This is a genomic window from Bacteroidota bacterium (assembly GCA_016722565.1).
Taxonomy (GTDB): domain Bacteria; phylum Bacteroidota; class Bacteroidia; order 2-12-FULL-35-15; family 2-12-FULL-35-15; genus 2-12-FULL-35-15.
The window spans coordinates 461,372-519,042 of record JADKIU010000002.1; the positions used below are offsets into that span (position 1 = coordinate 461,372).

The window sequence follows — 57,671 nt, forward strand, 5'->3', positions numbered from 1 at the left end:
TATCGCAATTAAATCAAATCAAAAAGATGGGTAACATCAAAGATTTGGTTGGAATGATTCCAGGTGTTGGAAAAGCATTGAAGAATGTGGATATTGATGACAAAGCATTTGTGAGCATCGAAGCCATTATTTACTCAATGACACCCTATGAAAGAGAAAATCCTGATTCACTTACCGGCAAACGAAGAGATCGCATTGCTAAAGGAAGTGGAACAACGATACAAGATGTAAACCGGTTGGTAAAACAATTTGAAGATACGCGCAAGATGATGAAGATGATGGGCAATAAAGAGAACATGGCGAAGATGATGCAACAAATGAAGAATATGCCAGGAATGGGGCGATAGTTTCTCTGCTCTAAATGACAAAAACGAATTAGCATAAAAATGTATGGCAACAATAATTGACGGTAAATTAATCTCTTTGCAAATTCAAGACGAGATTGCAGCAGAAGTAAAAACAATTAAAGCAAACAATGGGAAAATCCCTCATTTGGCTGCGATTCTTGTTGGTAATGATGGTGCTTCTGAAACGTATGTTGGTGCAAAAGTAAAAGCCTGCGAAAAGATTGGTTTTAAATCTACCTTAGTTCGTTTGTCGGCTGAAACAACCGAACAAGAATTGTTATACATTGTTGAAGGTTTGAATAACGATGCGGATATTGACGGATACATTGTTCAGTTGCCACTTCCGAAACATATCAATGAACATAAAATTGTTGAAGCGATTTCCCCTCAGAAAGATGTAGATGGATTTCATCCACAAAACATCGGCAGGATGGCGCTGGATTGGCCCACTTACCTTCCGGCAACACCTTATGGGATTATGCAGTTGTTAGAGCGCTACAAAATCGATACAGCAGGAAAACACTGTGTGGTGATTGGCAGAAGCCATATTGTAGGTTCGCCAATGAGTATTTTAATGGCTCGAAACACGAATCCAGGAAACTGTACTGTAACAATGTGTCATAGTCGCACTGCCAACTTAAAGGAATTCACATTAAAGGCTGATATTTTAATTGTTGCTTTAGGAAAAGCAGAGTTTGTAACAGCAGATATGGTGAAAGATGGAGTAGTGGTAATCGATGTTGGAATAACGCGTGTGGCATCCTCCGAAACCAAAAGCGGTTTTAAATTATTAGGAGATGTAAAATACGATGAAGTTGCTGCAAAATCCTCTTTTATAACTCCAGTTCCAGATGGAGTAGGTCCGATGACTATTGCTTCCTTATTGATGAATACGTTAAAAGCCTGTAAAAAAGAAGTGTATAAATAATTATACTCTCACTCCAAACACCAAAACATCATCTACCTGTTCTCTATTTGCTTTCCATGAATGGAAATGGGTTTCAAGGTTAAGTTGTTGCTCTTTCATCGAAGAAGATTGTAAGGTTGATAGTAACTTCTTCATGTTTTTTGTCATCATTTTCTTTCCATCACTTCCTCCGAATTGATCAGCATAGCCATCAGAGCTTAAATAAATGGTATCTCCTTTTGTTAATGCAATTTCATGCAATGTAAATGTTCTGCTTTGATCGGAATATGCACCACCAATAGAATGCTTGTCGCCTTTGTATTCAATGATTTCAGTTGTATTACTTTTAACAAACCACAAAGGACGCAATGCACCTGAAAAATAAAGCTTTGAAAAATCATTCTTAGGGAACATGATCACAGAAATATCCATACCATCTTTTGTATTCCCAGTCAAGTTATCTTGCTTCAAAGATTTCTTTACACCTTCGTGGAGCAGGGTTAATATGGTATGAGGTTCGATAATACCCTTTTCAATAACAATTTGTGTTAGAATGTCATTTCCAATCATACTCATAAAAGCTCCGGGTACACCATGTCCGGTGCAATCTGCAATTGCAAGAATCAAGCACTCGTTTTTTTCCGCAAACCAGTAAAAATCACCACTAACAATATCTTTGGGCTGATACAGAATAAATGATTGAGGTAAATAGTTTTGAATATATTCCTTTGAAGGCAATATAGCGGTTTGAATACGCTTCGCATAATTGATACTATCCGTAATGTCTTTGTTTTTTTCGTCTACAATTGCTTTTTGAATTTCGATCTCAAGCTTTTGTGCTTCCAATTGTTTGTTCGCTTTTCTTTTATTGTAAAATCCGATTAACAATACAAAAGCGAGCACAACAATTAAAGCAGAGAATGCCATTAAATTATATCTGAAACTTTTTTGTTTATTAATTTCCAGCTCCGATAAGGCTTTATCTTTTTCGAGTGAAGTAATTTGCAATTCCTTTTTTTCTGTTTCGTATTTCGTATTCATTTCAGCCATCATTTTTGTTGACTCCTCTGTGAAAATGGAATCTTTGATTGCAATATAAAGTCCTTGATAATACAATGCCTGTTCGAAATTTCTTTGTTTTTGAAATAGGTTAGTGAGGTTAAGGTATGATTCTTTGAGTAAATCTTTTGCACCAACCTCTTTTGCTAATATTAACGATTCATTCAAATAGTTCTGGGCTTTACTTAAATCACCCTCAACTAGACTAATGTTTCCAAGGTTATTTAGTGTGGTGGCAACACCAAATTTGTCTTTGCTTTTTTCTTGAATTGGCAAGGCTTCTTGATAGCAAAGACGAGCTTCATTGTATTTATTCTGCAATAAAAAATTACCCGCTCTGCTGTTGAGTGATTGCGTGTAATTCGACATATCCCCAACTTCCTTTTGAATCGTCAATGCTTTCTGAAAATAGTCGTCCGCCTCCTGGTATTTTTTTTTATCTTTTAAAATACCTCCGATATTGTTGTAAGTCATTCCTAAGCCAATGGCATCGCCTACTTCCTCCTTTATTTTTGTGGATTTTAAATAGAACTCCATTGCTTTATCTAAATTTCCTTGCAAGTAATAGATACCTGCAATGCCGTTCAAACTTGTTCCAATCCCCTTTTTATCATCAATCTCTTCTTTTATTTTTAAGGATTTAAAATGAATATCTAACGCTTTTGCAAAATCGCTTTGGAGATAATAGATATTTGCGATGTTGTTTAGACTGGCAGCGATGCTCTTTTTGTCTTTGTCTTCAGTGCTAATTTGTAACGCTTTGTTGTGATATTCAAGCGACTTTGGGTAGTCCGCCATGTTTTTATAAATAACCCCATAATTTCGATAAGCAGTAGCCATTCCTTTTCTATTGCCTATTTTCTCCGCATTTTCTAAAGCTTGTTGTGAATGCTTTAGTGCATTTTCAAAATCTCCTAACTTTCCATATCTGAAAGCAATATCATTCAAGGCATTAACAAGGGTTGTATCTTTTGCAGTTGCAATGACTTTTACAAGTGAATCAATCTTTGCTTGTTGCGCAAATGTTAATGAAATGAATAGGAGGAACAAGAAAGTTAGTTTCGTGCGCATAGATTTAGCAGAGTTTAGATTTTAATACCAAAAACAAGTTTATCATCCACTGGTTTTCTGTTTTCTTTCAGTGTTTGGTAATATGTTTGGAGATTGTCACCGGTGCTCAGATAAAATGAGTAAGTGCAAGATGACTTTAATTCATGATTTGTAATAAGGTATGCATCATTCGAGTAGATACCACAGATAGTCAAAGCAAAGCAAAAATGAAGGATAATAAAATAGAATAAATATTTTTTCATTTTCGATGATACAAGGAGTATATCGTAAATGTATGAAAATTATTTATTTTTTCTTCTTCGTGGTCTTTTTCTTTTTGGAAGTCTTCTTTTTCTTATCTAATCCTAAGTTTTCACGAATTTCTTTCCAGTATTCAGCGCCATAAGCAACGAGGATTTCAGCACCTTTTGGGATGTTCTTTTCGGCTTTAATCCAGCCTGAATTTTTATAAACTACATAACAGCAGTTGTTTGTAATACCTTTTATTTTGGTTAAGCCTTTTGCATCATTGGCATAACGAGCAATTTCTTTTGGAGTATAATAAGCATCTACGCATTTCTTTTGCTGATATAAAAAGCGTAACCATAAATATCATTTTCAGCTCTGCGGTCTAGTTCCGCTTCAGTAACAATTTCACCCAGGTATTCAACAATTCGTTCACCCTTTTTAATATCTTTTTTAGTGAAAAGTCCTTTTCCGGCTCCTGGAATGGTTGATTTTTTAATGATAAAGTCTGGATGCATATCGTTTGTTATATTTTTGTGAGGGCGCAAAAATAACAAAAGCTTTGGATGACAGCGTATTTATACCGAACAAAATGAAATTATTGTTTGAATCGCTGATGGAGAAGTAATTAATAAGCTTGTGCTAAAATTTCTAAAAACACAAATACAATTTGAAGGGTAACTTCTACAGCAAATTGAATATTTTCAGAGCGATTGATTCTTTTTTGCCTTTCTTCCTCTTCTGTTTTGTCGAATACATAATCATCGGCACTTTTTTGGAACGGTTTTATTTTTTCTATGGTAGCATAAATCGCATCTAATTCCTGACGGTCGGTAGTTTTTTCAAACGATTGACCGGTAGTTGTTTTAATTAAAATAGAATATGAATCGGAGGGGTGTTTTACTAATTGAGCTGACTCAAACAATGAATCATTGTATTCTTTAAATAAATTATATTCCTTTTTTTCACCAATGGTAATAGCATTTCCTACGGATGGATGAAAAGCTACAATTTTGCCGGAATCGTTTGTTTGTGACCAACTTGGCAAAGAAAGCAAAAAGGAAAAGAAAAGAACCAAAATGTACCGATTCTTTGATTGTTTTTTGAATATCATACCCAAAGCTATGACTAAATTCAATAAAAACAAAATATTTTATAACTCACTATAAATCATAAAGTTGAATGCCATTAACTAAAGCGACACAATCGGCTTTTTAGCGGTAGCAAAAAAAAATAAAAATTATTCTTGGAGCAAGGATAGAATTTCTTATCTTTGTGTCCCTTTTTAAAAGTAGTAAAGAAAAAGTAGTACTAACCTCTTCAATTAAATTGATAATCAATTAATTGAATACAAAAAAAGCCTCCGGAGAATGTATAACCGGAAAAAGTAAAATGGCAGAAACAGTAGAAGCACCAGTATCATTAGAAGCATTTGATTGGAATGCAGTAGGAAACAAAGGGGAAACCTATTCGAAAGCAGATCGTGAAAAATACGATTCACTTTACGAAAAAACCCTAAAATCAGTTGCAGCAAACGAAATCATTGATGGAAAAGTTGTAGCTAAAAACAGCAAAGAAGTTGTTGTAAACATTGGTTACAAATCAGATGGTGTTGTTCAATTAACAGAATTTCGTTACAATCCTGATTTAAAAATCGGTGATATTGTTGAAGTGTATGTTGAATCACAAGAAGATAAAAGCGGACAGTTAATCCTATCTCATAAAACGGCTCGCGCCATGAAATCATGGGATCGTGTTAACCAAGCGCTTAATAACGATGAAATTATCAAAGGTTATGTTAAATGCCGTACAAAAGGTGGTCTAATCGTTGATGTATTTGGTATTGAAGCTTTCTTACCAGGTTCTCAAATTGATGTGAAACCAATCCGTGATTACGATGTTTATGTTGGAAAAACAATGGAATTTAAAGTTGTGAAAATCAACAACGAATTCAAAAACGTTGTAGTTTCTCACAAAGCATTAATTGAAGCGGAATTAGAACAACAGAAAAAAGAAATCATCTCTAAATTAGAAAAAGGACAAGTATTAGAAGGTACTGTGAAAAACATTACTTCTTATGGTGTGTTCATCGATTTAGGTGGTGTTGATGGTTTAATTCACATTACCGATTTATCTTGGGGTCGTATTAACCACCCAGAAGAAATCGTGAAATTAGACGAGAAAATTAACGTTGTAATTTTAGATTTTGATGATGATAAAAAACGTATTGCTTTAGGTTTAAAACAATTATCTGCTCATCCTTGGGAAGCTTAAAAGCTGATTTAAAATTGGTGATAAAGTAAAAGGAAAAGTAGTTGTAATCGCTGATTACGGTGCTTTTGTTGAAATCGCACAAGGTGTTGAAGGTTTAATCCACGTTTCTGAAATGAGCTGGAGTCAACATTTACGCACTGCTCACGATTTCTTAAAAGTGGGTGATGAAGTAGAAGCTGTTGTATTAACACTTGATCGCGAAGAACGCAAAATGAGATTAGGTATGAAACAATTAACTCCTGATCCTTGGAATATGATTATTACAAAATATACGAAAGGATCTCAACACACAGCAACAGTTCGCAACTTTACCAACTTCGGTATTTTTGTTGAATTAGAAGAAGGTGTTGATGGTTTAATCCACATCTCTGACTTATCATGGTCTAAAAAAATCAAACATCCTTCAGAATTCACTAAAATCGGTGATAAAATCGAAGTTGTTGTTTTAGAAATAGATGGTGAAAATCGTAGATTGAGCTTAGGACACAAACAATTGGAAGAAAATCCATGGGATGTGTTTGAAACCATCTTCACTGAGAATTCAGTTCACCAAGGAACTATTACAAGTGTAATGGAAAAAGGTGCAATCGTTTCTATGCCTTACGGTGTTGAAGCATTCTGCCCAACTCGTCACTTGTTGAAACCGGATGGTTCATCTGCGAAAGTAGAAGAAGTATTGGATTTCAAAGTTCTTGAATTCAACAAAGACGGTAAAAAAATCATCGTTTCTCATAGCAAAATCAATGAAGAAGTAACTGCTGCTGAAAAAGCTGCTGTTGCAACTGAAAAGAAAGCAGCTGGAGACGAAGAGAAAAAAGCTGTTAAAAAAGTAAAAGACAGTGTTGAAAAAACAACACTAGGCGATATGGATGTTCTTTCAAATCTGAAAGCAGATATGGAAGAGTCTGAAAAAAAATCGACTAAAAAGTCTGAATAATATTTTCCCCCGCTTACGCGCGGGGGAGAATCTAAAAACCCACGCCATGGTTTTTTAGAAAAAAGCGCTCCCGTACTGTGGAGCGCTTTTTTATTTTAATTCCCCTCAATTCATTTTTTTTATTAAATTTGTGCTCTAGATGAAGCCAAGAATTATTTTAGACAGTAAACTTCTAGAAATCACCGTTACCCGGCTTTGTTATCAATTAATTGAAATTCACAACGACTTCTCGAATACAGTAATCATCGGCCTGCAGCCGCGTGGAACTCTTTTAGCATCCCGAATTCATAAAAAACTTCAGGAAATTTTAAAGCGAAAAGACATCAAATACGGCACATTGGATATTACCTTTTACCGTGACGACTTTCGCCAAAAGGAATTGGTACCCAATGCGACCAACATCGATTTTATTATTGAAGGCAAAAATGTAATCATGGTAGATGATGTGTTGTTCACCGGAAGAACCATTCGTGCCGGGTTAGATGCAATGCTAGCTTTTGGCAGACCAAACGATGTTGAATTACTCGTTTTGATTGACAGACGCCTCAGCAGACATTTACCAATACAAGCTAAGTACATCGGAAAAACAATTGATTCTATCGCTTCAGAGAAAGTAAAAGTAGAGTGGAAAGAAACAGATGGAATAGATAGAGTAACACTTTTATCTAATGATTAAAGAAAACAACTAATGACCAAATTAAGTACAAAACATTTACTTGGAATCAAAGATTTAACGGCAGAAGACATTCATTTGATTTTGCAAACTGCCGAAAATTTTAAAGAAGTCATTAATCGTCCCATTAAAAAAGTTCCTTCCCTCAGAGATATTACCATTGCCAATTTATTTTTTGAAAATTCTACTCGCACCAAACTATCCTTCGAACTTGCTGAAAAACGGCTAAGTGCAGATGTTGTGAATTTTGCTTCCGCATCTTCATCCGTAAAAAAAGGCGAAACGTTGATTGATACAGTAAACAACATCCTCGCAATGAAAGTCGATATGGTGGTGATGCGCCATCCGAATCCGGGGGCGGCAGTATTCTTATCCAAACACATCGATGCAAAAATCATTAATGCAGGTGACGGAGCGCATGAACATCCTACACAAGCTTTGCTAGATGCATTTTCAATAAAAGAAAAATTAGGTTCTGTAAAGGGTAAGAAAATTGCCATCATTGGCGATATTCTACACTCCAGAGTTGCCTTGTCGAATATCTTTTGTTTACAGAAACTCGGGGCAGAAGTAATGGTCTGCGGACCAACCACCTTAATGCCGAAGTATATTCATAGCTTAGGTGTGAAAGTAGAACATAACCTCAAAAAAGCACTTGAATGGTGTGATGTGGCAAACATGTTACGCATTCAATTGGAACGACAAGACATCAAATATTTCCCTTCTTTGCGCGAATACACCATGTTGTTTGGATTAAACAAAGAAATACTCGATTCCCTTTCTAAAAAAATTGTGGTGATGCATCCAGGTCCCATCAACAGAGGTGTTGAAATTACCAGCGATGTAGCCGATAGCTCTCAAAGTATTATCCTTGAGCAGGTAGAAAACGGTGTAGCTGTTAGGATGGCGGTATTGTTCCTTTTAGCAGGCAGAGCTTAGAAACGGTAATTTAAACCGATATTGATTAAGCTAAAACTTCTGTTTTTATAATCTTCTTGGATGTTTTTATTTTGATGGATTGCTTGCATTTCTAAGCGTGCTCCGTAATAAAAAGACATCCTTTCCAAAACTATTTCATGTCCAATGCAGATGGATGGACAAATTTTATGCAATCGTAATTGATTCGAATGAGCCTCTGATATCGTCTGAGGAGAGGTAGGGGTACCTCCTGGAGGTCCAGGAAATCTTGGGTCTGAAAATCCACTTGAAGATGTATAGATGTTTTCTGATGTTACGACATCTAAATTTCCATTTGCTTGAAGAAAAAAACCTCCAACTGCATCTTCCGAAGAGATATGCCCCGGATAAAATCGTATTCCCAAAGGAATCTTCAGATACGTTAATGTATAATCAATGTATAAATGTGTTTCACCTACATTCTCATTATAAAGAAAATGTTCTTTGTTTAAATATCCGCTTACGTTTAGTTTAAACAGATAATTAATTTGATATTGATAATTTATTCCGATGGGATAGAACGGTTGAATGTATAAGCGTTGAGGGCCGTTTGACCTTAATTCGCTATAAGGCATTTTGTTCCAGTACACAAATTCGATTGGTGAAATAAAAAGTCCAATCGAATGTCTTTTTTCGCCATAGCCATTTTTAAAATAATCTTGTGAAAAAGACGAAATTGAACAAAAAAGAATAAATAGGGTTAGAAACCGCTTCATAATTGACCTTTTATAGAGTAAATATAATTAAAAAAATGTTGCAAATCAATATTGCTTTGTACCGCAAAAATTTCATACATTTGTTACAAATAATTTTAATCGTATGAGTTTTCAAATAGATAAGGCAGAAAAATACACCATCATTAAATTGTTGGCTGAGAAGTTGGATAGCAATTTGGCTCCGTCTTTAAAATCAGAATTGGTTGTGATTAGCACGGATGGTGCTAAAAACATCATTATTGACTTGTCGGATACACGCTACTGTGATTCATCCGGATTGAGCGCTATTTTAGTCGCAAATCGCCTTTGCAAAAACAGTCAAGGTGTGTTTATTTTAACCGGCTTGCAGGATTCTGTAAAAAAGTTGATTTCAATCTCTCAACTGGATACCATTTTAAACATTACATCATCAGTAAACGAAGCAAAAGAAATGCTTGCTGTTACTGCTTAAATAGATTAATTAACTAAATTTCTACTCGCATGATTAAAAAATTACTATTCTCTTTTGCATTTGCAGTAGCTTTTGGATTATCATCCAATGCTCAAATTTGCACACCGGATATTTCTTGTATCCCCGTTTCTGAGCCTTATGGTCTTTGTCCGGACAGCACAACAGGGATTGCAATCGGAACAGTTGGAGTTGCTTATTCTCAATTGATGAGCATTAAAGTACCAGCAGATCCTTCAAGCTTTGGAGCGCCTCCGGGAACCGGATTAGTATCTATCGAAATTGGTAGCGTAGATAGTTTAGCACCAGGTTTATCTTATGCGTGTGTACCTTCTTCTTGTGACTTTCCTGCCAGCACAAATGGTTGTATCTTAATTACCGGAACACCTACTGTTGCTTGGAATAAGCAAGTAATTGTGCATGGTATCGGACATTTAACATTCCCGATTATCGGAACACCATTTACGCAAGGCATTGACAACAAACAATACAGAAGCATTGTTGTGGATCCATTAAGTGTTGAAACATTGGATTTAAACAAATTTGATGTCTCTCAAAACAGTCCGAACCCATTTAGCGAAAACTCTGAAATTCGTTTTTCTACTACCGATAATTCGAATGTAGATTTCAAAGTATTCAATATGTTAGGCGCTGTTATTTATAGCAAAAATTTCAAAACGGCTAAAGGCGTAAATGTGATTAAAATCGAAGCAAACTCTTTTGCTCCGGGTGTTTACATTTATTCAATTACAAATGGAGAGAAAACAATCACAAAACGTATGATTGTTGCCGGAAAATAATGCAAAATTTTGAATTAACTATTCTTGGTTGCAGCAGTGCAACACCAACATCAAAACGTAATCCAACCGCTCAGCTACTCAATATAGCTGAGCGTTTTTTTTTAATTGACTGTGGTGAAGCAACCCAAATTCAGTTGCGTAGATTTAAGCTGAAGTTTCAGCGTATCAATCATATTTTTATCAGCCATTTGCATGGTGATCATTATCTCGGACTAATGGGATTAATTTCCAGTATGCATTTGTTGGGAAGAACCATTGAATTGCATTTGTATTGTCCTGCAGAATTGCAAGAAATTATTGAAGTACAGTTTAAGCATTCCCAATCCTATATCAAATTTCAGATTGTTTATCATCCCCATCAATATGTTGATAATGCCATCATATTTGAAGATGATCGGGTAGAAGTAAGGACGCTTGTACTTAACCATCGCATCCCTTGCTGTGGTTTTATTTTTAAAGAAAAACCACTTCCACCAACCATTTCAAAAGAAACAATCTATCAGCATCATTTAACGGTGGAGGAGATTGTTGCCATAAAAGAAGGTTCGGATTTAACAAAAAACAATGGAGAGGTGATTAAAAATAGTGACTTGCTTAATCCACCCTTGGTTCCAAGAAGTTATGCCTATTGCTCTGATACCTGCTATGATGAAAGAATTATCGATTACATAAAAGGAGTGAACCTATTGTATCATGAAGCAACCTTTTTGCAAGAAATGGAAGCCCGGGCGAAAGAAACCTTTCATACCACAGCTTTACAGGCAGGAATGATTGCCAAACAAGCGAATGTGAAGCAATTGATGATTGGACATTATTCTGCACGCTACAAAGACCTCGAACCATTATTAGTTGAAGCGAAATCAGTTTTTGACAATACAATTTTGGCTATTGAAGGTGAAAACACAGTTATTCAACATTGACCTTCCATGTTTTCCTCGCTTATTGGATTGAATTTTTAATAGGGATAAGTTTATAAGTTTCATCAAAAAAATCACTCAAAAGTTTGCAGGAACCATTTCAATTTGTACTTTTGACCATTATTTAAAATCAATCTAAATAAAGAAACGTGTCAAAAATCAAGATTATTATAGCCGATAGCCATTTTTTAAGCCGTAAAGGTTTGGCCATCTTACTTGAAGAAAACACTGATTTCGCTTTAGTTTCTGAAGCATTAAGTGCTTCTGATTTGATTAATCAGGCAAAATTTTATCAGCCGGATCTTATTATCATCGATTATACGTCTGCGAATTATAGCATCGACAATATTCAGCAAATTGTAAAAAAATATCCGAATACACATTTATTAGCGATTACTGACTTACAAAGTAATATATCCGTTGCTAAAGCCTTAAATTTAGGCATTATGAGTCATTTGCTGAAAGATTGCGACCAAGATGAGATTGTGGAGGCGATTTACAAAACAGCAAAAGGGGAGAAGTTTATGTGTGGTAAAATAGCAAGCGCTGTTTTAATTGATAAAACTGCTGTAAATGAATATACCTGCGAGGGATTAAACATCAGCGACCGTGAAATGGAAATCATCAAATTGATTGCAGAAGGGTTGTCGAATAAAGAGGTGGCTGATAAATTATTCCTAAGTACACACACCGTTACAACTCATCGTAAAAACATTATGAACAAGCTTGGGGTAAACAATACTGCAGGATTAGTTCTATTTGCTGTTCGTGAGAATATCATTTCTCCAAACCACTTCTTGTTTTCTGCTACAGCTTAATTTTTTTCTTTTTTCTTTTCCCTTTCCACATCAAGAAGCCTGTTACTGGTAAACTTGCGCTTATTAGTGCAGCAAAAAATACAATAAACTGCCCGGTTAACCCAAACACTTTTCCTGTATGAATCGCGTAGTTGGTGCCTTTTAGTTTATCACCTTGCGAAGACGTTTCAAACAAATGGGCTTTCAATAATTCCCCGGAATATTGATCAAAAAATAATTGATCACTTTTTTTATAAAATCCACCATCATCGTATCGGAATGTAATTCGATAAACTCCAATTGAATCTTCTGGTACATTTATAAAACATTCGTTGCTCTGCTTATAAAGTGAAGTGGAATTTTCTAGCACCTGATCTATGGAAATCCGGTTTGAATCCGCGATATATTCCGAATGATATTTTCGCTCCTCTTTTTTAGAATGATTGATCCAATACATGGTGTTTTCAGCCCATTTAAACGACCAAACAATTCCTGTTAATGCGGTAAAAATAATAATCCAGGATGCATAAAATCCGAATACACTGTGCAAATCATACGTTCTCTTTTTGGATGGAGCATTTCGTTTGATGGTTAATTTTTGTTTTAACAATGCTTTGTTTTGTGGCCACCAGAGAATGATTCCACTCATCAACATGAAAATGAAAATGGTTGCAGAGGTACCTGTGATGATTTTTCCGGTATCGCCTAAACAAAGTGAGCGATGCAATTGAAGCACAATTCCGAAAAAATCATTCTCTTTATTAAAGCTTCCTAGTACTTTCCCTGTGTAGGGGTTCACTAAAACAGATTGTTTGTTCTTTAATATGATTTCAACACTGCTTTCGGGATTGGATTGTATTCGTATGTTTTTAACACCAGGTTTAGGGAACTCCGCTTTTGCACTTTTGATTAGTTCGGCAATCGGTTTTCGATTACCTTCTTGTTTTACAAATAAAACATCCTGATATAGTATTGCCCGAAATTCTTCTTCAAAAGCATAAATTGCACCGGTTGTAGAAACAACAAAAACAACAGCACCACTGGTCAAACCCAATAATAAATGCAGTTGAAAAAATATTCGTTTAAAAAACATAAGAAGTGAATAAAAACGAGCTGAGGCAATCATGCGCTCAACTCGTTGCTGAAATTAAAATTTAAAGCCAATGGTGGTGGAAAACTGACGGGGTGCAATTGGATTAACACTGTTGTCGTCATGCACATTATAACTCAATACATCCGTTATATTGGATACTTTAAAGCGAATAGAGAATTTTTCTTTTACATAACCTAAACTTGCATCCAGCTGAAAGTATTCCGGTAAACGAATAAGTTTGTAGGTGTCATTTGGAACAGCTATTCGAGTGGATCGTCCCGCATATCGTTCACCAAAATACAATGAACTCAAGCCAATACTTAATCCATTTAAAACCGTTTGTTGGCTAAAGTTGTAGTGAATGCTAAGATTAGCTGTATGTTTTGGATTATAGCGCAATAAACTTCCTTCAATAAATGTATTACTCTTGGTGTATTTTGTTTCATTAAAACTATAACCAGCCAAAAGAGATAAACCTTTTAACGGTTTTGAGCTTAAGTCTACTTCTAAACCTTGACTGGTAACTTCACCTGCTAAAATTTTTATGGATGAATTTGTATTTCCTGCAGATAAATCTGTTTGTGCCAAATTGCTGTTTACAATTTGATACGCTGTAATATTTCCTGAAAACAGCCCTCTGAATAAATCGGTTTTTATTCCGGCCTCATATTGATCGATCAAGGATGGTGGCAATGCATTGTTATTTATATCAACCCCAGTATTGGGTGTAAAGGAGTTTGAATAGCTTCCAAAAAGTGATAGAAATGGTTTTGGTTGGATAACCAATCCCAAACGAGGTGAAAAGGCATTGTCAAATTGCACTGATTTTACAGTAACTCCCGTGCTATGTGTCAATACATTACTATACGTTTCGAGATACGAAAAGCGAACACCTGCCAACAATTTTACATAGCGTGTAATTTCTATCAAATCTTGGACATAAATACCCAAACGATTAATCGGAGAACCGGTTGTTGTTTTTACGGTTAAATAAGGGACATCAGCTCGTGGTTTATATAAATCTAAATTAAATACATTTACAGAATCGTATTTCGTAACTCCATTAAAGGAATGATTGTCTGTATCGTATTGATCTGCATCTGCACCTAATAAAAAGGTATGTTTTAATATCCAAGTCTTGAATTTTCCTGTTAAATCAAACTGTGTAATACCATAGGTTTCATCAATTTTGGTCCGTTGCAAACCTCTAATCCATTTACCATCGGTTTTTACAAACTGACTGGAAGAGTTAGGTCGCACATTCGAAAAAAGATCACTGTTAAATTGTTGATAGGCTGTTACACTTTTAATATCCCAATTTTTGTTGATATGGTGAGTGATGGAGGCTGTTGCTCCTTTTTGCTCTGTTTTAATATATGACCAATTAACGCCTATAAATCGTTCCCGAGGAACATCTATTAATTGGTAATCAATGGCACCAACCCCAAAGTCGGCAGTGCGATTATCTTTTAAATAATCCCCTTCAATTAATAATTCTGTTTTTTTACCTAGTTTAAATAAGAAGGATGGATTGATGTAGGTACGTTCTGCGTTCACAACATCTCTAAAACTTCTCGCTTTTTCGTACGAAGTATTTACACGATAAGCAATGTGTTTGTTTTTATCGATTGTACCATAAACGTCAACCATGGGTTTATAAAAGTCATAGCTACCAGCAGTCATTGTAATTTCTCCTCCGGTAGTATAATTAGGCTTTTTCGTAATTAAATTGATTACTCCACCTGCGGCTACATTTCCAAATAAGATGGCGCTGCTTCCTTTCATTACTTCAACTCGTTCCAATGCGCTTAGCTCAGGCATTGCAGCGTTATTAAAACGAATTCCATTTTTAAACGTATTGTTACTGTTAAATGCAAATCCTCTTCCTGCTATTTCTTCCTGATAACCACCTGTTGCGCCCATAATGTAAACGCCATTGAAGTTTTTCAAAACATCGCTCAAACGCATGGTTTGCTGTTGTTCCATCACTTCTCTATCGATGGAAGCAACACTTTGAGGCAAATCCATTGGTTTTATTGCTATTTTCCCTAATGATACTGGTTTTTCATTTTCAGATTTGGCAGAAGAAATTTCTACCTCTTTTAAAGTTCCTGTTTTTATAGAATCAGGAGTTTGCGCAATCATTGTTGTAATTGTTCCCAAAAATACTAGGACGGACATATATTTGTTCATAAAGAATAATTTAGACAGATTTTAAATAACGACACAAAAGTCAATATTCAGTAGCAATCTGACAATACCTAAATGATGGTATTTGCCAATTTTTTTAAAATATACCTAAAAATGGGTATCGAAGTCGTTTACGAAAGAATTGTTACTTTTGAAGCTCTAAATACTTGAAAATTTGATACTAATAGCAGATAGTGGTTCAACAAAAACCGATTGGCGGTTAATAGACAGTAAAAAACAAATTCATCAATTTGCCGGCAAAGGCATTAACCCTTATTTTCAAACTACAGACCAGATTATTGTTGCACTCGAAAATGAATTAATCCCTCATTTGAAAACGCAACTTTCTGAAGAAGAACTGGAAATTTTCTTTTATGGAGCAGGGTGTGGGGCTATAGATAAAAAGGAAATTGTTAAAACAGCATTATCTGCTTGTTTCCCGAAAGCTAAAATTTATGTAGAAACCGATATGTTGGGTGCAGCTCGCTCTTTATGCGGAAGAAATGCGGGTATTGCAGCCATACTTGGCACGGGCGCTAATACCTGTTATTATGATGGTGAAAATATTATAGAAAACAGGGCTTCTTTAGGTTATCTTTTGGGTGATGAAGGAAGTGGAGCACATATCGGCAAAACGTTTATTCAGGCGTATTTAAATCAAGAAATGCCGAAAGAACTATCCAATCGCTTTTATGAGCGCTTTAAGCTCGGGAAGGATGAGATTTTAGATGCTGTCTATAAAAAGCCGATGCCGAATACCTTTTTAGCGTCATTCAGTAAATTCATCTACCAAAATTTAAAGGAACAGTTTATTATTGATTTGGTAGCGGGCTGTTTTAATGCATTTTTCGACAAACACATTTGCAAGTATCCCAAATACAAAGAAGTTAAGCTGAGTTGCACCGGCTCGGTTGCTTTTTATTACAGCAATATCTTAAGAGCGGTTGCATTAGAAAAAGGAGTTTCTATAGATACAATTACAGAGACACCCATCGCTGGATTGACTTTGTACCATTTAGAAGAGTAGTTTGTTTGCCACAAAGGCGCGAAGTCGCCAAGTTGTTATTGCAAAGCAATAAAATTAATTAAACAGCATTTCGCTAAATTAAAATCGCTAAAAGTGTAAAACAAAAAACGCAAAGAAAAAACATTCCTTTGCGTCTTAGCGCCTTAGCGGCAAACCTATTGTGAGACTACTTCATATTATGATAAACAGTCTGCACATCATCGTCCTCCTCCAATTTACCAACAAGAATCATCACTTCTTCCACTTGAGCATCGGTTAACTCAACAGTAGAAGTAGGAATACGCTCCAGTTCTGAGCTGATGATATTAATATTTTTTGCTTCCAACGCTTTTTGCATTTTGCCGAAATCAGTAAAAGCTGTATAGATTACAATTTCCTCTTCATCGCTTTCAATTTCATCGGCACCAAAATCAATCAATTCAAACTCTAATTCTTCAAGATTTACGTTTTCGTTTTTAATGCGAAACACACCTTTTCTTTCAAAGAGATAATCTAAAGATCCCGTTTTACCGAGCTCTCCGCCATATCGGTTGAAGTTCATGCGCACGTTTGCAACAGTACGGGTAGGATTGTCGGTTGCACATTCAATTAAAATACCGATTCCAAAAGGTCCTTTCCCTTCGTATACAACCTCTTCCAAGTTGGACGAATCTTTTGATGTTGCACGTTTGATTGCAGCATCAATATTCGCCTTTGGCATATTCAAGCCCTTCGCATTTTGAATGGCAACTCTTAAACGAGCGTTTCCATTTGGATCTCCTCCACCAAGTTTAATTGCAATGGCAATCTCTTTCCCAATTCTAGTGAAGCCTTTCGCCATCTTATCATAGCGGGCAAACATTTTATACTTACGCTTTTCAAATACACGTCCCATAGTAAATTCTGGTGATTATAAGTTATTTTCTAGTTTTCTAATTGCAAATTTAAAAATTTGTTTTAATGCACAATTATTATTTTCTGCGTTTCAACCCTTGATTTATCAGAAACCTTTAAAAGGTAAATTCCATTTGAATATAAATCTAATGGGAGAGAATAGGTGGTTTCAGATCCCTTCTTTACACATTCAAGATGTATTGTTTCACCCATAACATTTGTGACTTCGATTGTAAATGAATCCTCAAAAAAAGACACATCAATAGTGGCCGTTTGATTTGCGGGATTTGGAAATACATTCAATTTTCCGTTAAGTGAATTATCAACATCCTCAATTTCGGTTAAAATCGTATTCTCTGCTATGGTTGCCAAACAAAGGGTATCTGTTTTTATTAGATAAATATCCTCAATGCTAGTTGTACTAAAACTTTTCGTTGTACCACAAATAATAAAAGCGTTATCAAAAGTAGGAGCAACCGAGAACCCTTCATCTTTTTTCAGTCCGCCAAAAGTTGTTAATCCATAATACGACCAATCGCTTTTGAGTGTATAGAAAATCAAATCACCATTGCCACCGCTATCACCAAATGATTTTGAAGTGCCAAGCATGGCTACTTTCCCATCAGCATCTTCCACTACTGAATAAAAGCTGTCATCAAGGGTGCCTCCAAGTGTTTTCATGGAATCCGTAATGCCGAGCGAAGAAATTTTCACCAAAACACCATATGCATTTCCTGCACCAAAACTTTTCGTTTCACCTGTTAATAGATACCCACCAAACATGCTTTCAATAACATCATTACCAAAATCTGCGGAAGCTCCTCCAAACCGATTTGACCATAAACTATCACCGCTTGTATTCAGTTTGATGGTAAAAAAATCACCGTCAATATCACCTAAACTTTTGCTTGTTCCAGTTACTAAGTAATTCCCATCGCTCGTCTGAATAATGGATTTAGCAACATCTTGATAAAGGCCTCCATACGTTTTTGTCCAAACGGTATCTCCCAATGAATTTGTTTTTACAATATAATAATCTTCATCCCCATTTCCATAGCTGTATGTTTCTCCGCATACTATATATCCACCATCATTCGTTTGCTCAACACAGTTTGCAAAATCCCAATTAGTTCCACCATACGTTTTTGTCCAGGTAACGTTGTACGTTGAATCAACTTTTATAAGGTAGAAATCATACCCCCCAGCACCAAAGCTATTTGTATAACCTGAAATAATGAACCCTTTATCCGTTGTTTGTTTTACACAGGTACCTCTGTCGATATTAATTCCACCAATCATTTGATGTCCTTGTGGAATTCCTAACGAGTCTGTTTTTACTAAATAAATGTCTGTGTTTCCTCCGCCAAAGCTACTCGTAGAACCTAAAACAATATAGCCGCTGTCAAGTGTCTGTTGTGCACATACACCATAATCATAGCCCGAACTTCCAATTACCTTTCTGAATTTTATTTGAGCAGTAGACACATTTTCAAATAATAAAATTGCGAGAAGTAGTACTAAAAAGTTTTTTGTTTTCATTTTTTTAGAGTATTGCTTTTCTAATCTTAATCAAATCATTCATCAGCTTTTCAAAATGATCGAGGTGAAGCATGTTTGCACCATCTGACTTTGCTTTTGCAGGGTTGGGATGAGTTTCTAAGAAGATTCCGTCAGCACCTACGGCAATGGCTGCTTTTGCTATCGTGCCGATTAAATCCGGGCGACCACCAGTTACGCCACTCGTTTGATTCGGCTGTTGAAGGGAGTGGGTAATGTCCATCACAACAGGAACATTATTTTTTTGCATTTCAGGTATACCTCTGAAATCTACCACCAAATCTTGATATCCTAAGAAGGTTCCTCTCTCTGTTAACATGATATTCGTGTTTCCTGACTCCCTCACTTTATCTACAGCAAATTTCATGGACTCCGGTGAAAGAAATTGCCCCTTTTTTATGTTTACATGTTTGCCTGTTTTTGCAGCTGCAACTAACAAATCTGTTTGTCGACATAAAAATGCAGGAATCTGCAATACATCAACATACTTTGCAGCTAAAGCAGCATCTTCATTTGTGTGAATATCAGTTAGCGTAGGCAGGTTAAAATGCTTTCCGACTTTTGCAATAATGTCCAATCCTTTTTCATCCCCAATGCCGGTGAAGGAATCCAAGCGAGAGCGGTTGGCTTTCTTAAACGAGGCTTTAAATATGTAAGGAATTCCTAATTGATCGGTTACAGATTTTACTTTCTCAGCAATCTCAAAACAAATTTCTTCTGTTTCTACGGCACATGGACCGGCAATTAAAAAGAAATTACCTGAATCTAAGTGTTTAATGTTTTTAATGTTGTTCAACGACATACTTTTATCTAAAATTTTTAACAAGTGAAATGTAAGCGGATTGTCCCGCTGCTTTTTTAGGAGTAACAAATCCTTCTAAATTGGTACTTCCAGCATAAATAATAAAACCTTTTCCAAGATTAGCAAATACGCCTAATCCATAATTAAATTTACCATAACCGCCATAGCCGAATGTGCCAGAAATTGCGCACTTCGGATTGATTATAAAATTACCTTTTACGTATGCTAATAAATGATAGTTTCCATTAAACACATACCGAATGCCTTCAGTCATTTCAAAGTGTTCACCGAATCGGGTTTCATACGTAAGGTTTAATACCGAAGGCAATGTCACGGAGAAAGATTGATTTTTAAATGGTGCAACAGAACTGATGATACTATCCTGAGATGTATTTGCGAATGTAGAATCTTGCAAATCATATACACTTGAAACATGAAATCCGGTATAATGAAACGTAGAATCTTGATTCAAGAAAAGTGATTTGTCGTTAAATTTTATTGCTCCAATATCAGCAACCGAAACGCGTAATTTTGAATTCCCAAAACGCGTTTTAAACGGTGCTTCAAAGTAGATATCAATAACAGCACCAACCCCATTAAATGCACCAATCCCTTTTTTAGCTGTATCTGATTGTGCCACCTGCATTGTGGTCGCAAAATCGATGTAAGTGCCATCTTCGCTCGTAAATAATTCTGCTTTTTGAGCGTAAATAGACGCGTATTGTTCTCCTTTTAAGAGTGAAAGAGCGATTCCCCATCGAGCGGCACTATCATATTTGGAAGAAAACAAACCGACTTGCAATTGCTGATAACGCAAAAAATTTAAATTAAAATCATTAAAATTTGCAACTTTCCCGGCATAAGGCGCATTCCCATAAAATCCAACCTTGTAAAAATCTTTAGAATAGCGAGCATCAAAATGTGCTTTATCACGTAAACTGAAAAATAAGCTTACATTCTTTTTGTGAAAGAACGAATCTAATTTTACACCAACATACACACCATAGTTTAAATCCGCCCCAATGGTATTCATATTTTTTGTGCGTTTTAATACCTGATCTTTCAAGTCAGCATCAATATATCCACCATTATAAAATTTCGAAATAAATTGAGTCGTAAAGGCCGTTGCATTCAATCCGTAATCAGCTACTAAGCCAATACGCGTTTTTGTTGAATCCGGAAATTCATCAGAAAAGATGGCAGCAATTTGCGCATTCAATTGAAACTGAAAACTAATTGCTGCAACTATTAAAAAATAAAACTTTTTCAAACGTAATAATTATTGAAGTTGAATGGTGTAATTGAAATCGCCTACTACTTTAATATCGATAGCATATTCACTATAAATTTTGATGTATTGGAGCTGAGCACTTGTGTTGAATTTTACTTTCATCACCACTTTCTTAGTGTCGTAAAGCAAATTCATTTTACTTTCACTAACAGGTACTGTTATTTTTGTCAATTTTTTTCCGGTTACTCTTAACGCAGCATTGATTGGAGCTTCCACAATGGTGTTGGCATAACCAAAGATGGAGTCGGTGACAATATTGCTTTCATTCAATAGATACATTTGGATTTTTGCATCAAACGGAAATCCATTATTTGCAAACAATGTAAGATTTCCTTCATGAATTCCTTGTGTGCCATTAGCAGGAGAAATATTCAGATCCAGTGTGTCAGACAAGGTAAGATTGTTGGCAACCAACGAAAGAGGTATTTCCATATTTAATGAAGCTTTCAACAATCTATCAGAATAAATGAAATCATTCGATCCGGAAATGTTTCCAAGCGGATTGGTGATGATTTGCATCGAGTACCCAAATTTATTGGGAAGATTTTCAATCATCGGCTTGATGTTTGAATTGGTTGTGTTTAAAGGAAAATTTGCATAAGTAGGATAAATAATTCCTCCGCTTTCGGCTGCACGATTGATGTTGATGGTGCTACCAATCATGCTGTTGGTTAGGTTAATTGTAGAGCCTGTTCGAGTGTTAATAGAACTAATGTTATTCACATACAAACGAGCATCCATCCCAATCGGATTTTCGATTTTAAAATCAAAATCAACATCTTCTAATTGTAAAGTCCCATCTACAATTCTATCAAACAAGGTAAAATTACTGGAACTTGGACCAACGTAATACGTATTGTTACCAAAATATCCTTTGGCATAATAAGGAATCATATCGTAAAACGTATTGTCAATAATCAAACTATCCGCAGGATATACACGAACTGTATCAGAAGCAGAGGAGCTGATTTCTCCTAAAAGGGATGTGTAAATGGTGTTGATTTGTGTTCCGGCAGGGCCGGTTAAATCAATTTTATAGCCGGCTAAATTAAATGTTTGACTATATACTCCTGGGGTTGTACCAACCTTTGCTGGAACATTCGCCACAAATGTAAATGGGTCTCCATCTGCATCTGTTGCACAAGGCATAGTATAGGTAAATTTAGTGGCTTCACGAATTTTGCTTTTTACTTTAAACGTTACAAACCCTGATTTTACAATAATGGTTCTCAATTCAATACCAGGCAGTGTATAGGTAGTGGAAGAAGTTGAAGGAAAAGGAATGACTTGTCCCGGATTTAAATCAGAAGTAAATGGCAATGCATATCCATTGTGAACGGTGGTATCTCCAATATTAAAAAGTGTATCGATGTCAATTTTGTATAAATCATTGTTAAAAACAATTTTCATTGAACTATCCGGATTGGCTTGTAAAATAGAATCCGGCAGGATGTTATTGATACTCATACTTGCATCAATCAACGGAGCCAAAACATCCATATCCCATGATGCTTTTTCCATTTCCTTTCTACAGGAAGAAAAAAGCAAAGCTGTGCTTAGAAAAATAAAAAGAAAGTATTTTCTCATGGCTATTGTTATTACGATTGATTTGACAGCTAAAATTACTAAAAATTATTCAAAAAAAGGTAAAAAGCCTTACCTCATCGGTAAAAACAAGTATAGATTTTTGTAGTAATTAAATAATAGAATACCTTTGTGTTATCGTATTTGCGATAAACGTATGTTAACCAAACGATTTTTTATTTCCTGGATTGCTTCATCTATTGTGATGTTCGCCCTTTCTTACTTATGGCATGGGGTGTTCTTAACCGATTTTTCTCGTCTTTCATATCCAATTAGCATCTTTTTAGTTTTCGCAGCGTTTGTTTATCTTATTATTGGCTTTATAACTGCAAAAGCAATTGACATTAAATTGTTAGAAAACAAATTCAAGAGAAAACCCCTGCTAAAAGGATTGGTAACAGGAGCCGCATTCGGATTTACACTCTTTGTCATAACGTATGTTGTAGGCGTTTCATTCAGCACAGGCTCTAAATTGGAGAATTTGCTGTTAGATGGTTGCTGGCAAACGATAGAGCAGGGGATTGGTGGGATTGTGGTTGGGATTACCCACTTTTTTGTATTTGATGCTTCGGCAATCGTTGAAGATTAATATCCGTATTTACTGCCCCACAACTTTTTCAAATACTCCTTTAATTCATTTTCGCGCGCATTGTTTCCCGGATCATACAATTTTGTTCCACTTAATTCAGCCGGAAAGTACTCCTGGGCAGAAAAATTATTTTTATAACCATGGGAATATTCATAGTTTTCACCATAGCCAATATCTTTCATCAATTTTGTTGGGGCATTGCGAAGATGAAGCGGAACAGGCAAGTTGCCAGTTTTTTTAACAAGGTCTGAAGCCAAACCAATGGCTGCATAAGCAGCATTGCTTTTTGCAGATGATGCCAAATAAGTGACTGTTTGTGATAAAATAATTCGCGATTCGGGGTAGCCAATCACATTCACCGCTTGAAAACAATTGTTAGCAATCACTAAGGCTGTTGGATTCGCATTTCCAATATCTTCAGAAGCCAAAATCAATAAACGTCTGGCAATAAACAATGGGTCTTCTCCACCTTCAATCATCCGAGCTAACCAATATACCGCAGCATTGGGGTCACTGCCTCTGATGGATTTTATAAATGCTGAAATGATATCATAATGGTTTTCACCCGCTTTATCATAGATTGCAATGTTCTGCTGAACAATGTTATTTACTTTCTCATTCGTTATTTCAATGTTGTCGCCACCGATGGAATTGATAACAAGCTCAAAAACATTTAATAATTTCCTGCCATCTCCTCCTGATAATCGAAGTAAGGCTTCGCTTTCCTGAATGTCAATTTTTTTTGTTTTTAAAACAACATCTGTTTGCATCGCTAAATCGAGCATGGCTAACAAATCTTCTTTTTCTAAATGTTTTAGGATGTAAACCTGACAACGAGATAAAAGGGCTGATATGACTTCAAAAGAAGGATTCTCAGTGGTTGCACCAATCAATGTAATTGTCCCTTTTTCTACGGCCCCTAACAATGAATCCTGCTGTGATTTACTAAAACGATGAATCTCATCGATAAAAAGAATGGGATTGCTTTGACTAAACAAACCACTCGATTTCGATTTATCAATTACCTCACGAATGTCTTTTACCCCTGAATTAATAGCACTCAATGCATAAAAAGGCCGTTTTAGCTGATGTGCTATGATATTTGCCAAAGTAGTTTTTCCAACACCTGGAGGTCCCCATAAAATGATGGAAGGGAGTAAATTCGACTGAATGGCATTTCTTAGAATAGCTCCTTCACCCACAATGTGCTTTTGGCCAATGTAGTTGTCCAAACTAGTTGGACGCATGCGTTCTGCGAGAGGAGTCGAATTCATTATTGTTTCATTCCATTTTTTATCCAGCATTCAATCAAATCAATGGATGCTTGGTCTAATTGAGCTTCATTTGCAGGCATTCGAGGAAACCCTCGTTCGTGTTTAATTGTTCCCAATAGTTCGCCATTCGCTCCGGCTTTTGTCACATATTCAAAAACTGTAAAATCATACCCTCCGGCACCGCCATCGCTGTGGCAACTATTGCAATGTTTCTCTATAATTGGCTTGATAGAAGCGTACGTCAATGCTGAGGCACTGCAATCCAATACCGGTTTTACAACGGCAACTGTTTCTGTTTTTGTGGCTTCCTGTGTGCTTTTGCATGCTGTAAATCCTAAGATAATGCTAAAAGCAAAAAATAGTTTCTGTTTCATAGTTAATATTTATTTTCCTTCCGGACGTTTATGTTTCCAACGCTTATGGCTCCAAAGCCAAAATTGTGGTGCAGCAATAATATCTTTCTCCAACATGCGTGTCACCAATTCTGTAATTTCACCTTCCTTTGTGTCTTTCGGTTGATCAAAGGTTTCAAAAAATTCAAAACTATAATGTCCACGTTTTTCTTTATTAATGCGACCATATAATACCGGCTGATTATATTCTTTTGCAAATTTTTCCGTTCCGAATAATACACCCGTATCCTGATTTAAAAACGTCATCCAATGACAACTTCTAGGGTTAGATGGGGATTGGTCAATTGCAAAAATTGTAGCAGTATAGTTGTTCTTTTCTTGTTCAAATACTTGCTTTACAATTTTTGTAGAAATCATGTATAAGCCATATTTACTGCGTGTTTTACGCATTTTTTCATCAAAATATTTGTTTGATAAGGGTTTGTAAATACCTATCGTTTTGTGTTTAATTAGTGCGTCCACACCAACTGCAAAAATCTCCCAATTTGCTAAATGCCCTCCGGCTATGATGACACTTCTTTTCTGATCGTAATATTTGTTGATTAATTCCGGATTCTTGCAAATCACTCTTTTTAATACTTGCTTTTCTGAAATTGTAAATGTTTTTAAACTTTCGAGAATTAAATCACAGAAATGGCTGTAAAATTTATCGCAAATTTCTTGATGTTCATTGGCCGTTTTTTCAGGAAAAGACCGTTGAATATTACCCAAAACGACCTTCTTTCGGTACCCGATTATCTTATATAGAACAAGATACGTGAAATTGGATAAGGCATACAATAGAGGAAAAGGGAGCAAAGATATGGGGATAATAACACCGAAATAAAGAAACCTGTTCATTAGATTCATCAGAAAAATTTTTATAAAACAAAGATAAAGTATAGTTTTACACCACGTATTTAATTTTTTGGCAAAATAATTGCCTTAACGAATACAAATGAGCCAAATAAATATCTTTAATATCTTGAAAATGAAAAACACATCCAAATTAAAAATAACATTCTTGTCTGTTTTAACTGCCGTATTATTCAGCATTCCGGCAATGGCACAAAAAGCAAAACCCAATAAATTTTTAGAAAACAAAAAGTTCAATGTGCAGTTTTATGAAGTAAAACCTACAGGGAGAGGAAAAGCACAGCCGAGTTTATTGTTTTTAAAGGGTGGTAAAATAGAAGCTGATTTAATGTATGAAAAGCTTTCATTGCCTCCGATTGCCATTCGGGTTACGTTGGATTCAACGTATACCGAAGATGAAGTGGAGATGCACATGGTAACATTTGAAGCCGATCACTCAGAAGAAAAAAACGATTACCACTGGGAGGTTACATTAATCAATTACGACATCGAAGGAACAATTGTTCAAATGAAATCGGGTGTTGAGAAAAAGAAATTTGAATTTGCCGGATCCGAAAAAACCAAGAAATAAGCAGATTTATAATTTTAAGCACCGACTCCGCTCTCTTTATTCAAAGGAGCGGAGTCGGTGTTTTATTTTAATAGCTTTTCGTTATTTTAATCTCCTACTGGTTTCCCGTTCAATGTCTTTTTTCTTGATATCAGCACGTTTATCAAATAGTTTTTTACCTTTTGCCAACGCAATTTCCAGCTTCGCCATTCCTTTTTCATTAATGAATAAGCGCAATGGGACAATCGTTAATCCTTGATCTTTTAATTTGCCTTGAAGTTTGTTAAGTTCTTGCCGGTTTAACAACAATTTTCGATCGCGTTTTTCCGGCACATTGTTATATGTTCCATTAAAATAAGGGGAAACATTCATATTTCGAACGAATAATTCATTTTTCAAAAACACACAAAATGCATCTGTAATGTTGGCTTTTCCTTCTCGAATAGATTTGATTTCTGTGCCGGTAAGCTGTATTCCCGCAAGGTATTTATCAATAAAAGCATACTCGAAGGACGCTTGACGATTCTTTATATTGATAGTATTCTCTGAACTCATAAGGAGTGCAAATATACAGAAATAGGAGTGAAATTCCTCGTTTTAATCTGAAAGAGAATGTCAGGTGAAAGGGTGCAAGAGGTGGAATCGAAGATTACTTCACAATTAAAACAGGCACTTTTACATTGTGTCGAACCTCATCCAAAGTTGTTCCGAAGAGGATATCTTTAAACGCTTTATGACCGTGCGCTCCCATTACCAATAAATCACAATCGCAGTTGTTCACAATCTCAGGAATACTTTTTTTAGGGTTTCCGAAACCAAGTCTCGTATCAACAATAAACCCTTTTGCTTCTAAATCAGTTTTGTATTTATCTAAGTTCAATTTATCCGACACGGTTTCCAAATCGTCAATTTCGTGCCCCATCATTCGTGCACCAGCCGTTTCAACAATATGAATCAGGATATACGAAGCATTTTTTCCACCTTGTGCAAATGCACTGCTAATGGCTTTGCTATCACTCGTGCTAAAATCAACTGTAATGGCAATACGATTATATTTTTTAGAGTCGGTTATTTCTAAATCACGAGGAAGTCCGTCTGGTGAAACAGTTGCTTTGTGTTTTACACTTTTAATAATCGGTGTAAATGTGATGTAAAGCAACAATACTCCGGCTCCGATAACAATCGGAACGATTGTAAAGTAATAAACTGTTGGATTTGATGCAGAACGAATCCATTCTGAAAGTGTTTCTACCACCAATTTAGCGTTTAATGTAACGATTGTAAGTGCAATTAACCAAGCCAGAACTTTCACCCATAACTTGTTTGCAAACTCACCCATTTGTCGCTTATTGCTTGTTAAATGGATTAAAGGAATAACAGCAAATCCAAGTTGTAAACTTAAAATAACCTGACTAAGTATCAATAATTCCCCTGTAGCACCTTCGCCCAAAAAATAAATTACTAAAAATGCAGGAATGATGGCAATCAATCGGGTGATTAAACGTCTTAACCAAGGTTGTATCCTGAGGTTTAAATATCCTTCCATCACAATTTGTCCGGATAATGTTCCCGTCAATGTGGAACTTTGCCCAGCTGCAATTAAAGCAATCGCGAAAAGGGTGGGAGCTGTACTGCCTAAAATATTATCCAGCAACTTATGCGCATCTTGAATCTCAGATACCTGCGTATTTCCAGTTGTAAAAAAGGCTGCAGCGGCAAGTATTAAGATGGCTGCATTTACAAACAAGGCCATGTTCAATGCAATAAACGTATCTATAAAATTAAACTTGATGGCTTCTTTGATTCCTTTGATAGAACGGTCGATTTTTCGGGTTTGAACGAGCGAGGAATGCAAATATAAATTATGCGGCATTACTGTTGCGCCAATAATACCAATTGCAATATAAAGCGCAGTATTGTTTGGCATGGATGGAATAAATCCTTTTAGTAATTCAACACCATCTGGCTTTGCAAATATTAATTCTGCAATAAATGCCAAACCAATTGTTGCGACTAAAGCCAAAATAAATGCTTCCATCTTACGCATTCCGTAGCGTTGCAATACTAACAGTAAAATGGTGTCTGCCACACTAATACTTACACCTGCAAGTAAAGGAAGGTCAAAAAGCAATTGTAAACCGATAGCCATCCCGATTACTTCCGCTAAATCGCAAGCAGCAATTGCAATTTCAGCCAAAAACCAATTAAAAAAATTTACTACTTTCGGATAGGCTTGTCGCGATGCTTGAGCTAAATCCAACCCTCTTACCAGTCCTAATTTCGCACTTAAGCTTTGCAAAAGCAGCGCCATTAAATTACTCATCAACAACACCCAAAGAAGTTTATAGCCAAACTGGCTTCCACCAGCAATATCAGTCGCCCAATTTCCGGGATCCATATAGCCGACACTCACCAAGTATGCAGGGCCTAAGAAAGAAAATAGTTTTTTCCAAAAGCCTGTTTTGTTGGTATCTACGCTGGAATGTACTTCTGATAAAGACTTATGTGAATTGTCGGTCATGTTATTTTTTTATAGCCAAAATATTTTTTGCTACATCATTACTAATGAAAATAGTCGATTTTTTATTGACAACGATTTGCAGTGATCGATCAAAAAACACGACTTCTTTAATTTTTATTTCATCTCCCAATGCAAGTCCTGTTTTATCAAGATATTGTAAGAAAGCTGCGCTATGATCAACAACACCCGTCATTACAATCACATCATTCTTGATGTAGTGTGCAATTGATTTGGATTTTTGGGCTTGAATTTTTCCGTTGGCATCTGGAATAGGATCGCCATGCGGATCAAATTTGGGGTAGTTCAGAAATTTATCAATTTGTTCGATGAGCTTATCTGAGTTGATGTGTTCGAGTTGTTCGGCTACATCGTGAACTTCGTCCCATTTAAAATCCAGTTTTTCCAATAAAAACATCTCCCACAATCGATGCTTTCGAATGACGCTTAATGCTACTTTTTCGCCTTTGGAAGTAAGCGTAACTCCTTGGTATTTTTGGTAATTTATAAGTTTCTTGTCTGAAAGCTTCTTTAACATATCTGTTACAGATGCTGCTTTTGTACTCATTTTTTCAGCAATAGCATTAGTCGAAACCTCTGAATCAACTTGTTCTATTAGTTTGTAGATTGCTTTTAGATAATTTTCCTCTGTAAAAGAATTCATATGAATCTAATTATTTTCATCACAAAGATATAAAATATTTACAATATTCTCAAAATAATTTTAGACTAGTCTAAAATTATTTCATAGATTTGTCGAAAATAATTTCGTGCGAAGCCTCGTTTTCTTATCCCTCTTTTTCTTCACAAATGCCTCCGCTCAAAGCGGAAGCATCAAGGGAATTGTGTCTTCTGAAGGCAAATTACTCGAATTTGTTTCCGTAGGAATCATAGGCACACCTTTTACTGCAACCACAAACAAGCAAGGCGCCTATGAAATCAGTAATATCCCTTTTGGCTCTTATGAGTTTATTATAACGCAATCTGGTTATAAAACTGAAAAGAAGAACATCGAAATTCATTCGACAGAAGCACTCATTATTAATCAAGAATTGTTTTCACTGACAGGTAGTTTAAATGAAGTGGTAATAACCGGAACCATGAAAGAGATGTCGCGATTGGATTCGCCAATCCCAGTTGAAGTACTTACCCCTAAACTATTTCAAAAAAATCCTAGCCCCAGCTTGTTTGAATCCATGCAAATGGTAAATGGTGTTCAGCCTCAACTAAATTGTAATGTTTGTAATACCGGTGATATTCATATCAATGGGATGGAAGGCCCCTATACAATGATTACAATTGATGGAATGCCAATCGTTAGTGCACTTTCAACCGTGTATGGCTTAAGCGGCATCCCGAATAGTTTAGTGAATCGGATTGAAGTTGTGAAAGGTCCTGCCAGCACATTATATGGATCGGAAGCAGTTGGAGGTTTAATCAATGTTATTACCAAGGATCCGAAAGATGCACCGCGAATAAGCGCAGATGTTTTTTTAACTACTGACCAAGAATACAATGTTGATATTGGTCTAAAAAAGAGTTTTAAAAACATGCATTCGTTGCTTGGAATCAATTACTTCAACTTCCAAAATCCAATGGATAAAAATGGAGATAACTTTACGGATATCACACTGCAAAATAGAATTTCAATTTTCAATAAATGGAATTTTATACGAAAAGAAAACAGAGTAGCTAACATCGCTGCCCGTTTTGTATATGAGGATCGATGGGGAGGGGAGATGCAATATGAAAATAAATTCAGAGGCACAGATAGTATTTATGGGGAATCCATTTATACTTCAAGATATGAGTTGATTGGGGTGTATCAATTACCAATAAAAAAGGAAAATGTTTTTTTACAATATTCCTTTAACAATCATCATCAAAACTCCTATTATGGCACAACCTCTTATCAAGCATCCCAAAATATTGCTTTTGCCCAATTGTATTGGAATAAAAAAATAAGTGAAAAAGCAGATGTTTTAGTCGGGCTTCCTTTCCGATATACGTATTACGATGATAATACCCCTGGGACAATGTTGCCGGACACCATCTATCCTCAAAATAAGCCACATCAAACCTACCTACCCGGACTATTTGTGCAAACAGAATTAAAGCGAAAGAAACTAACAACATTAGCAGGCTTAAGATACGATTACAATACAGAACATGGGAACATCTTCTCTCCTCGGTTGGCATTTAAATATGCTGCAAACAAAAATAATATTTTGCGATTGAGCATAGGAAATGGGTATCGTGTGGTGAACTTATTTACGGAGGATCATGCTGCACTTTCGGGTGCACGCGAGGTGGTTATAAAAACAAATTTAAAACCTGAAAAATCATGGAATGTGAATTTAAATTTTCAGAAAAGTATTGTATTAGAAAATTCATTTATCAGTATTGATGCCAGTGTGTTTTACACCTATTTTACCAACAAAATAATTGGAGATTTTAATACGGATGCCACAAAAATTATTTTTGATAATCTAAACGGGCACGCTATTTCGCAAGGTGCAGCTTTAAGCGTTGATATTATGCACACAGGTGGTTTAAAAGCAATACTTGGATGCACATACATGGATGTTTTTAGCATTGAAAGAGATTCGGTCGGTAACGATAAAAAAACACATCAATTGCATGCCCCAAAGCTTTCATGCAATTTTAGTATTAGTTATTCATTTGCAAAAAAAGGATGGAGCATTGATTATACAGGAAATATAAAAAGTCCGATGTTTTTGCCTGTTGTACCCAATGATTACAGACCAGAAGAATCACCATGGTTTACGATTCAAAATCTGCAAATCACAAAAAAATTCAAAAAAGGGCTTGAAATTTACGGAGGTGTAAAAAATATTTTTGATTTCAAACCAAGTGATCCTATTCTAAGAGCCTTTGATCCATTTGATAAATACATTCATGAAAACAACCCGAATGGATACACATTTGACCCTTCTTACAATTATGCGCCCATGCAGGGAAGGAGATTCTTTATTGGTGTGCGCTTTGTATTCTTTTAAAGCGCATAAAACGTATACACGCGACTCACCGTTTTTTTCGTTGCAGCATCTGTCAACTTGATATCTATTGAATTGTCCAAAACACTTCCTTTGTATTTTTGCTCTCCTGTCATACCGGCTACTTCAAATTTGATAGAACATTTTTTTACGGAGTAAGTACCTTTCAGCACCATGTCCTTGTTTTCTTTGTGAAACCAAGAAAAAACATCCATATAATCGTTTACAGAAGTTGACGCCAAAACAGTACCATCTTCATAAAAACGGATAATTGCGGAGTTTTCATTATCGAGTTGACACGCATAAATGCCATTGTATTTTACAGGACAAGCGGCATTTTTTTTAGGGGTAAATGAATATGCAAACAAAATGCAAACAAGAAGGAGTAGGTTGTTTTTCATGTTGCAAATGTATAAAAACAAAAACAGTCCCGAAATACGAGACTGCTTTTGTTATCATTTTGTTTCTATTATTTATTTCTTAATAAATGAACAAATCCTTTGTTTTCGACTGGCTGTGCATTCTCAACACAAGCGGAAGTATACCTTGCTAACCAAAAGTAAACTCCTTCATCAGCATCATTCCCTTTAATTTTACCATCCCATTGATCTGATAAGTTGCTTGATTCAAATACTTTTTTACCCCAACGATTATAAATTTCGATGTGGAAATCTTTCACGTAAGCAAATTTATTTAAATCAAAGGTTTCATTTTTGTTATCACCATCCGGTGTAAATACGTTTGTTTTTACAATATAATCTGGTAAAACTGGAGGTGGAGTATAATTTAAAATAGTTGTTAAATAAGTAGGGCAACCAGCGGCTGGATACATCACTACTGTAAATTGAGTGCCGGCAACAGGACTAAGGACGAACAAAGAATCACCCGTACCTAAAAGCGTTCCAGTACCATCCGGAGTCAAATACCACTCATAAGTAACATATCCTGGAGGGGCGTATAAGTTGATAGAAGGATCTCCTGGACAAAAAATAGTTCCAATTCCAAGTGTATCACCAGGAGCTGGTGGGTTAGCAATTGTCAATGTATCAAGTGTAGAACAACCACCAAGAGAAGAAACGGTAATATAATAAGTACCTGGAGGCATGCCGGCCAAAGTATCGTTATTCGTACCCACTGTAGCTCCTGTTGCGGCATCTACCCATACAAATGTAAAAGGAGGTATCGCTCCAGTAGGCTGGACGTAGGCAAATCCATCGGTATAATCATGGCAACTTGCAGGAATCACATTGGTGTTCACATTGATTTCAGAGTAAGCCAACGTTACAGTTAATGAAGTTCCACAACCAGATGCAGACAACATACTAACGCTGTATACTTGTCCTAAAATCGGATTGATAATGGCAAGTGTATCGTTGGTCGCACCAGGAATAATTGCAGAAGAAGCATCATACCATTGGTAAGTGTTAAATCCCGGAGGCGCTGTTAATAATAACAAGGTATCGTCTGGGCAAAATGCAACTTGCGCTGCTAATTGCGAACAACTTGCATCAATATATGCATAACCGAAATGACCAGTTAATGTACAATCGCTTGTTTGAAACTGAATTGTAACGGTTGTTCCAATGTATGGCGTTAAATCGATACTAACCGTTGTCCATTTCTTATAATATCCTTGCAAAGCACCAAAGGAGTCATTGAAAGGATGAAAGGAGGTATCAGAGGCTGCAGCCAAACCTTCTACTGAATATACACCGCATGGTCCGGAAACCGGAGCTCCTGATGCATCAAAAACGGTGATATCAAAACGAGGTTGCTCAGCAGCAGTATGTCCTGTTGGATTTTCTAAAACAACCGCATATTGGTAAGTAAATGAAGTATTTGAAGCGGTAACAGTAATCGGGTAGCGCAAATATTCGGTCTCAGCCCCAATTTGATCATTCCCTAAACGAGAGGAGAAGGATAAGCCTCCTGGCGCAACCAATGGAATTTCCGGTAAGCCGGACACCGTATTGATTGCCAAAGGATCAAATCCCGCACCAGTAACAATTGTATGACGTGTTGCAACAAAACCTGGCGTCCAAGTTGTTGGTAAAATATCGCAAAAACCGGTAGCTCCGCTCCAGTTTAGAAATGTTCCATCCTCAAAACCTGCATTATCACAAGGTCCTAATGATTTACGTTGTTCGGAAAAGAAACGCTCTGTATTCGGCTGAATTCCTTTTTTTGCATTGATATAGTCTTTCTTCTTATGTTTAATAATGGATCGAAACTCAATTTCTTTGATTCCTTTTGCCTTTAAATCAGCAATAATTGCCGCTTCATCAAACCCAACCAAAAGAGCAGCCTCTTCTTCGTGATTATGAGAAATAGCAACATTATTAAGAATTTCCTGAGCAAACAACGCGTTGGATGAAAGCAAACCGGCAACCCCTAATAGTTTTAAATAATTTATTTTTTTCATAGTAATTCTTTATTTTAAAGCACTAAATATACACTGTTTAAGTGAATATGACTCATTTAAAAGTAAAAAAGTTGCATCTGTTTAAAATTAATCAGATATTGTTAAAATAATAAGTAAAATTTAAGCAAACATGACGTTTCAGCCCTTAAATTTGAGAATTAATTTAAACTCCGTTTTTATAATGAATCTAAAATCTGCTCTTATCATTACATTCGTTGCTGTGAGTCACTTTTTATCTGCTCAAAGCTTATCTGTTATTGTTCAAAATGGCAACTCCAAGCTTGCATCAGGCAATTATGAGGCTGCTGAAGTAGATTTTGCGAATGCCATACGACTTAATGATGCAGCAACCACGACCTACCTTGATAAACTAAAAAAATACGGCACTCTGAATGAGTATCAAAAATCCACGTCAGACATGCCGGACGGATTTGTGTACAATCATGACTTGGCAGTTCCTTATTATGGACATGGCATGTCGTTGGCTGGATTGGGTAAAAAAGAAGAAGCGTTGTTGGATTTTGAAAAGGCTGTTACAATCGATCCTAAATATGCTGAGGCACTTTGTGAAAGAGGTATCTTACTTATTTCGAAAGGGATCAAAGACAAAGGCTGTATGGATTTGCGCAAAGCAAAAATGATGAAAAATGAAAAAGCGAAAGGGCTTTATGATTCAAATGCCTGCTCCCAAATGAGTACAACATTTATTACCAATGGTGATTCGAAAATGAATGCAAAAGATTATGTTGGAGCTATTGCCGACTATACATCTGCGATTCAATTGAACAGTGATTCTGTGCAGCCGTATTTAAAACGTGCGGAATGCCAAGTTTTGCTTAAAAAATATGATAAAGCAATCACCGATTACAATAAAGCTTTGAAAATAAAACCCGATACAATCGCTATTATGTATCAACGCGGATTGGCTTATAATGCTGCATCAAACTATAAATTGGCTTTTGCGGACTTTTCATCTGTTATTAAACTGAGCCCGAATTATTACGAAGCATATATGCAAAGAGGTGCGGCCTGTGAAGGAATGGAAAATTTCAAGTCGGCCATGTATGACTATTCGGAAGCAATTAGAATTAAACCGAAAGATGGAACAGCTTATTATAAAAGAGGTTTAGCGAATCAAGATGCAAAAGATTATAGTTTCTGTAAAGATTTTAAAATAGCAGCTTCACTAGGTATTGAAGAAGCAAAATCATTGGCTGAAAATTGCGGACCGCCTCCTCCAAAAAAATAATTCATGTATGTACAAAAGCATCATTAAACCCATTTTTTTTCTTTTTGAACCAGAAAACATTCATCATATTGTTTTCAAAACCATTAAAATTCTTTGCAAAATTCCTGGTGTTCCTTCACTTATTCGGAGCATGTATGTTGTGGATGATAAACGCCTGGAACGAAAACTTTTTGGATTAACATTCCCCAATCCTGTTGGCTTAGCAGCGGGATTTGATAAAGATGCTAAATTGTTTGATGAACTCGGCTACTATGGATTTGGATTTATTGAAATAGGAACATTAACTCCAAAAGCTCAACCCGGCAATGAAAAACCGCGTATGTTTCGCTTGCCAGAAGATGAAGGCTTAATCAATCGTATGGGATTTAATAACGGTGGAGTAGAAGAAGCTGTTATTCGATTAAAAGAGAGAAAAACGTCCATTATCGTTGGTGGAAATATTGGAAAAAATAAAGTCACTCCGAATGAAGAAGCTGTGAGTGACTATGAAAAATGTTTTGAAGCCCTTTTTGATTATGTGGATTATTTTGTAGTAAATGTTAGCTCACCCAATACTCCGGGTTTACGTGAATTGCAAGATAAAGAACCATTGACAAAATTACTGCTCCGTGTTAAAGAATTAAATGCACAGAAAAAAAATCCAAAGGCCATTCTCTTAAAGATTGCACCGGACTTAACCAATGAACAACTGGATGATATTATTGTTATTGTTAAAGAAACAAAAATAGATGGTGTGATAGCTACGAATACGACCATTGATAGAAGTAATTTAATAACCGCCAAATCAAAAATTGACGCTATCGGAGCCGGTGGGTTAAGCGGAAAACCCTTAACAAAAAGAGCAACAGAAGTAATCAAATACCTCAGCCAAAAGTCGAATAAATCATTCCCAATTATTGCGGTTGGTGGTATTCACACCGGAGAAGATGCGATTGAAAAATTAAAAGCAGGAGCCAGTTTGGTTCAAATTTATACCGGATTTATTTATGAAGGTCCGGGCATTGTGAAAAAAATCAATAAAGAACTTTTAAAACAAGGAGTATGAAACTAATCGAATGTCCACGTGATGCTATGCAAGGCATCCATGATTTCATTCCTACTGAAAAAAAGTCGCCTATATCAATTCGATTTTAAAGTGCGGATTTGATACGGTTGATTTTGGAAGTTTCGTTTCTCCGAAAGCCATCCCTCAGATGAAGGATACAGCTCAAGTATTAGAACAACTCGATTTATCATCTACTCAATCGAAACTACTGGCCATTGTTGCCAATACAAGAGGCGCTGAAGATGCGGTTGAGTTTGAAGAAATTTCATATTTAGGCTTTCCATTTTCAATATCAGAAACATTTCAACAACGCAATACTAATTCATCGATTGCCGAATCGCTTACACGTGTTGAAGAAATAAATGATTTATGTGTACGAAATAAAAAAGAGCTGGTCGTTTATATTTCCATGGCTTTCGGTAATCCTTATGGAGACGAATGGAGCAGTGATGTTGCAATTGCCTGGACAAAACGTTTAGCGCAAATGGGAATTAAAATTATTGCACTGAGTGATACCATTGGTGTTTCAAATCCGGAGAACATTAAAACGCTTTTTTCTAAATTGATTCCGGAGTTTCCTGGTGTGGAAATTGGCGCACACCTGCACACAACACCAACCACCTGGGAAGAAAAAATTCATGCTGCATACGCTTCCGGCTGTCGAAGATTTGACAGTGCAATAAAAGGATTTGGTGGCTGCCCGATGGCAACCGATAAACTAACAGGCAATATGCCAACGGAAAACTTGCTTAGCTATTTTAAGAATAACAATATTAAAACAGGAATAGATGATGTCGCATTTGATCATGCGATGCTTATATCCGGTAGCACCTTTCCATTATAAGAATGAAAATCTAAAATGGCCAATACTAAATTCCAGAGCTTAGTCAACAACTCATTTTTATTTCGCATTTATTTGCTAAAATCCTTACCGATGGCATTCATTGCAGGAGTTCGTGTAAAAGAATTATCGGAAGCAAAAGCGATCACAACCGTGAAGTTTGGTTGGTTAACCCAAAATCCATTTCGGTCGATGTATTTTGCTTGCCAAGCCATGGCAGCAGAAATGAGTACAGGTTTATTAGTAATGAATGCCATTTATAATTCCACTCCAGCCGTTTCCATGTTAATTGTGAAAAATCAAACAACCTATCTCAAAAAAGCAGTGGGAAAAATTACATTTACCTGTAATGACGGAAATCATATTGCTGAAATAATCACCAAAGTTAAGCTAGGAGGAGAGGGCATAACTACCGACCTAAAATCAATTGGCATAGACGAACAAGGAGATACAGTTGCTGAATTTATTTTTACATGGTCGTTGAAAGCTAAAGTTAAATAGTTTTTAACAGCCGGTTTTTGATTATTTAACAAACCAACTTGTCTTTTTATGATTATCTTTGAGGTATATCAATAAATAATTGCGCATGCAAAGAGTTAGTTTCAACAACAAGAACAGTGTTTTTTTTAACGCACTAAAAGAAAAAGTAGATTCCTATTTCAAATCAAACAACATCAAAGAAACCGGAAACTTCAAATTATACCTAAAAACGATTATCCTTTCTATAACAGCCATTTCCTTTTATGTTGTTTTAGTGTTTTTTACGCCCAATGTCTGGATATCTTTAGCATTATGTGCTTTGCTAGGCTTTAACTTAGCCGCCATCGGATTTAACACCATGCACGATGGAGCTCATGGAAGTTTCTCCACAAAAACTTGGGTAAATGAATTAATGGGATATTCATTAAATGCAATGGGTGGAAGTGTTTATTTATGGAAATACAAACACAATGTCAACCATCACTCTTTCACGAATATTGAAGGAATGGACGATGATATTGATATCAAACCATGGATTCGAGTTCACAGTGATCAAAAGAAACATTGGTATCATCGTTTTCAGCACATTTATTGGGTTGGATTGTATGGTGTAACGTATTTACTTTGGATTTTTGTTCAAGACTTTAAGAAGTACTTTACCGGTAAAGTAGGCGATCTTCCTTTCCGTAAAATGGATGTAAAAGAACATTTCATTTTCTGGATCAGTAAATTGCTTTATATCGCAGCATTTATTGTATTGCCCATCTTTATGGTTGGCGTATTGGAAACCATCATTGGCTACTTGGTGACATCATTCGTTTGTGGCTTTGTGATAGCAGTTGTATTTCAGTTGGCGCATATTGTTGAAGATGCTGCTTTTGAAACACCAACTTCTGAGAATCATAAAGTAGAAGCAGAGTGGGCGGTACACCAAATTCAAACCACAGCAAATTTTGCTACAAAAAGTAAAATCGTTTCTTGGTTTACAGGAGGATTAAACTTTCAAGTAGAACACCACTTATTTCCGCGTATTAGTCATGTTCATTATCCGAAAATTTCTCAGTTGGTTCGTGAAACCTGTGAGCAGTTCAATGTTACGTACTTGGAGTTCCCAACGGTGATGAGTGCTGTGCGTTCACATGTGGTGCATTTGAAACATGTAGGACAGAATTAATTTGAAAATACAAATCAATATTAAAAAGAAAGGAGCTCGATTGGGCTCCTTTTTTTATTTTATTTTGTCGAATTTGGAGAGATGTAATCTTTTCTTAAAACTGAAATTGAAACACTTCTATTGTCATCATTTTCTTTATTCACTTTAGCGAGATTATATATTTCGTCTTTATAAACATTTAACACCAATCTATCTTGTTCAATTCCTTTTGAAATTAACATTTGGTATATCTTCTTGGCTCTTTCCTTTGACAATTCAACCTTTAACTCTTCGTCTGAAGAAACATTTGCAGACAACTCAATTACCCAATTCTTTCTCAACATTAAAAGTCCCACAAAGCAGTCAATTATTGAATCTACATTTTTTAGTCCTAGCCATTCTGTAGCAAATAAATCGCTACTATTCTTCTTAAAATTAAACTCAGGAAAGTTAATATGCTGGTAATACGAAACTAAGCAATCATCAAAATGATGATTAAGTGTGCTGTCAGAAAAGACAAATTCATATCTTCTGCTGCTATTAAAAAAACAATAGTCATCACACCAACCATAAGTGCAACTGCCATATTTAAGTCCTTTATGCTCACCAACAATATTATCTACTTTGGTACCCAGCAGATATTTTGTTTCTTTTCTAAAACAATTCGTAAACAAATAATTTCCAGAAGAATCTGTTGTTACTTCGATTATTGATTGATCGCTGCCAACTACCCTCATTAAAACTCCTTGAACTCCTTGGTTTGTTTTGCAGTCCGATATCTTCCCAACAATAGTCAACCCATTATCCTGCCCAATTAGAGCTCCAGTAAATAACAAAAACACAACGATTAATCTCATCTTTTAAAATAAAAAAGAGGAACCCAATTGGATTCCTCTTCTTATCAATAATATTAAACTATTTCGTTAAAGTCAACTTGCTCACCAATTTATTGTTTTCATTCCTGATTGCAATAAAGTAAGTTCCTGCATTCAATTCATTTACATCCAACTGAATGGTTTGTCCTTGCATTGGATCTTGAACAGAAGCTGTTTTCACCAATCGTCCCATTACATCTGTAATTTCAATAACAGTGGTTGAATTCATTCCGTAATTAAACGTAACGTTTACTTCCGAACTAGCAGGGTTAGGGTAAATAACCACACCATTGTTTTCATCAATTGCTGAAATTCCGGTTGTTCCGGTAATGGTTGCTACAACAGGAACACGTGGTGAACTGCTACAATTAATCGGTGCACCTTCAATTTTCCAATCGTAGAAATAATAATAATACAATGGTCCTTGGTTAGACCCTGTTAATGAAACAAAACCAGCCAATGTGTATGGATAAGCAACAGCTGAAGCACTACGTTGCATTTTCGGATTGGTACTTCCAAAACTAGTTGTGTTTGTTGCTCCATCAGTCGTCAAATGATAACCTGTTCCCGGTGTCAAAGCAAAATTTAAGGTGATGATCGTTGTATCAGCCGGTAAATTGATTGTCAAACTATTAATCGTAGTTAACGAAGCATCTTGCAATAAGATTTGTCTAACACCAGCAGTGTTGGTATATACTTTTACGGTTTGAAGTGTACATGCACCAATTACATCAAAGTCAACAGAACCATTGGTTGTTGCTCCGGTTGAATACAAACTTGAACCAGTATGATCTGGTTGTCCGGTATATCCAATTGCTCCTGGATATACATTTGTTTCATCAATATAATACGTAGTTGTTGTGCTAATAACCGGTGTGCTATAACTTGTTCCTGTTCCTACAGATGTTCCTCCGGTAGATGCAGTATACCAATTAATTGTTCCACCTGCGCCTGCAGCCGATAAATTTAAAGATATAGGTCCAATTCCTGCGGTACCTGTTCCAGTTGGAGAAGCGGGAGAAGCAAAAACAGTAACACTTGTTGGAGGAGCTGTCCACGTTTGACACAATCCAGTTGTTGTTAAATTATAGGTTCCTGAAATAAGAGGATTGATTGTTTGAGTTGTTGCCGTAAATCCACTTGGGCCTGTCCAGCTATACGCAGTTGCAGAAGTACTGGTTAATGCCAATGTTCCTCCGCAAGAATTTGAACCGGAAGTAACAACGGATGGTGTTTCATCCGGATTCATGGTTACCGTAATTAATGGAGAAAGGTTGGTGCAACCTGCAGCATTGGTAACAACTACATAATAGTTACCAGTTGCAGCAACCGAAATGGATGGAGTAGTAGCTCCATTTGACCATAAGTAAGAGGTATAACCTGCCGGAGCATTTAAGCTAACAGAACCTCCTGTACAAAATGAATGTGGTCCGGGAATAACATTATTTGTAATGGAGCACCCACCTTCAATAACTGTTACAAATTGTCCGGCACTTAACGTTCCAAACGTATTGGTTAATCCAGATGGCCATTCAATTGTTGCAGATGTAATAGAAGCATCAGAGCCCAATCCGAAATGTAAATCAAATGAATTTTCTGTTCCGTATGATTCGCCAGCTCTTACTTCACGCACTTGCGTTCCAAAAGAACCTGTGATTATTACTTTTGCACCAATTGCACCATCATTGCTTGTCGTTCCAGTCAAATGGAACGTGATAAAATTATTTGAATTTCCATCGTTCATCCACAATACATCATCCGTTGCTGTTGGAGTATTGTAAACGTTACCGTAAGAAGATACCAAGTCGATAAATCCATCGTGGTTCAAATCCCCTGCAGCAAAAGATAAGAAGGTTGTCATTGCTCCACCAAAAGCATTCGTTGCTTGTGTATAGGTTCCATCGTGATTGTTTTTGTATAAACGTAAACCCGGACCTGAAATTAAAATATCCAACCATCCGTCATTATCAAAATCTTCAACAAATGATTCGATTGCATCAAAGGAAGTTGAGAACCCTGAACCGGCCGTTACATCCGTGAATACACCGGAACCGTTGTTCGAAAAAATCTGGCTGTTTTCACCGTGATTGGTTAATACAACATCTTGATCACCATCATTATCTAAATCACCAAAACTGGATGTCCAAGTTTGTTTGTAATTTCCAACTGCCTCTAAGCCTGTTGCAGCAGCATCTTCTACGAATCCGCCAGCACCGTTGTTTCTAAATAAACGATCTCTTCTTCTTTGGTCATTCGAGCTGGAAGCACTTTGACGGCAATGTGCGATGTATAAATCCAAATCGCCATCATTATCAATGTCTAACCAAACACTGCCATAATTCCCTGAATCGTAGGGATCGCCACCATAGGTCATCCCTGGATTGATTTCTGTATCAATTAATGCAGTTGTTAAAGTCATTGTCCCTGCATTGTTTTTATAAATTTTCATGTAATCATTGTCATCACATACAGCTAAATCTACCCAACCATCATTATCAATGTCTCCAAAGGTGATGTTTTGAACGAAATACGAACCACTTAAAACAGTAGTCGTAGTAGTGATGGTACTTCCCGACCAAAATAATTTAACTAAAGACGTTGATCCAGCTCCGGTTGCAACATCTTTCCAACCATTGTGATCCACATCAGCTACTGCCATTCCCCAAACATTTCCTGCACCAACATCTCCTAAGTTGTAATGGGTAAATGTACCATTGATGTTTTGCAATTGAACAACTAAGTCGCTTGCCTGATCCATTTTAACAATGTCATCCAGACCGTCATTATTGACATCCACAACAGTAATTGAGTTACCACTGTGCGTTGCAGTTGGTGTTAAACTATTCTTGTTGGTGAAAGAGAACTGTGCATTCATTCCAAGCACACCTATAAGGCAAGTGGAAGTAAGCAGCATTGATTTTCGTAATGTAGATTTTACCATGATCGTTTTTATTAGTTGAAAGGTGTATTTATAATTGATGAAAATACAATTTATTTTGTTGATTTACAAAGAAATCCTGTTAAATTTCTGTGAACAAAAAAAGGAACCTCAATTGAGATTCCTTTTTTTTAACTAGTCAGATTTCTCCGCTTCGGTCGAAATGACAACAATGCTTATTCAACCCCCAACTTAGTCATTACATCCATGCTAACTCCAGTAGTGGAATATCCACCATCATGGAATAAGTTCTGCATGGTTACCATTCGAGTTAAGTCAGAGAAAAGGGTGATACAATAGTTTGCACAATCTTCTGCACTTGCATTTCCTAATGGAGCGATTGCATTGGCATAATCATAAAAATCACCAAATCCTTTAATTCCTGTTCCAGCAGTTGTTTTTGTTGGAGATTGAGAAACGGTATTGATACGTACCTTTTTATCTAATCCGTAATGGTATCCGAAACTACGAGCAATTGATTCCAACATCGCTTTGATGTCAGCCATATCGGTATAAAATGGATACGTGCGTTGGGCAGCCATATACGTAAGTGCAACAACACTTCCCCATTCATTGATGGCATCCATTTTTTTAGCCACAGCTAACATTTTATGCAATGACATTGCAGAAACATCAATTCCTTTTGCAAAGTAGTCGTAATTCGATTCAGTATAAGGAATGTTTTTACGAATGTTTACGCTCATTCCGATCGAGTGAAGTACAAAATCAATTTTGCCACCTAAAACCTCTTGAGATTGGGTAAAAAGGTTGGTTAATTCTTCAACACTGGTTGCGTCAGCTGGAATAATTTGAGAATTGGTTTTTTCTGCCAATTTTTTAATTTCACCCATGCGCATTGCGATTGGTGCATTGGTAAGGACAAATGTAGCACCTTGTTCGTGCGCTTTTTCAGCTACTTTCCAAGCAATTGAATTTTCATCCAAAGCCCCTGTAATGATTCCGCGTTTTCCTTTTAATAAGTTGTATGACATATATTTTTAGTTAGAAATTTGTTGAATTTTGAATGTTTGTTAAAGACAAATATAACAATAAGTTTAAGTTTTTAATAACTCTTTTGCATTGTTGATTGCAGCTGCGGTTGGAGCTCCTGTACTTAGCATTTTTGCAACTTCTTGTATCCGCTCTTCTGCGGTCAATTTTTTAATATTACTATATGTTTTATTGTTTTTATCTTCTTTATAAACAAATAAATGGGATTGTCCTTTGCTTGCTATTTGTGGCAAATGCGTGATGGTAATCACTTGCATTTTTGTTGCCATTTTATCCATGATACTGCCTACTTTATCGGCTACATCACCGGAAACACCAGTATCAATCTCATCAAATATTATGGTTGGCAAGGCTGTTAATTGAGCAATCAAGGATTTAATACTAAGCATCAAACGAGACAACTCACCACCGGATGCAACTTTATTCAATTCTTTAAAATCACTTCCTTTATTGGCAGAAAATAAAAAATTTACTTTATCTAAACCATTGGCTGACAATACATCTAAGACTAAATGTTCAACCTTTAATTGAGCATTGGGCATCGATAGTGAAGATAGGAGCGAGGCGATTTCTTTTTCAATTTTCGGAATTGACTTTTTTCGATTAGCCGACATTGTTTTGGCAAGCGCTATTAATGATTTTTGCAAAACGCTCAACTCTTTATTCAATTTTTCAATTTCCGCCTCCAAGGAGCTGAAGTCAACTAATTTATTACTCAAATCATCTTTAATCGCAATCAACTCTTCTATTGTTTTAACCTGATGTTTTTGCTGTAAGCGATATACAGCATCTAATTTTTCAGTTAAAATCTCTATTTGTTTCGGATCGTAAACAATATCTTGCTCCAATGCTTCTAACTCGTTGGTAATATCTTTTAATTCGATATAAGCAATTGATAAGCGTGTACTCAATTCATTGATTTCAGGCTTAAATTTTGCCATTCCTGAAAGAATGATTTTTAATTCATTTAAAGAAGAAAGTAAATTCTGCTCACCACCAGCTAATCCATGAGCAGCTTTTGATAAATTGGATTTTATTTCTTCCGCATTGTTCAAGGTTTCCAATTCCTGCTCCATTGCCAATTGCTGATCAGCTTGCAAATTCGCATCTTCCAATTCATTGAATTGAAATTGGAAATAATCCAAATCCTTTTTTGCCTGCAATTCTCTTTCTGTTAAATCGTTCAGTTGTTTTTCTAAGATTTTATATTTTTTAAATCCTGCGGCATATTCTTCCATGGTGGACGAATGATCCGCAAAAGCATCTATAACAGAAAGTTGAAAAGCACTTCCATTCAATGTTAATGTTTGGTGTTGCGAATGAATGTCAATGAGGTATTCTGCTAGTTCTTTAAGTTGCGAAAGGGTGACAGGTGTATCATTAATAAAAGCGCGGGATTTTCCTTCTGTCCCGATAGCTATCGGGATAATTTCTCTACGAACAGTAGTTATTTCATCGTAATCCAACTCGTGTAAAGAAAAAAAATCTTTTAATGCATATCCTTTGATATTAAAACTAGCTTCCACCACACATTTTTTTGTTTTGTCTTGCAATGCTTGTGTATCGGCTCTACTACCGGCAATCAAGCCCAAGGCTCCAAGCAAAATGGATTTACCAGCACCGGTTTCACCCGTAATAATGGTTAATCCATCAGTAAACTCTACTTCGAGTTTATCAATCAAGGCATAATTTTGAACAGAGATGTGCTTTAACATAGTGGTGCTAAATTAAAGTTTTTTGATGTGTATTTCGGAAGGAATAAAGAAAAGAAATTAACAGGTGAAGATAACGAACAGGAACGATACTGATAGCTATCGGGATCGGTTTTATTTCGCTACCTGTATTACTGGCAATTGGTAATCTTTGTATACTTATTACTATTGGTAGGATCTATCTCATTCAGCAAACTAACCACCTTTGCTTTTTCATCGGCAAAACCGCCACAAAAAACATTTACAATTTCGTCTGCCTTTGCGATAAAAAAGACTTGTAAACTAAACGAAAGTGGTTTTACTTGGTGTACTTTTTTTAACTCCATCAAACTTTCTAAGATGACAGCTCTGCCAGCATCTTTATTATCGGCCATCACGTCTAATCCTTTGCGGTGATAATTGTACAACCCTTCACGAATACTCACATACGTTGCATCCAACATGTTATTAATCAACCAATAGCGATTGTTGTTGCTATCAAACGCTTTCCAGCCTAGGTATCCTGAATTTTGTGCATTGTTCACTACAGCCAATGCCTTTTGTAAATAAGCAGTTCCGCCATTCAATGCAAACGAATCATAATCCATTCCAATAACAAAATAGGCATAAAAGGCTAGGATGGAAGTTAAATTAGAGGAGTAGGTATTCTCAACAAATTCTAGAGGTTGAGCTTCCGTATATTTAAACGCAATATCATTATCGTTAAAATTTAACAGAGCGGAATTGTAAGCAGTTTTAAACACCGGTCTGCTTGCCTGAATCTGCAAGGTTCCTTTGAATTCATCCGAACCTATGCGTTCAGTGATGTTAATCAGGATGCTGCAATCAATACGTTCTTCTATTTTAAAATTTTCATTGGTCCATTTGCGAGTCAACATAAACTCCCTAATAGCAGTTTCCATCGCATCAAACACACGTTTATCGGTACCGGCTATTTGGGTAGAATTGACGGTTACTTTACAATTTAATTCTTGTGAAAACACCGAATGGAATGCACCAACAAAAAACAGAAGTAGAATTAATTTACGCACTTATTTTGTTTTAATAGTTTGAATTGCTTTTAAAATATCTTTCGCCACTTCCTCCTTTGTCTTTAACTCAAATTTAGTGATTTTATTGTTTTTATCAATAAGGGTAATCTTATTCGTATCGCTCTTAAATCCGGCACCTTTATCTTTTAAGGAATTCAGTACAATTAAATCCAGGTTTTTCTTTTTGATTTTTTCTTTTGCATTCGCAACTTCATTTTCTGTTTCTAATGCAAAGCCAACCAACACTTGTTTCTTGGTTTTCAACTTCGCTAATTCGGCCAATGTATCTTTTGTCGGAATTAAATCAATCGACTTTGTTCCGGTAGATTTTTTTATTTTTTGATTGGCTGTTTTTGCAGGCTTATAATCTGCTACGGCAGCAGAAAGGATTGCAATGTCTGCATTTTTAAATGCCTTTACAGATGCTTGAAAAAGCTCTTCTGCGGAAGTCACATCCACACGATTAATACTACTATTGGATAGCTTCAGGCTATTGGGACCACAAACCAATGTGACGCTTGCACCTTGAGCCGCCAACGCTTCTGCAATGGCAAAACCCATTTTTCCGGAAGAATGATTCCCAATAAATCGAACAGGATCAATCGATTCATAGGTTGGTCCGGCAGTTACCAATACTTGTTTCTTAGAGAATGGTAGATTTTTTGAAAGTTCTTTTTCAAGAAAAGCAATAATTTCTTCCGGCTCTGCCATTCTACCTTCACCATGCAATCCACTTGCAAGTTCACCCGTTCCAGGCTGAATAATTTTATTACCAAACGATTCTAGTCGCTTGAGGTTGTCTTTTGTACTTTTATGTTTAAACATATCCAAATCCATTGCAGGAGCAATGTAAACCGGACATTTTGCTGAAAGATAAGCAGCCAGCAATAAATTATCACAAATGCCATTTGCCATTTTAGCAATGGTATTTGCTGATGCGGGAGCAATCACAAAAACATCTGCCCATAAACCTAATTCTACATGGTTGTTCCATTCACCTTGTTTGTTTTTAGTAAACTCAATCAATACAGGATTTTTGGAAAGGGTAGAAAGTGTAAGTGGGGTAATAAATTCGGTAGAGGAGTTGGTCATAATTACTTTGACATTGGCTCCGGCTTTTACAAGTAAACGCACTAAAAATGCTGATTTATAAGCAGCAATGCTAGCAGTTACACCAAGTAATATGTTTTTGTTTTTGAGCATCTAATAAAAAAGCAGTTCGCGATTATGACACATTTCAATAAAAAATCGAATGAGAATAACGCGAACTGCTAACTATAGTTTTACTATTACTTATTTTCTACAACAGTAACTGGGTTACGGTGGTAAATTTTATTGTCAAAAAACTCTTGAATCGCAATCAAAGAAGGTTTTGGCAAACGCTCGTAATATTTAGAAATTTCGATTTGTTCACGATTTTCAAAAATCTCTTCCAAATTATCAGTATTTGATGCAAACTCAGCAAGTTTGTTTGTCAACTCTTCTTTCATTTCAGCGCTGATTTGGTTAGCACGTTTAGAGATGATTGCAATACTTTCGTAGATATTACCAGTTTTACCATCTAAACTTCTTAAATCGCGAGTGGTAGTTGTTAAATCTGCATTTGTTTTTTTGTAGTCCATTTTGCTATTGATTTATGATTGTGGTTTGTTATACTTTTCTAAATTCTTTAATGCGCTGGAATAAACCATTTCGGCTTGTTTCAAGTATTCGCTCTTTGGAAAATTATCCAAAAATTTAATGTAATGATCCGTAGCAGCTTTAAAACGTTCTTGCTTTTTTGATTCAATACTATTCAAAGCCAATAAATAATAAGAGCGGATAATCAAATAATTCAATTCTTCTTCATGTTTATTACCCGGAAACTCTTTTAAATGATTTCCAAAAGCCACAATCGAAGCTTTATAATCACTCATGTTGTAATACAGCATTGAATTCTCATACGACTTCAATTCCAATTTCCCTCTTAATCGATCCAATATCTCGTTGCATTCAGGGATGTGTTGACTTTGAGGATATTGATTGGTAAAACGCTGAAACTCCTTAATGGCTAACTTTGTATCAATTTGATCCAAACTGTATTGAGGCGAATTCAAATAGAAACAATATGCATTCATATATGCACATTCTTCAGCATGTTTACTGGTTGGGAAGTTGCGAACAAAGTTTCTGAATTGATAGCCAGCAACAATGTAATCACTCAAATTATAACTACAATATGCATAGTAATAATGAACTTCTTCACCACGGGCAGTACCTCTGTAAACGCCCATCAATTCTTCAAATAACGTTAATGCACGCGTATATTCCTCGGCATCAAAATACTTTACGGCTGCCGTAAACTTCGCATCCATATCACTGCTCTTTACCAGCTTGTTAAACTTTCCGATGGTCACATCAAAACGTTTCTTTTTTTCGCCACCCGATGTATCATAAACGCGTTCCTTGTTGTTACAAGAAAAAAGCGCTAAAGCGGTTACGACTAAAAATGTGATATAAAATTGTTTATTCAGCATAAAAGGACTGCAAATATAAGATTTTTGAATGAAACTAGTGCAATAAATCTGATTAATTCAGTGAACCGAATTTGTTAATTAAAATCCCTTTGAAAATAGGCCTTAAACCATTAATTTCGCTTCTCTAAATTTTAAAAACTATACACTAACGATAATATGAAGGATTTATTTGAAAAAATAAAAGCAAATCGCGGACCGATTGGTATGCACGCGAAAGAGTCACATGGCTATTTTACTTTCCCGAAATTGGAAGGGGATATCAAACCTCGCATGATTTTCCGCGGAAAAGAACGCTTAAACTGGAGTTTAAATAACTATTTAGGATTGGCAAACCATCCGGAAGTTCGTAAAGCTGATGCGGATGCAGCTGCGGCATACGGTTTTGCAATGCCAATGGGTGCTCGTATGATGAGCGGAAATTCCAACTTGCACGAACAACTAGAATCAGAGTTGTCTACCTTTTTTAGTAAAGAATCAACCATCCTTTGTAACTTCGGTTACCAGGCAATGGTATCGGCAATCGACTGTTTAGTGGATCGCCACGATGTGATTGTTTACGATGCAGAATCACATGCATGTATCTTAGATGGTGTGCGCTTGCACATGGGAAAACGTTATGTTTTTAAGCACAACGACATCGAGGATTTTGAAAAACAAATGGTAAGAGCAACAAAATTAGCAGAAGCTCAAAATGGTTCTATTCTTGTTATCACGGAAGGTGTATTCGGAATGAGCGGTCGCCAAGGCAGATTAAGTGAAATTGTTGCGTTGAAGAGTAAATACAAATTCCGTTTATTCGTTGATGATGCGCATGGTTGCGGAACGATGGGTAAAACAGGTGGTGGAACAGGGCAGGAGCAAGGTTGTCAAGATGGAATTGATATCTATTTCGGAACATTTGCAAAATCGTTTGCATTAATTGGTGGATTTATTTCCAGCGAAGAACAAATTGTTGAATACTTACGTTACAACATGCGTTCTCAAATTTTCGCTAAATCATTACCATTACCTCTCGTTGTAGGTGCTTTAAAACGCCTAGAGTTGATGAGAAATCACCCGGAATACAAAGATAAATTATGGGAAATTACTCATGCATTGCAAAGCGGATTAAAAACTGCTGGTTTCGAAATCGGTTTAACCAATTCACCAGTAACGCCTGTATTCATGAATGGTTCCATCCCTGAAGCAACCAACTTGATTTTGGACTTACGTGAAAACTTCAATATTTTCTGCTCGATGGTGGTTTATCCAGTTGTTCCAAAAGGTGTGATTATTCTTCGATTAATCCCAACGGCAGTTCATTCAATGGACGATGTAAACTACACCATTGATGCGTTCTCTAAAATTGTAGGAAAATTAAAATCCGGACAATACATATCTGATAAAATTGCGGCTCACTAAAAAACACTCATGATGAAGAAAATCGCATTATTACTATTCGTTAGTTCTATTAGTCTTGCTGGTTTTGCTCAGGCTAAAAAGAAAAGTCCGATTGATGGTCGTATTTATGCCATCACACTTACTGAAGAAGGTAAGAAAAAGGCGGAGCCGATCAAAGATGATATGACCTTTGTTGCTGCGGGTAAGTTTAAATCCAACTACTTAGTGCAAGCACAATTTCCGCAATCGGATTATGAATATGAAGTGGATTCAACAACCACTCCGGTTTCTATTAAATTTACAGTAGAAGCAAAAAATACGGATGAGGGTCGTTTTTCATGGGAAGGTACGATTGAAGGAGATAATATTTCCGGAACAGCAATCATCCGTAAAAAAGGAAAAATTATTCATTCGTATACGTTTACCGGAACACATAAAAACAAAAAGAAAGTGAAACCGGCTCCGAAACCTGCAGCTCCTGCTGTTGCTCCAGATTCAACAAAAACCGAATAACATTTTATTCGACTCAGCTAATACTGAACAGAAATAAAAAAGCCTCTCGAAATCTCGAGAGGCTTTTTTATTAAAGCAAAATATATTAAGCTTTTTTTACGTTTACCGCATTTAAACCTTTTTTGCCTTCAGCAACATCAAACGTTACTGTGTCGTTTTCTTTGATTTTGTCTTCCAAACCTGTTGCGTGAACAAAAATTTCTTGACCTGAATCGTCTTTAATAAAACCAAAACCTTTTGCTTCGTTAAAGAATTTTACTGTACCTGTTTTCATTGTAATGTAATTTGATTGTTTTTAATTAATTAGGCAAATATATAGCATAATTCATTAAAAGTCAATTTTTTTCAATTTATATCGCTTTTTTACCTCCGAATATCGATAAATTAACCTTGCTAAGCGAAACTTGTTAGCCTCAAAAACGACTAATTATCAGCCTCTTTGCCCGAAAATAGAGCTTCCTACGCGGATTAACGTACTTCCTTGTTCAATTGCCAATTGATAGTCGGAACTCATGCCCATACTCACGTTGGAAAGTTGAAAGTTGAAGGTTGAAAAATTGGAAAGTTTGTCGTAAAACTGCTTCAACGACTTGAATTCATTGGAGATAAGTTCCTTTTTGTCCGTATTTGTGGCCATTCCCATAAAACCGGTAATTTTTATGTTTTTTAAGTCCTTTAGTTCCGCTGAATGAATGAGTTGTTCCGCTTCTTCAAAACTCAAACCGAATTTTGTTTCCTCTTTTGCGATGTAAATTTGTAGTAAACAATTGATGATTCTGTTGTTCTTTTCTGCTTGTTTGTTGATTTCCTGAAGTAATTTCAAACTATCCACCGAATGTATTAATGAAACAAACGGAGCAATGTATTTTACTTTATTACTCTGTAAATGTCCAATCAAATGCCATTCTATATCTTTCGGCATCACTTCATATTTATCCACCATCTCCTGAACCTTATTCTCACCGAAGATCTTGTGACCAGCATCGTATACTTCCTGAAGTTTATTGACAGGATGTGTTTTTGTAACCGCAATCAGCGTTACTTGGGGAGGAAGAGAGGATTTTATTCTATGGAGGTTATCTGCAATGCTCATTCACTCAAACTATAAATCACCAAACCACTTCTCATCTTTGGTTCTACCCAAGTGGTTTTCGGTGGCATAATGTTATTTGTATCCGCAATGTGTTTCAATTGCTCCATTTCCACAGGATATAGGCCAAATGCTACTTTGAAATTCCATTTATCTACCTGGTGTTTCAATTCCTTCATTCCTTTTATTCCAGAAACAAATCCAATTCGTTTATCTGTTTTTAAATCGTGAACATCCAGAATAGGAGAGAGGATGTGTTCGGTTAAGATGGATGCATCCAAGCTTCCAACAGGTTCTTCGTTGTGAATGATTTCTTTTTTTGCATCTAAGGAATACCATTTCCCTTCCAGATACATACTGAAATTATGCTTTTTCGAAGGTTTGTACAATTCTTCTTTTTCTACAATGATAAACTTTTCGGAAAGTTTTTTCAAAAAATCGGCAACCGATAAATCATTGATATCACGCACAACACGATTAAAATCAAAAATCTTCAATTGTGTTTCTGGAAAGAAAACTCCTAAATAATAATTATAGGGTTCTTTGCCCGTATATCCTGGATTTTTTGCTCTACGGGATTTTCCTAGCAATCCGGAGGAAGCCGAACGATGATGACCATCTGCAATATATACTGCAGGTATTTTAGAAAAACGCTCTTGAATCGTTGAAACAGTCGCTGCATCATTTACCAACCACAATTTATGTCTTACTCTATCGGTTGTTGTAAAATCATAAACTGGTTCTGCCTGAATTGATTTAGCTGTTATTTCGTCAATCACTTGATCATTGGGGTAGCTGAACAAAACAGGTTCTGCATTAAAATCACACACTTCCAAATAATGCATGAGTTTTTCTTCTCTATCTGTTAATGTTTGTTCGTGTATTTTAATCACTCCGTTAAAATAATCATCGATGCTGGAACAACCGATGATTCCGGTATATACATTGCCATCCTTCAGTTGTTGATAGATGTAATACGTTGGTTTATCATCCGTCACAAAAACTTCTTCTTCAACAAATTTTAGGTATTTTGCTTTTGCTTTTTGCAAACGTTCAATCGAACCCGGCTTTGATTTTTTACCATCGCTGTAATCCGGACTAATCACATGTAAAAATGAGAAAGGATTACTTGCCAGTTTGTCGTGCAATTCAGCCGTATTGTAGCCGTCTACAGAACGGGATGCAACTAAATGAACTTTATCTCGAGAAGGACGGATGCCTTTAAAAGGAATGATATTCGCCATTTCTATTTATTAACTTGGAATTTTGTGATACCGTTCTTGAAAAAATCAACTATTTGATTTGCAGCAGCCAATCCAGCATTAATATTGGCTTCAGATGTTTCTGCTCCTTGTTTTTTAGGAGTGCAATAGTATCTATTCTCAAACTTCAAAAGCTCTTCATGATTTCCCGGCATAATGTCGGAGATGTATTTAAAATCAGGTCTTTTTTCAAATACTTGTACTAATTCTGCTTCATTGATTACTTCTTTTCTTGCAGTATTAATTACTGTTGCACCTACAGGCATTTTCGACAATAATTCTAAATTAATTGAATTCTTTGTTTTTTCAGTTGCCGGAATGTTTAACGAGATGTAATGACAAGTACTATACAATTCTTCAACAGAGTTCACACCTTTGATTCCGTCCTTTTCAATAACTTCTTTTGGAACAAAAGGATCGAATGCATACACGTCCATATCAAAACCTTTTGCAATGCGGGCTACGTTCTTTCCAACATTTCCATACGCATGAATACCAATTTTCTTTCCTTTTAATTCGGTTCCTGAAACGCCTTTAAAGTTTCCACGAGCCATAAACACAAGCATACCAAAGGTTAACTCAGCAACAGCATTTGAATTTTGTCCGGGTGTATTCATTGCCACAATTCCTTTTTCAGTAGCTGCAGCTAAGTCAATGTTATCGTACCCTGCTCCAGCACGCACAATCAGTTTTAATTTTTTACCTGCATCAATCACTTGTTTAGTCGCTTTATCACTTCTGATAATCATTGCATCAGCGTCTGCAACTGCTTTAAGAAGATCATCTGGATTTGTATAATTCTCTAACAGGCTAATTTCATAACCAGCGTCTGTAATTATTTTTTTTATTCCTTCAACAGCTGTTTTCGCAAAAGCCTTTTCTGTAGCAACTAATATTTTGGTCATAATTGGATGTTTAATTCAGTGTAAAAATAAGTTTTTATCGATTAACTACCACATGAAATTTTAAGTCGTATCCCAAGCGTAATTCTTTATTTGTAAAATGACTCGTATCTGTTCCTATTTCGGTTGAATAAAGCATTCCGGGAGGAGGAAGCAGTGGTAATACAATCAATGTATCTGTATCGATCGTTTTATTCAAGGCTGTTATGTATTCTATTCTAGTGTCATTGGCTTTTGCATAATTGGATGCAATGAAATATTGCGTGATTAAATGAAAACACATCAATGCAATTCCAAAAATCACAGTACCATTTTTTATAAAACCAAGTTGTTTTAGGTTGAATAGGCTTTTATAACCGGCATAAAAGAACAAAAGCGAACAATAAATAGCAAAAAGGAATGATACCAAAAACCAAATTCTTGGCGGTCCGGTTTCGACCATCACATACGCTACAAGAAAAAAGAAAATGAATAATGTTACGGCAAAGAGTAAAGAGATTTTATAAAAAAACGATTTAAATGAAACATCCAAGTTCTTTATTTTAAAAGTGTTTAGAGCATCTCCTAAAAACAAAAAAGGAGTAGAGAACACAACGATATACATCAATTTGGATGGCAGATACAATGCTCCGAATTTCACAATCGATTTGGCTGTGATGTAAAATGAATTCCAAAACTGATGTTCGGGAAAAAGTCCGTCACGCAAATAATTACCTGGAGCTACTAAAAATAACAGAAAGGAGATGGCAAAAGCGACATACACAATCAACGTTCTTTGATGAATAACTAGAAACGATTTTATCGCTTTTAACTTCCGATATTGAAGCACAAGATAAGCCGTAAAAAACAATCCAAAAATTGCCGAATATACTTCTGATGAACCACCAACATAGATAAAGCAAAGAATTGAAAAAAGAGTTGATAAAACTGATTTTTTAGAATTTGTTAGAAAAACCATTCCCCAAATAAAAGCAATAATGCTCCACATGTAGGAGCTTTGAGCGCAAAACCAAAACCACGATTCACCGATATCGACACTCAAAAAAAACAGTAGGGCCGTAAAAGTAGCAGCAGCCATTATTTTATGAGAAATTGAAATTACAATCGATAGATGTATTGCGACATTTCGAATCAAATAATAAACGCCTACAAAAACAAGCAGGGCAGAAGCAAAAGGAAAAAAAGCATAGAAAGCGTAATTGACATCAAATGCTTTATAAAAAATATCCATGGCAAAGGTAGCCGCAAATCGACCGCACCATTCCATGTATTGAGATGTAACACCGGTAATAATTCCATGATTTCGAACATCCCAAATAAAATAAAAGTCATCGGTTGCTAATCGGTTATAATAGCAGAGCATGAGCAACAAGCATCCGAATAGAGCAAGAAGAGAAGAGAGGAGAACCGTGTACTGTTTACTCATGAAGTAAAGCTAATAAAAAAAGCTCCGCCCAGAATAATCTGGGCGGAGCTTTTTACAATTTATTAATTTACTTTTGAGCGACTATCAGTTTTTTTGTAAAGGTATGTTCTCCTATCTGAAGTTGAATTAAATACATACCATTACTAATTCCTTCGGTATTCCATCGAAGCTCATTCTGTCCAGAAATCATATTTTTTTCGTCCACAATGGCTATTTTGTTGCCTAAAAGATCTACGACAGATACTTTGACCATCTCATCCTTCATTAACGAAAAACGAATGGTTGTTAAATCATTCACAGGGTTCGGAAAAATATCGAATGAATTGTTTTCTAATGATTCGGATATGTCGGTATTGGAAGGATTGCACGAACAATCGATATAGGCATAACCAAAGTGTCCAGTTAATGTACAATCGCTCGTTTGAAACTGAATTGTCACTGTAGTTCCAACAAAAGAAGTTAGGTCAATAGTATCTGTTGTCCATTTCTTATAATAACCAACACTAAAACCAAACGAATCATTAAAAGGTTTATAGGAAGTATCGCTTAATGCTGCTAAAGGAACGATTGAGTCAGAATAAATAAGAACATTAGAAGCATCGAATACTTTTATATCAAATCTTGGCTGTTCCGCTGGTGTATGTCCCGGTGGACTTTCTAGTACAACCGCATATTTATAAATGAAAGAAGTGTCTGCAGGAGAAACAATATATTGGTATCTCAAATACTCTGTTTCAGCTCCAATTTGGCTATTCCCCAGACAGGTAGAATATACTCCGCTACCCGGAGCTACCAAAGGGATTTCAGGTAATCCGCTAACAATACTAATTGCATAAGGATCAAAACCAGTACCTGATGTAATTGTATGACGACTAGTAACAAATCCAGGAATCCATGTAGGTGGTGTCAAAGGCATTAAATCACACATTCCAGTTGCAGCCATCCAATTTGTAAAATCGCCAGATTCAAAACCTGCATTATCACAAGGACCGGAAGAAACGTTTAGTGGGGCAAAAAAAAATGTATTTGCATCAACTAAGCCTTTCTTCCTATTAATATAGTCTAATTTTTTATGTCGAATAATCGAATTGAATTCTGATTCAGGGATTCCTTTTTGTTTAAGTTCAAATAAGATGGCTTTTTCATTAAATCCACTGAGTAAAATTTCATCTTCATTCGTCAAGGTGTTAGTGTAGTTGGAATTAATTCTCTCTTGTCCGAGCAAGGTATTTGTAGAATTTAATAAAATGGTGAACACACCAACTAATGCTAATACTTTTTTCATCCGTTAATTGATTAATAGTTGCAATAATGCATTTTTATAAAGTTAGCAATAAAACGGGCATTTGTGAACTTAAAATCATAATAATTGAATCATAAACGATGCAGATATCGATATTCCCGATTATGCTGTTCTAAAACAAAAAAGGTCTCACATTTCTGTGAAACCTTTTCTGTCGTAGCATTAAATATTAATTCTATTTTACTGATTCAACCACCGCTTTAAAAGCTTCTGGGTTGTTCATTGCTAAATCAGCTAAGACCTTACGGTTTAGGTCGATATTTTTAGCGTGTACTTTACCCATAAATTGTGAGTAAGACATTCCGTATGGACGAACACCAGCGTTGATACGTTGGATCCAGATTGCGCGGAAGTTACGTTTCTTTTGTTTTCTATCGCGGTAAGCGTAAGTTAAACCTTTTTCTAAAACGTTTTTAGCAATTGTAAGAACGTTTTTTCTAGCTCCCCAATAACCTTTTGTTTGTTTTAATACTTTTTTTCTTCTGGCTCTTGAAGCCACCGAGTTAACCGATCTAGGCATGTTTTTTTGTTTTTTGGTTACAGCGTCCTGTTAAGGCACTTTTTGCTGGTTTCCTGGTTTATACTAATTGAACTGTGTTTCTTTTTAAAGTTTTCTAATGGAAAACTATTTTCCAATAGTCAACATTGCTTTTACGCGTGGCATATCTGTTTTATCAACGATAGTAGTTCCAGTTAAGGCACGTTTCGCTTTCGTTGTTTTTTTAGTCAAGATATGGCTTTTAAAAGCATGTTTTCTCTTC

The 57,671-nt window shown here is 36.0% G+C and carries 54 protein-coding genes and 2 pseudogenes (2 of these 56 running past the window's edge); 20 read left to right on the top strand and 36 right to left on the bottom strand.

The genetic code is table 11. The features are described 5' to 3' along the window. Together ffh and IPP64_07355 are read left to right on the top strand one after the other, a co-directional pair. Window positions 1-347, top strand: the 3' portion of a protein-coding gene (gene ffh, locus IPP64_07350; GenBank protein MBL0329221.1) for a signal recognition particle protein. Its footprint begins 997 nt before the window's first position; only the last 347 of its 1,344 coding nucleotides appear in the window; its start codon lies beyond the left edge, outside the window; it ends in the stop codon at window positions 345-347. A 43-nt stretch (window positions 348-390) separates the two neighbouring features. Further along, complete coding sequence (locus tag IPP64_07355; GenBank protein MBL0329222.1) at window positions 391-1,275, top strand: bifunctional 5,10-methylene-tetrahydrofolate dehydrogenase/5,10-methylene-tetrahydrofolate cyclohydrolase; 885 nt, start codon at window positions 391-393, stop codon at window positions 1,273-1,275. On the opposite strand, the gene IPP64_07360 is transcribed toward IPP64_07355, so the two are convergent. The 4 genes from IPP64_07360 to IPP64_07375 all read right to left on the bottom strand — a co-directional run bounded on the left by IPP64_07360 (window position 1,276) and on the right by IPP64_07375 (window position 4,723). Next, window positions 1,276-3,384: a tetratricopeptide repeat protein gene (locus IPP64_07360; protein ID MBL0329223.1), complete on the bottom strand. Its 2,109-nt coding sequence runs from the start codon at window positions 3,382-3,384 to the stop codon at window positions 1,276-1,278. It abuts the gene before it with no gap. A gap of 14 nt (window positions 3,385-3,398) precedes the next feature. Continuing rightward, window positions 3,399-3,626, bottom strand: a complete 228-nt coding sequence (locus IPP64_07365; GenBank protein MBL0329224.1) for a hypothetical protein — start codon at window positions 3,624-3,626, stop codon at window positions 3,399-3,401. Window positions 3,627-3,932: 306 nt separating this feature from the next. Beyond that, a complete protein-coding gene (locus IPP64_07370; protein MBL0329225.1) occupies window positions 3,933-4,127 on the bottom strand; it encodes an SET domain-containing protein-lysine N-methyltransferase in 195 nt (64 codons plus the stop codon). Between the two features lie 110 nt (window positions 4,128-4,237). After that, window positions 4,238-4,723, bottom strand: a complete 486-nt coding sequence (locus IPP64_07375; protein ID MBL0329226.1) for a hypothetical protein — start codon at window positions 4,721-4,723, stop codon at window positions 4,238-4,240. 278 nt (window positions 4,724-5,001) lie between these two features. On the opposite strand from IPP64_07375, the pseudogene rpsA reads away from it, so the two are divergent. From rpsA to IPP64_07390, 3 genes and pseudogenes are all read left to right on the top strand, one after another. Next, a pseudogene (rpsA, locus tag IPP64_07380) lies at window positions 5,002-6,820 on the top strand (30S ribosomal protein S1). Between the two features lie 139 nt (window positions 6,821-6,959). Beyond that, window positions 6,960-7,496 (top strand): bifunctional pyr operon transcriptional regulator/uracil phosphoribosyltransferase PyrR, encoded by a 537-nt coding sequence (pyrR, locus tag IPP64_07385; protein ID MBL0329227.1) that lies wholly within the window; start codon window positions 6,960-6,962, stop codon window positions 7,494-7,496. Window positions 7,497-7,508: 12 nt separating this feature from the next. Beyond that, the gene (locus IPP64_07390; protein MBL0329228.1) at window positions 7,509-8,432 is read left to right on the top strand and encodes an aspartate carbamoyltransferase catalytic subunit; all 924 of its coding nucleotides are present in this window, start codon (window positions 7,509-7,511) and stop codon (window positions 8,430-8,432) included. Here the strand turns inward: IPP64_07390 and IPP64_07395 are convergent. Continuing rightward, the gene (locus IPP64_07395; protein ID MBL0329229.1) at window positions 8,429-9,166 is read right to left on the bottom strand and encodes a hypothetical protein; all 738 of its coding nucleotides are present in this window, start codon (window positions 9,164-9,166) and stop codon (window positions 8,429-8,431) included. The genes IPP64_07390 and IPP64_07395 overlap by 4 nt on opposite strands. Window positions 9,167-9,269: 103 nt before the next feature. Here IPP64_07395 and IPP64_07400 point away from each other — a divergent pair, with 103 nt between their 5' ends. From IPP64_07400 to IPP64_07415, 4 genes are all read left to right on the top strand, one after another. Then, a complete protein-coding gene (locus tag IPP64_07400; protein MBL0329230.1) occupies window positions 9,270-9,617 on the top strand; it encodes an STAS domain-containing protein in 348 nt (115 codons plus the stop codon). A 29-nt stretch (window positions 9,618-9,646) separates the two neighbouring features. Then, window positions 9,647-10,414: a T9SS type A sorting domain-containing protein gene (locus IPP64_07405; GenBank protein MBL0329231.1), complete on the top strand. Its 768-nt coding sequence runs from the start codon at window positions 9,647-9,649 to the stop codon at window positions 10,412-10,414. Next, a complete protein-coding gene (locus IPP64_07410; GenBank protein MBL0329232.1) occupies window positions 10,414-11,334 on the top strand; it encodes a ribonuclease Z in 921 nt (306 codons plus the stop codon). Before IPP64_07405 ends, IPP64_07410 begins: the two co-directional genes overlap by 1 nt. 146 nt (window positions 11,335-11,480) lie before the next feature. Beyond that, a complete protein-coding gene (locus tag IPP64_07415) occupies window positions 11,481-12,149 on the top strand; it encodes a response regulator transcription factor (GenBank protein ID MBL0329233.1) in 669 nt (222 codons plus the stop codon). On the opposite strand, the gene IPP64_07420 is transcribed toward IPP64_07415, so the two are convergent. Next, entirely contained in the window at window positions 12,139-13,221 is a 1,083-nt protein-coding gene (locus tag IPP64_07420) for a PepSY domain-containing protein (GenBank protein MBL0329234.1), read from the bottom strand. The genes IPP64_07415 and IPP64_07420 overlap by 11 nt on opposite strands. 54 nt (window positions 13,222-13,275) lie before the next feature. Further along, window positions 13,276-15,402 (bottom strand): TonB-dependent siderophore receptor, encoded by a 2,127-nt coding sequence (locus IPP64_07425; GenBank protein MBL0329235.1) that lies wholly within the window; start codon window positions 15,400-15,402, stop codon window positions 13,276-13,278. 184 nt (window positions 15,403-15,586) lie between these two features. Here IPP64_07425 and IPP64_07430 point away from each other — a divergent pair, with 184 nt between their 5' ends. After that, window positions 15,587-16,438 (top strand): N-acetylglucosamine kinase, encoded by an 852-nt coding sequence (locus IPP64_07430; GenBank protein MBL0329236.1) that lies wholly within the window; start codon window positions 15,587-15,589, stop codon window positions 16,436-16,438. Between the two features lie 166 nt (window positions 16,439-16,604). Here IPP64_07430 and IPP64_07435 read toward each other — a convergent pair whose 3' ends face one another. From IPP64_07435 to IPP64_07455, 5 genes are all read right to left on the bottom strand, one after another. Further along, window positions 16,605-17,312, bottom strand: coding sequence for a YebC/PmpR family DNA-binding transcriptional regulator (locus IPP64_07435; protein MBL0329237.1), 708 nt, complete (start codon window positions 17,310-17,312; stop codon window positions 16,605-16,607). A gap of 62 nt (window positions 17,313-17,374) precedes the next feature. Next, the gene (locus IPP64_07440; protein ID MBL0329238.1) at window positions 17,375-18,850 is read right to left on the bottom strand and encodes a T9SS type A sorting domain-containing protein; all 1,476 of its coding nucleotides are present in this window, start codon (window positions 18,848-18,850) and stop codon (window positions 17,375-17,377) included. A 4-nt stretch (window positions 18,851-18,854) separates the two neighbouring features. Further along, on the bottom strand, window positions 18,855-19,670 hold the full coding sequence (gene kdsA, locus IPP64_07445; protein ID MBL0329239.1) for a 3-deoxy-8-phosphooctulonate synthase: 816 nt from the start codon (window positions 19,668-19,670) through the stop codon (window positions 18,855-18,857). A gap of 4 nt (window positions 19,671-19,674) precedes the next feature. Continuing rightward, a complete protein-coding gene (locus IPP64_07450) occupies window positions 19,675-20,940 on the bottom strand; it encodes a hypothetical protein (GenBank protein MBL0329240.1) in 1,266 nt (421 codons plus the stop codon). 9 nt (window positions 20,941-20,949) lie between these two features. Continuing rightward, window positions 20,950-22,482, bottom strand: a complete 1,533-nt coding sequence (locus tag IPP64_07455) for a hypothetical protein (GenBank protein MBL0329241.1) — start codon at window positions 22,480-22,482, stop codon at window positions 20,950-20,952. A 220-nt stretch (window positions 22,483-22,702) separates the two neighbouring features. Between IPP64_07455 and IPP64_07460 the strand changes: the two genes are divergently transcribed. Continuing rightward, window positions 22,703-23,134 carry a hypothetical protein gene (locus IPP64_07460; GenBank protein MBL0329242.1) on the top strand — a complete coding sequence of 144 codons (432 nt, stop codon included), beginning with the start codon at window positions 22,703-22,705 and terminating at the stop codon, window positions 23,132-23,134. On the opposite strand, the gene IPP64_07465 is transcribed toward IPP64_07460, so the two are convergent. From IPP64_07465 to IPP64_07475, 3 genes are read right to left on the bottom strand one after another with little or no spacing between them, the layout of a single operon-like run. Beyond that, window positions 23,131-24,408, bottom strand: coding sequence for a replication-associated recombination protein A (locus IPP64_07465; protein MBL0329243.1), 1,278 nt, complete (start codon window positions 24,406-24,408; stop codon window positions 23,131-23,133). The genes IPP64_07460 and IPP64_07465 overlap by 4 nt on opposite strands. Beyond that, window positions 24,408-24,782: a cytochrome c gene (locus IPP64_07470; GenBank protein ID MBL0329244.1), complete on the bottom strand. Its 375-nt coding sequence runs from the start codon at window positions 24,780-24,782 to the stop codon at window positions 24,408-24,410. Before IPP64_07470 ends, IPP64_07465 begins: the two co-directional genes overlap by 1 nt. A 9-nt stretch (window positions 24,783-24,791) precedes the next feature. Continuing rightward, window positions 24,792-25,670, bottom strand: a complete 879-nt coding sequence (locus IPP64_07475; protein ID MBL0329245.1) for a lysophospholipid acyltransferase family protein — start codon at window positions 25,668-25,670, stop codon at window positions 24,792-24,794. A 121-nt stretch (window positions 25,671-25,791) separates the two neighbouring features. Here IPP64_07475 and IPP64_07480 point away from each other — a divergent pair, with 121 nt between their 5' ends. Continuing rightward, window positions 25,792-26,247 carry a hypothetical protein gene (locus tag IPP64_07480; protein ID MBL0329246.1) on the top strand — a complete coding sequence of 152 codons (456 nt, stop codon included), beginning with the start codon at window positions 25,792-25,794 and terminating at the stop codon, window positions 26,245-26,247. An 81-nt stretch (window positions 26,248-26,328) separates the two neighbouring features. Here IPP64_07480 and smpB read toward each other — a convergent pair whose 3' ends face one another. From smpB to IPP64_07495, 3 genes are all read right to left on the bottom strand, one after another. Further along, a complete protein-coding gene (gene smpB, locus IPP64_07485; GenBank protein ID MBL0329247.1) occupies window positions 26,329-26,781 on the bottom strand; it encodes an SsrA-binding protein in 453 nt (150 codons plus the stop codon). 94 nt (window positions 26,782-26,875) lie between these two features. Then, on the bottom strand, window positions 26,876-28,747 hold the full coding sequence (locus IPP64_07490; protein ID MBL0329248.1) for an Nramp family divalent metal transporter: 1,872 nt from the start codon (window positions 28,745-28,747) through the stop codon (window positions 26,876-26,878). A 1-nt stretch (window position 28,748) separates the two neighbouring features. Continuing rightward, complete coding sequence (locus IPP64_07495) at window positions 28,749-29,408, bottom strand: metal-dependent transcriptional regulator (protein ID MBL0329249.1); 660 nt, start codon at window positions 29,406-29,408, stop codon at window positions 28,749-28,751. Window positions 29,409-29,514: 106 nt separating this feature from the next. Here IPP64_07495 and IPP64_07500 point away from each other — a divergent pair, with 106 nt between their 5' ends. Further along, complete coding sequence (locus tag IPP64_07500; protein MBL0329250.1) at window positions 29,515-31,764, top strand: TonB-dependent receptor; 2,250 nt, start codon at window positions 29,515-29,517, stop codon at window positions 31,762-31,764. Here the strand turns inward: IPP64_07500 and IPP64_07505 are convergent. Further along, entirely contained in the window at window positions 31,761-32,162 is a 402-nt protein-coding gene (locus tag IPP64_07505; GenBank protein MBL0329251.1) for a hypothetical protein, read from the bottom strand. The two genes, IPP64_07500 and IPP64_07505, sit on opposite strands and share 4 nt — an antisense overlap. 68 nt (window positions 32,163-32,230) lie before the next feature. Beyond that, window positions 32,231-34,183 carry a gliding motility-associated C-terminal domain-containing protein gene (locus IPP64_07510; GenBank protein MBL0329252.1) on the bottom strand — a complete coding sequence of 651 codons (1,953 nt, stop codon included), beginning with the start codon at window positions 34,181-34,183 and terminating at the stop codon, window positions 32,231-32,233. A 181-nt stretch (window positions 34,184-34,364) separates the two neighbouring features. On the opposite strand from IPP64_07510, the gene IPP64_07515 reads away from it, so the two are divergent. The 5 genes and pseudogenes from IPP64_07515 (at window position 34,365) to IPP64_07535 (ending at window position 38,972) form a co-directional block, all read left to right on the top strand. Next, the gene (locus tag IPP64_07515) at window positions 34,365-35,432 is read left to right on the top strand and encodes a tetratricopeptide repeat protein (GenBank protein ID MBL0329253.1); all 1,068 of its coding nucleotides are present in this window, start codon (window positions 34,365-34,367) and stop codon (window positions 35,430-35,432) included. A gap of 7 nt (window positions 35,433-35,439) precedes the next feature. Then, entirely contained in the window at window positions 35,440-36,477 is a 1,038-nt protein-coding gene (locus IPP64_07520; protein MBL0329254.1) for a quinone-dependent dihydroorotate dehydrogenase, read from the top strand. 26 nt (window positions 36,478-36,503) lie between these two features. Continuing rightward, window positions 36,504-37,321: pseudogene (locus tag IPP64_07525) on the top strand (hydroxymethylglutaryl-CoA lyase). Window positions 37,322-37,336: 15 nt separating this feature from the next. Continuing rightward, window positions 37,337-37,819, top strand: coding sequence for a DUF4442 domain-containing protein (locus IPP64_07530; GenBank protein MBL0329255.1), 483 nt, complete (start codon window positions 37,337-37,339; stop codon window positions 37,817-37,819). Window positions 37,820-37,904: 85 nt separating this feature from the next. Then, the gene (locus tag IPP64_07535) at window positions 37,905-38,972 is read left to right on the top strand and encodes an acyl-CoA desaturase (GenBank protein MBL0329256.1); all 1,068 of its coding nucleotides are present in this window, start codon (window positions 37,905-37,907) and stop codon (window positions 38,970-38,972) included. A gap of 59 nt (window positions 38,973-39,031) precedes the next feature. Here the strand turns inward: IPP64_07535 and IPP64_07540 are convergent, their stop codons facing one another. From IPP64_07540 to bamD, 8 genes are all read right to left on the bottom strand, one after another. Continuing rightward, on the bottom strand, window positions 39,032-39,808 hold the full coding sequence (locus IPP64_07540) for a hypothetical protein (protein MBL0329257.1): 777 nt from the start codon (window positions 39,806-39,808) through the stop codon (window positions 39,032-39,034). 58 nt (window positions 39,809-39,866) lie between these two features. Next, entirely contained in the window at window positions 39,867-42,767 is a 2,901-nt protein-coding gene (locus tag IPP64_07545) for a VCBS repeat-containing protein (protein MBL0329258.1), read from the bottom strand. A gap of 173 nt (window positions 42,768-42,940) precedes the next feature. Beyond that, window positions 42,941-43,756, bottom strand: coding sequence for an SDR family oxidoreductase (locus IPP64_07550; GenBank protein MBL0329259.1), 816 nt, complete (start codon window positions 43,754-43,756; stop codon window positions 42,941-42,943). Between the two features lie 63 nt (window positions 43,757-43,819). Beyond that, window positions 43,820-45,490 carry a DNA repair protein RecN gene (recN, locus tag IPP64_07555; protein MBL0329260.1) on the bottom strand — a complete coding sequence of 557 codons (1,671 nt, stop codon included), beginning with the start codon at window positions 45,488-45,490 and terminating at the stop codon, window positions 43,820-43,822. Between the two features lie 128 nt (window positions 45,491-45,618). Continuing rightward, complete coding sequence (locus tag IPP64_07560; GenBank protein MBL0329261.1) at window positions 45,619-46,518, bottom strand: DUF4835 family protein; 900 nt, start codon at window positions 46,516-46,518, stop codon at window positions 45,619-45,621. Beyond that, window positions 46,519-47,721 carry a bifunctional phosphopantothenoylcysteine decarboxylase/phosphopantothenate--cysteine ligase CoaBC gene (gene coaBC / locus IPP64_07565; protein MBL0329262.1) on the bottom strand — a complete coding sequence of 401 codons (1,203 nt, stop codon included), beginning with the start codon at window positions 47,719-47,721 and terminating at the stop codon, window positions 46,519-46,521. It abuts the gene before it with no gap. Window positions 47,722-47,807: 86 nt separating this feature from the next. After that, entirely contained in the window at window positions 47,808-48,140 is a 333-nt protein-coding gene (locus IPP64_07570; protein MBL0329263.1) for a DNA-directed RNA polymerase subunit omega, read from the bottom strand. 12 nt (window positions 48,141-48,152) lie between these two features. Continuing rightward, window positions 48,153-49,034 (bottom strand): outer membrane protein assembly factor BamD, encoded by an 882-nt coding sequence (bamD, locus tag IPP64_07575; protein MBL0329264.1) that lies wholly within the window; start codon window positions 49,032-49,034, stop codon window positions 48,153-48,155. Between the two features lie 156 nt (window positions 49,035-49,190). Between bamD and IPP64_07580 the strand changes: the two genes are divergently transcribed. Continuing rightward, window positions 49,191-50,435 (top strand): aminotransferase class I/II-fold pyridoxal phosphate-dependent enzyme, encoded by a 1,245-nt coding sequence (locus IPP64_07580; GenBank protein MBL0329265.1) that lies wholly within the window; start codon window positions 49,191-49,193, stop codon window positions 50,433-50,435. 12 nt (window positions 50,436-50,447) lie between these two features. After that, a complete protein-coding gene (locus tag IPP64_07585) occupies window positions 50,448-50,927 on the top strand; it encodes a hypothetical protein (GenBank protein MBL0329266.1) in 480 nt (159 codons plus the stop codon). 85 nt (window positions 50,928-51,012) lie between these two features. Here the strand turns inward: IPP64_07585 and IPP64_07590 are convergent, their stop codons facing one another. The 8 genes from IPP64_07590 to rpmI form a co-directional block, all read right to left on the bottom strand. Next, window positions 51,013-51,201 (bottom strand): cold shock domain-containing protein, encoded by a 189-nt coding sequence (locus tag IPP64_07590; GenBank protein ID MBL0329267.1) that lies wholly within the window; start codon window positions 51,199-51,201, stop codon window positions 51,013-51,015. 156 nt (window positions 51,202-51,357) lie between these two features. Beyond that, window positions 51,358-52,020, bottom strand: a complete 663-nt coding sequence (locus IPP64_07595) for a YggS family pyridoxal phosphate-dependent enzyme (protein MBL0329268.1) — start codon at window positions 52,018-52,020, stop codon at window positions 51,358-51,360. Then, complete coding sequence (locus IPP64_07600; protein ID MBL0329269.1) at window positions 52,017-53,261, bottom strand: DUF1015 domain-containing protein; 1,245 nt, start codon at window positions 53,259-53,261, stop codon at window positions 52,017-52,019. The genes IPP64_07595 and IPP64_07600 overlap by 4 nt, the downstream gene beginning before the upstream one ends. A 2-nt stretch (window positions 53,262-53,263) precedes the next feature. Next, window positions 53,264-54,184 (bottom strand): 3-phosphoglycerate dehydrogenase, encoded by a 921-nt coding sequence (locus IPP64_07605; protein ID MBL0329270.1) that lies wholly within the window; start codon window positions 54,182-54,184, stop codon window positions 53,264-53,266. Between the two features lie 34 nt (window positions 54,185-54,218). Further along, entirely contained in the window at window positions 54,219-55,607 is a 1,389-nt protein-coding gene (locus IPP64_07610) for a hypothetical protein (GenBank protein ID MBL0329271.1), read from the bottom strand. A 67-nt stretch (window positions 55,608-55,674) separates the two neighbouring features. Next, window positions 55,675-56,892, bottom strand: coding sequence for a T9SS type A sorting domain-containing protein (locus IPP64_07615; protein MBL0329272.1), 1,218 nt, complete (start codon window positions 56,890-56,892; stop codon window positions 55,675-55,677). Between the two features lie 193 nt (window positions 56,893-57,085). Then, entirely contained in the window at window positions 57,086-57,430 is a 345-nt protein-coding gene (rplT, locus tag IPP64_07620) for a 50S ribosomal protein L20 (GenBank protein MBL0329273.1), read from the bottom strand. A 105-nt stretch (window positions 57,431-57,535) separates the two neighbouring features. Beyond that, a protein-coding gene (gene rpmI, locus IPP64_07625; protein ID MBL0329274.1) for a 50S ribosomal protein L35 crosses the window boundary here: on the bottom strand, window positions 57,536-57,671 show its 3' portion. Its footprint extends 65 nt past the window's final position; only the last 136 of its 201 coding nucleotides appear in the window; the start codon falls outside the window, past its right edge; its stop codon occupies window positions 57,536-57,538.

Bases quoted from the DNA above. Each gene is read 5' to 3' on its own strand.
- IPP64_07600 (MBL0329269.1), bottom strand. From the start codon at position 53,261: ATGGCGAATATCATTCCTTTTAAAGGCATCCGTCCTTCTCGAGATAAA.
- pyrR (MBL0329227.1), top strand. From the start codon at position 6,960: ATGAAGCCAAGAATTATTTTAGACAGTAAACTTCTAGAAATCACCGTT.
- IPP64_07435 (MBL0329237.1), bottom strand. From the start codon at position 17,312: ATGGGACGTGTATTTGAAAAGCGTAAGTATAAAATGTTTGCCCGCTAT.
- IPP64_07395 (MBL0329229.1), bottom strand. From the start codon at position 9,166: ATGAAGCGGTTTCTAACCCTATTTATTCTTTTTTGTTCAATTTCGTCT.
- IPP64_07400 (MBL0329230.1), top strand. From the start codon at position 9,270: ATGAGTTTTCAAATAGATAAGGCAGAAAAATACACCATCATTAAATTG.
- IPP64_07410 (MBL0329232.1), top strand. From the start codon at position 10,414: ATGCAAAATTTTGAATTAACTATTCTTGGTTGCAGCAGTGCAACACCA.
- IPP64_07580 (MBL0329265.1), top strand. From the start codon at position 49,191: ATGAAGGATTTATTTGAAAAAATAAAAGCAAATCGCGGACCGATTGGT.
- recN (MBL0329260.1), bottom strand. From the start codon at position 45,490: ATGTTAAAGCACATCTCTGTTCAAAATTATGCCTTGATTGATAAACTC.
- IPP64_07465 (MBL0329243.1), bottom strand. From the start codon at position 24,408: ATGAATTCGACTCCTCTCGCAGAACGCATGCGTCCAACTAGTTTGGAC.
- IPP64_07510 (MBL0329252.1), bottom strand. From the start codon at position 34,183: ATGAAAAAAATAAATTATTTAAAACTATTAGGGGTTGCCGGTTTGCTT.
- IPP64_07545 (MBL0329258.1), bottom strand. From the start codon at position 42,767: ATGGTAAAATCTACATTACGAAAATCAATGCTGCTTACTTCCACTTGC.
- IPP64_07420 (MBL0329234.1), bottom strand. From the start codon at position 13,221: ATGTTTTTTAAACGAATATTTTTTCAACTGCATTTATTATTGGGTTTG.
- IPP64_07455 (MBL0329241.1), bottom strand. From the start codon at position 22,482: ATGGAAAAAGCATCATGGGATATGGATGTTTTGGCTCCGTTGATTGAT.
- IPP64_07475 (MBL0329245.1), bottom strand. From the start codon at position 25,670: ATGAATCTAATGAACAGGTTTCTTTATTTCGGTGTTATTATCCCCATA.
- kdsA (MBL0329239.1), bottom strand. From the start codon at position 19,670: ATGTCGTTGAACAACATTAAAAACATTAAACACTTAGATTCAGGTAAT.
- IPP64_07495 (MBL0329249.1), bottom strand. From the start codon at position 29,408: ATGAATTCTTTTACAGAGGAAAATTATCTAAAAGCAATCTACAAACTA.
- IPP64_07460 (MBL0329242.1), top strand. From the start codon at position 22,703: ATGTTAACCAAACGATTTTTTATTTCCTGGATTGCTTCATCTATTGTG.
- IPP64_07355 (MBL0329222.1), top strand. From the start codon at position 391: ATGGCAACAATAATTGACGGTAAATTAATCTCTTTGCAAATTCAAGAC.
- IPP64_07615 (MBL0329272.1), bottom strand. From the start codon at position 56,892: ATGAAAAAAGTATTAGCATTAGTTGGTGTGTTCACCATTTTATTAAAT.
- IPP64_07520 (MBL0329254.1), top strand. From the start codon at position 35,440: ATGTACAAAAGCATCATTAAACCCATTTTTTTTCTTTTTGAACCAGAA.
- IPP64_07375 (MBL0329226.1), bottom strand. From the start codon at position 4,723: ATGATATTCAAAAAACAATCAAAGAATCGGTACATTTTGGTTCTTTTC.
- rplT (MBL0329273.1), bottom strand. From the start codon at position 57,430: ATGCCTAGATCGGTTAACTCGGTGGCTTCAAGAGCCAGAAGAAAAAAA.
- IPP64_07610 (MBL0329271.1), bottom strand. From the start codon at position 55,607: ATGAGTAAACAGTACACGGTTCTCCTCTCTTCTCTTCTTGCTCTATTC.
- IPP64_07470 (MBL0329244.1), bottom strand. From the start codon at position 24,782: ATGAAACAGAAACTATTTTTTGCTTTTAGCATTATCTTAGGATTTACA.
- IPP64_07370 (MBL0329225.1), bottom strand. From the start codon at position 4,127: ATGCATCCAGACTTTATCATTAAAAAATCAACCATTCCAGGAGCCGGA.
- IPP64_07540 (MBL0329257.1), bottom strand. From the start codon at position 39,808: ATGAGATTAATCGTTGTGTTTTTGTTATTTACTGGAGCTCTAATTGGG.
- bamD (MBL0329264.1), bottom strand. From the start codon at position 49,034: ATGCTGAATAAACAATTTTATATCACATTTTTAGTCGTAACCGCTTTA.
- IPP64_07425 (MBL0329235.1), bottom strand. From the start codon at position 15,402: ATGTCCGTCCTAGTATTTTTGGGAACAATTACAACAATGATTGCGCAA.
- smpB (MBL0329247.1), bottom strand. From the start codon at position 26,781: ATGAGTTCAGAGAATACTATCAATATAAAGAATCGTCAAGCGTCCTTC.
- IPP64_07530 (MBL0329255.1), top strand. From the start codon at position 37,337: ATGGCCAATACTAAATTCCAGAGCTTAGTCAACAACTCATTTTTATTT.
- IPP64_07585 (MBL0329266.1), top strand. From the start codon at position 50,448: ATGAAGAAAATCGCATTATTACTATTCGTTAGTTCTATTAGTCTTGCT.
- IPP64_07515 (MBL0329253.1), top strand. From the start codon at position 34,365: ATGAATCTAAAATCTGCTCTTATCATTACATTCGTTGCTGTGAGTCAC.
- IPP64_07360 (MBL0329223.1), bottom strand. From the start codon at position 3,384: ATGCGCACGAAACTAACTTTCTTGTTCCTCCTATTCATTTCATTAACA.
- IPP64_07570 (MBL0329263.1), bottom strand. From the start codon at position 48,140: ATGGACTACAAAAAAACAAATGCAGATTTAACAACTACCACTCGCGAT.
- IPP64_07440 (MBL0329238.1), bottom strand. From the start codon at position 18,850: ATGAAAACAAAAAACTTTTTAGTACTACTTCTCGCAATTTTATTATTT.
- IPP64_07480 (MBL0329246.1), top strand. From the start codon at position 25,792: ATGAAAAACACATCCAAATTAAAAATAACATTCTTGTCTGTTTTAACT.
- coaBC (MBL0329262.1), bottom strand. From the start codon at position 47,721: ATGCTCAAAAACAAAAACATATTACTTGGTGTAACTGCTAGCATTGCT.
- IPP64_07535 (MBL0329256.1), top strand. From the start codon at position 37,905: ATGCAAAGAGTTAGTTTCAACAACAAGAACAGTGTTTTTTTTAACGCA.
- IPP64_07505 (MBL0329251.1), bottom strand. From the start codon at position 32,162: ATGAAAAACAACCTACTCCTTCTTGTTTGCATTTTGTTTGCATATTCA.
- IPP64_07390 (MBL0329228.1), top strand. From the start codon at position 7,509: ATGACCAAATTAAGTACAAAACATTTACTTGGAATCAAAGATTTAACG.
- IPP64_07550 (MBL0329259.1), bottom strand. From the start codon at position 43,756: ATGTCATACAACTTATTAAAAGGAAAACGCGGAATCATTACAGGGGCT.
- IPP64_07405 (MBL0329231.1), top strand. From the start codon at position 9,647: ATGATTAAAAAATTACTATTCTCTTTTGCATTTGCAGTAGCTTTTGGA.
- IPP64_07590 (MBL0329267.1), bottom strand. From the start codon at position 51,201: ATGAAAACAGGTACAGTAAAATTCTTTAACGAAGCAAAAGGTTTTGGT.
- IPP64_07605 (MBL0329270.1), bottom strand. From the start codon at position 54,184: ATGACCAAAATATTAGTTGCTACAGAAAAGGCTTTTGCGAAAACAGCT.
- IPP64_07365 (MBL0329224.1), bottom strand. From the start codon at position 3,626: ATGAAAAAATATTTATTCTATTTTATTATCCTTCATTTTTGCTTTGCT.
- IPP64_07490 (MBL0329248.1), bottom strand. From the start codon at position 28,747: ATGACCGACAATTCACATAAGTCTTTATCAGAAGTACATTCCAGCGTA.
- IPP64_07595 (MBL0329268.1), bottom strand. From the start codon at position 52,020: ATGAGCATTGCAGATAACCTCCATAGAATAAAATCCTCTCTTCCTCCC.